Origin of the sequence: Methylobacterium sp. J-048 (genome assembly GCF_022829515.1) — a bacterium.
Taxonomy (GTDB): Bacteria; Pseudomonadota; Alphaproteobacteria; order Rhizobiales; family Beijerinckiaceae; genus Methylobacterium.
In genome coordinates, this window is record NZ_JAKSYL010000130.1 from 1 (window position 1) to 57,031 (window position 57,031).

49 protein-coding genes and 2 pseudogenes are annotated in these 57,031 nt (G+C 66.3%); 21 read left to right on the forward strand and 30 right to left on the reverse strand.

From position 1 onward, the window contains the following. The 3 genes from MKL09_RS11385 to MKL09_RS11395 all read left to right on the forward strand — a co-directional run. On the forward strand, nt 1–184 hold a 184-nt coding region (locus tag MKL09_RS11385; protein ID WP_244020229.1), incomplete at its 5' end, for a transposase. A 182-nt stretch (nt 185–366) separates the two neighbouring features. Next, nucleotides 367–1,137, forward strand: a complete 771-nt coding sequence (locus MKL09_RS11390) for an SDR family oxidoreductase (RefSeq protein WP_244020230.1) — start codon at nt 367–369, stop codon at nt 1,135–1,137. A gap of 429 nt (nt 1,138–1,566) precedes the next feature. Next, nucleotides 1,567–2,688: an FAD-dependent oxidoreductase gene (locus MKL09_RS11395; protein ID WP_244020232.1), complete on the forward strand. Its 1,122-nt coding sequence runs from the start codon at nt 1,567–1,569 to the stop codon at nt 2,686–2,688. Between the two features lie 284 nt (nt 2,689–2,972). Here MKL09_RS11395 and MKL09_RS11400 read toward each other — a convergent pair. The 3 genes and pseudogenes from MKL09_RS11400 to MKL09_RS11410 form a co-directional block, all read right to left on the reverse strand. Then, a pseudogene (locus tag MKL09_RS11400) lies at nt 2,973–3,668 on the reverse strand (NnrU family protein). Next, nucleotides 3,665–4,489: an alpha/beta fold hydrolase gene (locus MKL09_RS11405; RefSeq protein WP_244020286.1), complete on the reverse strand. Its 825-nt coding sequence runs from the start codon at nt 4,487–4,489 to the stop codon at nt 3,665–3,667. The pseudogene MKL09_RS11400 and the gene MKL09_RS11405 overlap by 4 nt, the downstream one beginning before the upstream one ends. Nucleotides 4,490–4,550: 61 nt before the next feature. Continuing rightward, a complete protein-coding gene (locus MKL09_RS11410) occupies nt 4,551–5,246 on the reverse strand; it encodes an MBL fold metallo-hydrolase (RefSeq protein WP_244020233.1) in 696 nt (231 codons plus the stop codon). Between the two features lie 285 nt (nt 5,247–5,531). Between MKL09_RS11410 and MKL09_RS11415 the strand changes: the two genes are divergently transcribed. Continuing rightward, nucleotides 5,532–6,281, forward strand: a complete 750-nt coding sequence (locus MKL09_RS11415) for a flavin reductase family protein (protein ID WP_244020234.1) — start codon at nt 5,532–5,534, stop codon at nt 6,279–6,281. A gap of 498 nt (nt 6,282–6,779) precedes the next feature. Here the strand turns inward: MKL09_RS11415 and MKL09_RS11420 are convergent, their stop codons facing one another. Further along, complete coding sequence (locus tag MKL09_RS11420) at nt 6,780–7,025, reverse strand: helix-turn-helix domain-containing protein (RefSeq protein WP_244020235.1); 246 nt, start codon at nt 7,023–7,025, stop codon at nt 6,780–6,782. Between the two features lie 163 nt (nt 7,026–7,188). Here MKL09_RS11420 and MKL09_RS11425 point away from each other — a divergent pair, with 163 nt between their 5' ends. Then, a complete protein-coding gene (locus MKL09_RS11425; protein WP_244020236.1) occupies nt 7,189–8,355 on the forward strand; it encodes a hypothetical protein in 1,167 nt (388 codons plus the stop codon). A 102-nt stretch (nt 8,356–8,457) separates the two neighbouring features. Here the strand turns inward: MKL09_RS11425 and terL (MKL09_RS11430) are convergent, their stop codons facing one another. From terL (MKL09_RS11430) to MKL09_RS11445, 4 genes are read right to left on the reverse strand one after another with little or no spacing between them, the layout of a single operon-like run. After that, nucleotides 8,458–9,255, reverse strand: a complete 798-nt coding sequence (gene terL / locus MKL09_RS11430) for a phage terminase large subunit (protein ID WP_244020237.1) — start codon at nt 9,253–9,255, stop codon at nt 8,458–8,460. Beyond that, complete coding sequence (locus MKL09_RS11435) at nt 9,252–9,911, reverse strand: hypothetical protein (RefSeq protein WP_244020238.1); 660 nt, start codon at nt 9,909–9,911, stop codon at nt 9,252–9,254. The genes terL (MKL09_RS11430) and MKL09_RS11435 overlap by 4 nt, the downstream gene beginning before the upstream one ends. Further along, nucleotides 9,908–10,264: a hypothetical protein gene (locus MKL09_RS11440; protein ID WP_244020239.1), complete on the reverse strand. Its 357-nt coding sequence runs from the start codon at nt 10,262–10,264 to the stop codon at nt 9,908–9,910. Before MKL09_RS11440 ends, MKL09_RS11435 begins: the two co-directional genes overlap by 4 nt. Further along, complete coding sequence (locus MKL09_RS11445) at nt 10,261–11,592, reverse strand: DNA modification methylase (RefSeq protein ID WP_244020240.1); 1,332 nt, start codon at nt 11,590–11,592, stop codon at nt 10,261–10,263. Before MKL09_RS11445 ends, MKL09_RS11440 begins: the two co-directional genes overlap by 4 nt. Nucleotides 11,593–12,983: 1,391 nt before the next feature. On the opposite strand from MKL09_RS11445, the gene MKL09_RS11450 reads away from it, so the two are divergent. Continuing rightward, nucleotides 12,984–13,223 (forward strand): hypothetical protein, encoded by a 240-nt coding sequence (locus MKL09_RS11450; protein ID WP_244020241.1) that lies wholly within the window; start codon nt 12,984–12,986, stop codon nt 13,221–13,223. Between the two features lie 17 nt (nt 13,224–13,240). After that, nucleotides 13,241–13,744: pseudogene (locus MKL09_RS11455) on the forward strand (MFS transporter); the annotation flags it as partial. 216 nt (nt 13,745–13,960) lie between these two features. Here the strand turns inward: MKL09_RS11455 and MKL09_RS32335 are convergent. Next, complete coding sequence (locus MKL09_RS32335; RefSeq protein ID WP_244020287.1) at nt 13,961–14,206, reverse strand: helix-turn-helix domain-containing protein; 246 nt, start codon at nt 14,204–14,206, stop codon at nt 13,961–13,963. A gap of 735 nt (nt 14,207–14,941) precedes the next feature. On the opposite strand from MKL09_RS32335, the gene MKL09_RS32340 reads away from it, so the two are divergent. From MKL09_RS32340 to MKL09_RS11485, 6 genes are all read left to right on the forward strand, one after another. Beyond that, nucleotides 14,942–15,331: a restriction endonuclease gene (locus MKL09_RS32340; RefSeq protein ID WP_409566923.1), complete on the forward strand. Its 390-nt coding sequence runs from the start codon at nt 14,942–14,944 to the stop codon at nt 15,329–15,331. Between the two features lie 73 nt (nt 15,332–15,404). Continuing rightward, on the forward strand, nt 15,405–16,094 hold the full coding sequence (locus MKL09_RS11465) for a hypothetical protein (RefSeq protein ID WP_244020243.1): 690 nt from the start codon (nt 15,405–15,407) through the stop codon (nt 16,092–16,094). A gap of 42 nt (nt 16,095–16,136) precedes the next feature. Continuing rightward, entirely contained in the window at nt 16,137–17,543 is a 1,407-nt protein-coding gene (locus MKL09_RS11470) for a site-specific DNA-methyltransferase (protein WP_244020245.1), read from the forward strand. Continuing rightward, complete coding sequence (locus MKL09_RS11475) at nt 17,533–18,030, forward strand: DUF5681 domain-containing protein (protein ID WP_244020247.1); 498 nt, start codon at nt 17,533–17,535, stop codon at nt 18,028–18,030. Before MKL09_RS11470 ends, MKL09_RS11475 begins: the two co-directional genes overlap by 11 nt. Further along, nucleotides 18,027–19,442, forward strand: coding sequence for a phage terminase large subunit (gene terL / locus MKL09_RS11480; RefSeq protein WP_244020248.1), 1,416 nt, complete (start codon nt 18,027–18,029; stop codon nt 19,440–19,442). The genes MKL09_RS11475 and terL (MKL09_RS11480) overlap by 4 nt, the downstream gene beginning before the upstream one ends. A 124-nt stretch (nt 19,443–19,566) precedes the next feature. Further along, entirely contained in the window at nt 19,567–20,727 is a 1,161-nt protein-coding gene (locus tag MKL09_RS11485; protein WP_244020249.1) for a serine hydrolase domain-containing protein, read from the forward strand. A 656-nt stretch (nt 20,728–21,383) separates the two neighbouring features. Here the strand turns inward: MKL09_RS11485 and bcsN are convergent. The 5 genes from bcsN to MKL09_RS11510 form a co-directional block, all read right to left on the reverse strand. Next, nucleotides 21,384–22,430 (reverse strand): cellulose biosynthesis protein BcsN, encoded by a 1,047-nt coding sequence (gene bcsN / locus MKL09_RS11490; protein WP_244020250.1) that lies wholly within the window; start codon nt 22,428–22,430, stop codon nt 21,384–21,386. Further along, the gene (locus MKL09_RS11495; protein WP_244020251.1) at nt 22,427–24,388 is read right to left on the reverse strand and encodes a hypothetical protein; all 1,962 of its coding nucleotides are present in this window, start codon (nt 24,386–24,388) and stop codon (nt 22,427–22,429) included. The genes bcsN and MKL09_RS11495 overlap by 4 nt, the downstream gene beginning before the upstream one ends. Next, nucleotides 24,373–24,912, reverse strand: coding sequence for a glycosyl hydrolase family 8 (locus MKL09_RS11500; RefSeq protein ID WP_244020252.1), 540 nt, complete (start codon nt 24,910–24,912; stop codon nt 24,373–24,375). Before MKL09_RS11500 ends, MKL09_RS11495 begins: the two co-directional genes overlap by 16 nt. A 455-nt stretch (nt 24,913–25,367) precedes the next feature. Beyond that, nucleotides 25,368–25,595, reverse strand: coding sequence for a DUF1127 domain-containing protein (locus MKL09_RS11505; RefSeq protein ID WP_313901182.1), 228 nt, complete (start codon nt 25,593–25,595; stop codon nt 25,368–25,370). 297 nt (nt 25,596–25,892) lie between these two features. Next, nucleotides 25,893–28,700 (reverse strand): hypothetical protein, encoded by a 2,808-nt coding sequence (locus tag MKL09_RS11510; RefSeq protein WP_244020253.1) that lies wholly within the window; start codon nt 28,698–28,700, stop codon nt 25,893–25,895. Between the two features lie 392 nt (nt 28,701–29,092). Here MKL09_RS11510 and MKL09_RS11515 point away from each other — a divergent pair, with 392 nt between their 5' ends. The 4 genes from MKL09_RS11515 (at nt 29,093) to MKL09_RS11530 (ending at nt 35,182) form a co-directional block, all read left to right on the forward strand. After that, on the forward strand, nt 29,093–30,889 hold the full coding sequence (locus MKL09_RS11515; RefSeq protein ID WP_244020254.1) for a di-heme-cytochrome C peroxidase: 1,797 nt from the start codon (nt 29,093–29,095) through the stop codon (nt 30,887–30,889). Between the two features lie 160 nt (nt 30,890–31,049). Next, on the forward strand, nt 31,050–32,189 hold the full coding sequence (locus tag MKL09_RS11520; protein ID WP_243962185.1) for a helix-turn-helix transcriptional regulator: 1,140 nt from the start codon (nt 31,050–31,052) through the stop codon (nt 32,187–32,189). A 60-nt stretch (nt 32,190–32,249) separates the two neighbouring features. Beyond that, nucleotides 32,250–33,530: a cytochrome P450 gene (locus MKL09_RS11525; RefSeq protein WP_244020255.1), complete on the forward strand. Its 1,281-nt coding sequence runs from the start codon at nt 32,250–32,252 to the stop codon at nt 33,528–33,530. Between the two features lie 296 nt (nt 33,531–33,826). After that, on the forward strand, nt 33,827–35,182 hold the full coding sequence (locus MKL09_RS11530; RefSeq protein WP_244020256.1) for a peptidoglycan-binding protein: 1,356 nt from the start codon (nt 33,827–33,829) through the stop codon (nt 35,180–35,182). Nucleotides 35,183–35,432: 250 nt separating this feature from the next. On the opposite strand, the gene MKL09_RS11535 is transcribed toward MKL09_RS11530, so the two are convergent. From MKL09_RS11535 to MKL09_RS11595, 13 genes are all read right to left on the reverse strand, one after another. Further along, the gene (locus MKL09_RS11535; RefSeq protein WP_244020258.1) at nt 35,433–36,650 is read right to left on the reverse strand and encodes an ABC transporter substrate-binding protein; all 1,218 of its coding nucleotides are present in this window, start codon (nt 36,648–36,650) and stop codon (nt 35,433–35,435) included. A 119-nt stretch (nt 36,651–36,769) separates the two neighbouring features. Then, nucleotides 36,770–37,057 (reverse strand): YciI family protein, encoded by a 288-nt coding sequence (locus tag MKL09_RS11540; RefSeq protein WP_244020260.1) that lies wholly within the window; start codon nt 37,055–37,057, stop codon nt 36,770–36,772. A 23-nt stretch (nt 37,058–37,080) separates the two neighbouring features. After that, complete coding sequence (catC, locus tag MKL09_RS11545) at nt 37,081–37,365, reverse strand: muconolactone Delta-isomerase (protein WP_244020262.1); 285 nt, start codon at nt 37,363–37,365, stop codon at nt 37,081–37,083. Between the two features lie 233 nt (nt 37,366–37,598). Next, nucleotides 37,599–39,221: a GMC family oxidoreductase gene (locus MKL09_RS11550; RefSeq protein ID WP_244020263.1), complete on the reverse strand. Its 1,623-nt coding sequence runs from the start codon at nt 39,219–39,221 to the stop codon at nt 37,599–37,601. A gap of 10 nt (nt 39,222–39,231) precedes the next feature. Next, the gene (locus MKL09_RS11555; protein WP_244020264.1) at nt 39,232–40,041 is read right to left on the reverse strand and encodes a shikimate dehydrogenase family protein; all 810 of its coding nucleotides are present in this window, start codon (nt 40,039–40,041) and stop codon (nt 39,232–39,234) included. 41 nt (nt 40,042–40,082) lie between these two features. Then, complete coding sequence (gene fabG, locus MKL09_RS11560) at nt 40,083–40,889, reverse strand: 3-oxoacyl-ACP reductase FabG (protein ID WP_244020265.1); 807 nt, start codon at nt 40,887–40,889, stop codon at nt 40,083–40,085. A 1-nt stretch (nt 40,890) separates the two neighbouring features. After that, nucleotides 40,891–41,595: an ABC transporter ATP-binding protein gene (locus tag MKL09_RS11565; RefSeq protein ID WP_244020266.1), complete on the reverse strand. Its 705-nt coding sequence runs from the start codon at nt 41,593–41,595 to the stop codon at nt 40,891–40,893. Then, nucleotides 41,582–43,387: an ABC transporter permease subunit gene (locus MKL09_RS11570; protein ID WP_244020267.1), complete on the reverse strand. Its 1,806-nt coding sequence runs from the start codon at nt 43,385–43,387 to the stop codon at nt 41,582–41,584. Before MKL09_RS11570 ends, MKL09_RS11565 begins: the two co-directional genes overlap by 14 nt. A 10-nt stretch (nt 43,388–43,397) precedes the next feature. Then, on the reverse strand, nt 43,398–44,285 hold the full coding sequence (locus MKL09_RS11575) for a branched-chain amino acid ABC transporter permease (protein ID WP_244020269.1): 888 nt from the start codon (nt 44,283–44,285) through the stop codon (nt 43,398–43,400). A 21-nt stretch (nt 44,286–44,306) separates the two neighbouring features. Next, on the reverse strand, nt 44,307–45,515 hold the full coding sequence (locus MKL09_RS11580) for an ABC transporter substrate-binding protein (RefSeq protein WP_244020270.1): 1,209 nt from the start codon (nt 45,513–45,515) through the stop codon (nt 44,307–44,309). Nucleotides 45,516–45,582: 67 nt separating this feature from the next. Beyond that, nucleotides 45,583–47,313 carry an acetolactate synthase catalytic subunit gene (locus tag MKL09_RS11585; RefSeq protein ID WP_244020271.1) on the reverse strand — a complete coding sequence of 577 codons (1,731 nt, stop codon included), beginning with the start codon at nt 47,311–47,313 and terminating at the stop codon, nt 45,583–45,585. Between the two features lie 11 nt (nt 47,314–47,324). Next, nucleotides 47,325–48,329 (reverse strand): NAD(P)H-quinone oxidoreductase, encoded by a 1,005-nt coding sequence (locus MKL09_RS11590; protein WP_244020272.1) that lies wholly within the window; start codon nt 48,327–48,329, stop codon nt 47,325–47,327. Continuing rightward, complete coding sequence (locus MKL09_RS11595) at nt 48,329–49,384, reverse strand: zinc-dependent alcohol dehydrogenase (RefSeq protein WP_244020273.1); 1,056 nt, start codon at nt 49,382–49,384, stop codon at nt 48,329–48,331. The genes MKL09_RS11590 and MKL09_RS11595 overlap by 1 nt, the downstream gene beginning before the upstream one ends. Nucleotides 49,385–49,496: 112 nt before the next feature. On the opposite strand from MKL09_RS11595, the gene MKL09_RS11600 reads away from it, so the two are divergent. Continuing rightward, entirely contained in the window at nt 49,497–50,207 is a 711-nt protein-coding gene (locus tag MKL09_RS11600; protein WP_244020274.1) for a GntR family transcriptional regulator, read from the forward strand. A 105-nt stretch (nt 50,208–50,312) separates the two neighbouring features. Here the strand turns inward: MKL09_RS11600 and MKL09_RS11605 are convergent, their stop codons facing one another. The 3 genes from MKL09_RS11605 to MKL09_RS11615 form a co-directional block, all read right to left on the reverse strand. Next, complete coding sequence (locus MKL09_RS11605; RefSeq protein ID WP_244020275.1) at nt 50,313–50,948, reverse strand: carboxymuconolactone decarboxylase family protein; 636 nt, start codon at nt 50,946–50,948, stop codon at nt 50,313–50,315. Nucleotides 50,949–51,329: 381 nt separating this feature from the next. Next, entirely contained in the window at nt 51,330–52,055 is a 726-nt protein-coding gene (locus MKL09_RS11610; RefSeq protein WP_244020276.1) for an SDR family NAD(P)-dependent oxidoreductase, read from the reverse strand. Continuing rightward, on the reverse strand, nt 52,055–52,690 hold the full coding sequence (locus MKL09_RS11615; protein WP_244020278.1) for a DUF938 domain-containing protein: 636 nt from the start codon (nt 52,688–52,690) through the stop codon (nt 52,055–52,057). Before MKL09_RS11615 ends, MKL09_RS11610 begins: the two co-directional genes overlap by 1 nt. Nucleotides 52,691–53,709: 1,019 nt before the next feature. Between MKL09_RS11615 and MKL09_RS11620 the strand changes: the two genes are divergently transcribed. The 3 genes from MKL09_RS11620 to MKL09_RS11630 all read left to right on the forward strand — a co-directional run bounded on the left by MKL09_RS11620 (nt 53,710) and on the right by MKL09_RS11630 (nt 56,933). After that, a complete protein-coding gene (locus MKL09_RS11620) occupies nt 53,710–54,828 on the forward strand; it encodes a M20/M25/M40 family metallo-hydrolase (RefSeq protein WP_244020280.1) in 1,119 nt (372 codons plus the stop codon). Between the two features lie 380 nt (nt 54,829–55,208). Next, nucleotides 55,209–56,180, forward strand: a complete 972-nt coding sequence (locus tag MKL09_RS11625) for an MBL fold metallo-hydrolase (RefSeq protein ID WP_244020282.1) — start codon at nt 55,209–55,211, stop codon at nt 56,178–56,180. A gap of 78 nt (nt 56,181–56,258) precedes the next feature. Beyond that, nucleotides 56,259–56,933 carry a metal ABC transporter permease gene (locus MKL09_RS11630; RefSeq protein WP_244020284.1) on the forward strand — a complete coding sequence of 225 codons (675 nt, stop codon included), beginning with the start codon at nt 56,259–56,261 and terminating at the stop codon, nt 56,931–56,933. Nucleotides 56,934–57,031 lie beyond the last annotated feature (98 nt).

Sequence of the window (57,031 nt, forward strand, 5' to 3'; positions counted from 1 at the left end):
GGAGCACATCGTAACCGAAACATGGATACGACACTACACCACCGTACGCCCGCACGCCTCACTGGGATACCGGCCGCCAGCACAAGAAGTGTTCATGCCAGCCTTCACCGGTTGGCCGGCTGCGCTCGCACGACCAGCTCCGCCGGCCAAGCTACCCGTGGAGGAGCGGCCTACCGCGCACTAACTTTAACCTTGGACCACCCTGTGGGGGCCAATCAGTCCGGCAGCGTACCAGCACTGAGCGGGTCCTCCGTCACGGCACACTCTCCTTTCGGTGGGTATAAATCTTTTTGGTGCTTTCTATCGTTCGGAGACTAATCGGGACACCTTGTGTGGACGACAGCGAACTCGAGCAAGGGCATTCCCGTGAAGGCGAACGGTAACACAATTCTCATCACCGGCGGCGCGTCGGGCATCGGTCGCGAACTGGCGGAGCGGTTCCAGGCCCAGGACAACACGGTGATCATCGCCGGTCGCCGTCGCGAGCGCCTCGACGAGGTCATCGCCGCGAACGAGGGCATGGTCAGCTACGTCCTCGACGTGGGGGACAAGGCGGACATCGAAGCCTTCGCGGCGACGGTGGTCGCCGAGCACCCGGGCCTGAACGTCCTCATCAACAATGCCGGTATCATGACCGCCGAGGATGTCACATGCTCGCGGGACATGTCGGACGCCGAAGCGACGGTGACGACCAACCTGCTCGGTCCGATCCGGCTCACCAACGCGCTCATCGATCATTTGATGACGAAGCCGGACGCGGCGGTGATCAACCTCTCGTCCGGCCTCGCGTTCGTGCCGCTGGTATCAACGCCCACATACTGCGCGACGAAGGCAGCAATCCACTCGTACACGGTCAGCCTTCGGGACGCTCTGAAGGGACGGGTCGAGGTCATCGAGCTTGTGCCGCCTGCCGTGCAGACGGAGCTCACCCCCGGCCAGTCGACACGTGCCGGCTACATGCCGCTGGACGCATTTATGGCCGAGGTGATGACGCTCTTCGCGCTGCAGCCGACGCCACCGGAAATCCTGGTGGAGCGCGTCGGCGTTCTGCGCTTCGCCGAAGCAGAGAAACGGTTTGATCAGACCCTGGCGAGCTTGAACGATGCCGCCCGAAAGGCGCACGCCCAACAGGGCTGAGGATCGTCGGCCCATCGACGCCCGCGCCAGCCACATTATGCGTCTGCTTCAGCGGCGAGGTTCGTTAAACCAGACTGACTGGAAACCACCCCAAGTGGTCATTCTGCACCTGACCCATGTCGGGCATGCGGAGAGGCGGTGAGGCTTCCTAAAAGCGGTCACGCGTCGGCTGCCGCAGAAAAGCGGTGCGAGATAGGATCCGACTGGTAGGTCTTTCCGTGGAGGTCGGGAGATTGCTCGACCACGTGGTTGGAGGTAACCTCGGCGGTGCCGCGAAAAACGACCGCCCGACTTCGGCTGTCGAATACACGTCACCCCCGCCCCTCGCGTGGGTCGGCTAGCGTCTCTGAAGCAAATGCCCGACGCACGGGCAGCCGCAGTGATCAGCACCGACGCGTGCTGCGCGCCTGCGGTCTCAGGAGCGCATCCATGCGACAGACGATCACGATCCTCGGCGCAGGTCCCGGCGGCCTTGCGCTGGCCCGCGTCCTCCACGTCCACGGGATCGCAGCAACGATCTACGAGGGCGAACCGTCAGCCGATGTGAGGACACAGGGCGGCCTACTCGACATCCATGAACACACCGGCCAGATCGCCCTAAGAGGCGCGGGCCTCTATGACGATTTCCTCCATCTCGTCCGCCCCGGCGAAGACGCAAAGCGCGTGGTCGATCGGAACGGCACTGTGCTGTTCGACCGCCCCGGCACGCCCGTGGGGCATCGACCCGAGGTCGATCGCGGCGACCTGCGACGGATGCTAATCGCTTCGCTTCCTCCAGGGACGATCCGATGGGACCACAAAGCAGTGGCGGTGGCTGCATGTGGAGATGGGCGGCACGCGGTCACCTTCACGAACGGCGGGACGGTTACGACTGATGTGCTTGTGGGCGCGGACGGGGCGTGGTCGAAGGTCCGCCCCCTACTCTCTGGGATAGCGCCCGCCTACACGGGCACCTCGTTCGTCGAGACGACCATTCACGAGGGTGACGCACGCCTCAAGGCCAGCGCGGACGCCATTGGCAGGGGCACGCTCATGGCCGTAGCGCCGGGTATGGGTATCCTCGCACACCGCTATGCGGGTGGGCGGCTCCACACGTACACGGCTCTGAATAGGCCGAAGCCTTGGTTTGACGCCATCGACTTCGGCGACATGCAGAGGGCACTGGCCCACATCGCGGCCGAGTTTGCAGGATGGGCACCACACCTGACGGCCCTCATAACGACCAGCGACATAGACCCAATCCTTCGTCCGATCTACGCGCTGCCCGTCGGCTACCGGTGGGACCGTATGCCCGGCCTGACCCTTCTTGGCGACGCGGCGCACCTGATGTCGCCGTTCGCGGGGGAGGGAGCGAACCTCGCTCTCTACGATGGTGCCGAACTCGCGCGAGCGATCATCGCCTTGCCTGATGACATGAACGCCGCGCTCACCGCATACGAGCGAACGCTGTTTCCCCGAAGCGCTGAAATCGCTGACGCCTCCGGGCGGAACCTTGCCCGGTTCTTTGGCGCGGAGGCGCCTCACAAAGTAACCGCTATGTTTGCATCCTAGCTATTATGAACGCGCGGTATCGCGGCTGAGGACGGAAACGGCGTCCGCTTCCCGAACTTCTCGCCCAGAAGCGGACTGGCGGAAATCCACCTATTGCAGCCGATCAAGCTAGTTCGGTTAGGGTGTACCCATAACGAACCAGCAGTGCTGGTTCCCGTCCGCATACCCAAATCGAACTGGCCTGATCGACTGCAGTGAGTGGAAAGTGGTCCGGCCGCTTTCGGCGAGATCGACCAGGAACTGGACGTTCGAAAGTTTTTGGTCAGAGCAGGTTGGCCCTTTCGTTACACTACCCAGCGCCAAACCCCCGCGGGCCATCCAACCAGCGGAATATGCGCCCACGTTGCTGCCAGCCAAACGACGAGTCCGCCGAGGATGGCGTGCGCCCCAAAGCCACCGAATGTCGTGCGACCGTGCGCAATGGCGGCGAATGGCAGGTAGCTGGTACGGCTCTGCCACGCGGTCCACCCCTGCGGGTCCAGGCGTGCTTTCTTCTGATCCTGGAAGACTGCACCCACGAGCGAGAGCACGATGATCGCGCCCAATAGGATGACGTTTTACGTGATCGGCAGGACGAGGATGTGGCTGCCACCCCAGATCGCGAAGGACCACATCATGGGGTGGCGGGTGATACCGTAGACGCCACGAGCCTGTGCCGTAGCCGCTTGCTTGGCAGCGCCGGGCAGCGCTGGGTTGCGGAACAACGAGCCCATGAGCAGGATCGAGGCGATCAGCATCAAGACCGTGGAAAGCGCCCATAGCCCATCGCCCACGGCCCATAACGGCTCGGTGATTGGCGCCACCCAGTAGGCCCAGGCCGTCGCGCCCAGGGTGATGGTGGCCACGAGCGAGTAGAGACCGCTGAAGCCGCCCTCGCCGAGCCTCGCGACCAGCGGACGCCGCAGAGGATGCGACAGGGCGAAGTGCGTGCCGACGAAGGAGCCGGCGGTCGCCAGCACTATCCCTGCCCCGTCCATCATCGGCACGTCTCCTGCCAGCGCTCCAGACTGTCGAGGATGAGCGAGTTGGCGGCCTCGGGTGCTTCGAGCGGGACCAGATGCGCCGCACCGGGAACCTCGACATGGCGAGCGTTCGGCAGCCTCGCCGCGATCGTCCGGCTGAGCCGGGTCGGTAGGATGGCGTCCTCCGCCCCGGACACAATCAGTGCGGGCGCTGTGATCCGCGGCAGGTCGTCGAGAACGCCGTCTCGCTCAAGCAGCACTGCGCGCACCGTGATGTTGGTGCGACGACGATCCCAGGTGCGCAGTCGCTTGAGCAGGTCTTCACCGATTTGCGGCTGAAGCTTTCTCGTCCTCGGGGACAGCAGGCTCGATAGGATGATGCCGTCCACAGTCCGGTCGAACGCACCGAACCGCATCAGGTTCGTCAGCAGCGTCGCCTTCGCCCACTGCATCGGCAGCGGTGGCTGCGCTGAGGTGTTGAACAGCGCCATGCCGCCCACACGACCCGCTGCACGCAGTGCGATCCGTGGGGCGACGAACCCACCCCATGACGTCCCGAGGATCACGGCTGGGGTGCGAACGCCCGACGCGTCGAGCACTTGAATTGCGGCCTCGGCACACTCATCCATCGTGAAGCTGCGGCCGGGACCAGCGCTCTGTCCATGACCGGGCGGATCGAATGCCAATGTCCGCCAGCCCACAGCACGGATCGCCGGAACCTGGTTCCGCCACATGGTGTGATCGGAGAAGAGGCTGGGCCAGAGGAGCGCAACCGGCTCGCCCGGGGAGCCCTGGTCATCGACGAAGATCGGGCCGAGGTTGGTGGGAATGGAGGCCATGCTCAAGCTTAGCCGATCCGGGCAGTTTTGTCGCTTGCGCCCGAAGGCGGAAGCACCGCAGTCACCGGCTGCCCCACGTCCTCCGCACCCGGTCCGATGCCCCCGAATGAATGAGGCTGCCGTGCCCGAAGGCCGCCGCTTCGAACTGCAATCCGCCGATCTTGCGCTGGCTGCGTCGTCCTTCGGCTTCGTCCTCGAAACCCACCGGATCGCCGATCCCGAGGATGTTAGTTCCCACGTCACCCGCGATCAGCAACTGCCGTCCTTTCCAGAGGAAGGCGACCTGGCCTGCGCAATGACCCGGCGTGCCGATGACGTTCAGGCCACCGGCAACGGGCAGCGTATCGCCATCGGCCATATGCCGATCGATCTTGAACGGCTCCATCATCTTGTTGGGTCGCCACACGAAGCGGTAGGCCAGTCCGAGTAGGAATTGAGGAGAGGGCGTCATGGGTCGGAACGGACCGCCGCTCTCCGCGAAAGGCGCGTCGAGGGCGTGCATGTAGGTGGTCGCATCCGTCTCGCGCAGGATCGCCGCAGCACTACCGATATGGTCGGGATGGCCGTGCGTGAAGACCAGATGGCGGATGTCCGTGCGCTTGCGGCCGAGTTCTTCCACTGCCTTCCAAACCACATCCGCCTTGTTGAGAAAGCCAGCATCGACCAGCGTTAGTTCGGTGCCGTCGTCCAGGAGGATGCAGTTCGCATTGCCAAGCGCCAGAAGGTAGGCGCCATCGATGATCCGCTTCAACGCCATGCTGCGTCCTCAAAATGACTGCTCGCGGGATGCTACACCGGGTGGTGGGACGGCTGGACTGGGTCGGAAGCGGCTGTTAGGCTGGTTCGTTTAAGGCGTGCCGCCGAGAACCAGCACCGCCGGTTCGCTATAGGTGCGCCTCTTTCAGACCGGCACTCGTGGCTGATTTTGAACGCCATGCGGATCAAAGCGGCGTGCAGAAGTTGGATTGCGGCGCAAGAAGCGGGAAGCGTGACAGACCGGGCGGTCACATACGTGGTTCGTTGCTAAGCTACGGAGCCTCTCGTGATCGATCCCCACGTCACAATCGAGCCGTCGATCCTCTACCTCGGAACCCCGGTCGTTCTCATCAGCACGCAGAACGAGGACGGCACCGCCAACCTCGCGCCGATGTCGTCCGCTTGGTGGCTGGGCTGGCGATGCATGCTCGGCCTCCAGACTGCATCGCAGACGCCGCAGAACATGATCCGCACGGGGCAGTGCGTCCTCAACCTACCGTCGCCGAAACAGGCTGAAGCGGTGAACAGGCTGGCGCGCCTGACGGGCACCGAGAAGCTACCCGAACTGAAGCAGCGGCTGGGCTACGCGTATGAGCCTTCCAAGTTCGAAGTGGCTGGCCTGACACCCATCGCATCGCAGACCGTCGCCGCACCGCGTGCGTTGGAGTGCCCCATCCAATTGGAAGCCGTCGTCGCCGCACAACACGGGATCATGGACGACGATCCCCAAGTCGCCGGCCTGCTCTCCGCGTTCGAAGTGCGCATCACCCGCGTCCACGTGCATCCGAGCTTGCTCATGGATGGGCACGAGAACCGCATCGATCCTGCCAAGTGGCAGCCGTTGATCATGAACTTCCAGAAGCTCTACGGGGTGTCCAGCATCGAGGTAGTCCCGTCGCGCCTCGCGGAGATCGAGGAGAAGGCCTACCGCATGCCCGACGTGGATCGAGCTCGCGACGTTGTGCTTGAACCAGCCAGATGGCGTAACACCTGCCGGGATGGGTACGACCCGAACAAAGATCTCAGGCTGGGTTAGCTTCGGTCCGCCTCCATTCGTTACCGCTCGGAAGCAGACCGGCCGGAAACCACCCGAAGCGGCCGATCCGCTTGGTTCGATTTGGATATATCCTTATCGAACCAGTTGGACGCTGCTCTGATAAGGGTCATCTATCGATCCAGATCGAACTCCCCCATTTCGAGCCGGCATAACGAACCGCGCGAGAACAACCTGTTGATGTGGTCGGCTGATGGCAGGAAAAGATGCCGCGCTCGCCATCCTGCCGTTCCGCAACGCGGCCCTTATGCGAATGGTCGACCGCCGCCATTAGCATCTGCTTACGGGACACAGTCGCAGACAGCTGAATGGCCGGGGGTGAGCGCAAAGCCGAACGTCAGCTTTCAGCCGTAGGATGCGGAATAAGCAACCCACGATTTTAGGCATCCGTAAGTCCACCTTCCGTATGTTCGCGAGCCTATCCTCAACACCTCATCTCACGATCACGGACGGGCCGCGAACTGGCAAAGACTCTGTGCTCTACCCCGGGGGGACGTGGGTGAGCTCCTCGATGACCTGATGCAGATCCAAGCCAATGATCGCGGCTAGATCGAGCAACTCGATCAGGTCGACTCGTCGCTCGCCGCTCTCGATGTTCGACACGAACGGCTGGTGTCGTCCGAGCCGGCCTGCCACTTCGGCCTGGGTCAGGCCTGCCGCCTCCCGCGCACGTACGACGAGCTCGATCAGACGCGCGTGCCGAGCTGAACCGAGGGTGCGCGCCATGCCGGGCCGTGCGGGTGAGAACCGCCAGCTCGACTAGAACCGATATTTGGATATCCAAAAGTCGGATATTTCGCTGGACTACCACCCCTCACCGGAGCCACACGACGCACCGGGGCGCACGCCGGTCAGGCGGCTCGCCCGAGCACGCGACGGAAGGGCAGCTATGAGGACGCGGCGCAAGCACACCAGCGTAAAGGTCGCGACAGCACTCACCCTGGCTTCGCTCGCCCCATCGGACGCCCGGGCAGGGCCAAGCTTCGTCCAGACCTACATCGACGCGCAGGGAGGCTGCGCCAGTGCGGCCGGCCCCCTGGCGTTCGTCCTGGCCGGGGGCGGCCTGCAGGCGCCGTTCGGCAAGCTCGCCGGCGAATGGACGGAGGCGGATCTCGCTGCCCTCCCCGCCATCTTGTCCGCGTGCGAGCGGACGGCGGCCCGGGTGAACCCATATCTCGCCGCCGAGGTCGTGGGCCAGGCACGGGAGCTCGAGACGCGCGTGCCGCAGATCGTGGCGGCCGCGCGCACCGAGCGGGTACGGCAGGTGGCTCAGCTCCAAGCCCGGCGGGATCTCGCGCAGGCGCGGATCGAGGCGGCACGCCGGCCGGCGGACGTGGCCGCCGCCAACCCCGAGGACGAGGTTCGACGCCTGGAGGCGGAGGCCGGACGTGCGGAAGCGCAGGCGCGGGCCGCGGCGGGGTACCGTGATCGTGCCTTGCGTGATGTGGCCGAACAACGATCGCAGGCCGCGACGCCTCGACCTGAGGGGATGCCAAACAAGCCCGCAGGTGACGGGAGCCAGCCGGCGGTCGGCCCAACGGCGACATTCGGCTTCGACGTGCCGAGCTTCCGTCGGATGTACGATACGCGCCTGCGCGGTGATGGCGACGGCGGTATCGAGGAATGCGCCGAGCAGAACATGAACTACGTCTGCCGGTTCGACGATGCCCCGTTCCGCAAGTCGGTCGAGGCGTTCCGCAAGCTCGACCTCGCGCGAGGTTCGTTCAGCTCGAAGCTCAGCCTGTCGGTGGTCAGCCGGGCCGGTAGAGCATCGCGCATCGTGCTCACCGGTGACCGTGCGGATCCGATGAATTTGTTCGGCTTCGTCGGCAAAGTTGCCAGCCTGATCAAGACGCTCGAGCCGGGGATCGCGGAGGCGGGGGTGCAGGATCTGCTGAGCGCGGGGCTGAGCCTGACGCGCGGCGACGACGATCCGACCATCGGCGCCGAGCGGAAAATCGTTCGGGGTGCGTACGTCGCCCGGTGCAGATCCGCCCCGTCGCACGAGAGCACGGCCATGACGTGCACGTTCGAGCCACGCGCATTGCAACTGTGACACGACCGTTCTCTTCTGATCCCAAGATCTCGACCAGTCTGAGCACGTACGGTGTCGTCTGCTCAACAGCTCGCGCGCCATTGACCGCGGCGAGTTTGCCCCTCAATCCCGCATCGCCTCCCGCCGCGTGATGTTACGACGTACGGTTTCGCGGCCGCGGGCGCTCCGCTGCGCGAGATAGTTCAACGCCTGCGAGGTCGCGTCGACCTGATCGTCATGCGCACCGTACGGGAATGCCAGCAGTTCCCTGCGGTAGCCCTCGAACCACTCGAAGCCCCGCGCCACGTGCACGCGGCCGGCCTCGAACGCCGGCGCGTGCGCCTCGAGCCGCGCGGTCTTCTCGCCCCGTGGCCGGAGCAGCCGCGGCCGCAAATCGGTGGTCCGCTGAATCTGCTGGACCAGGGTGCGGCCGAGCTCGGTGTCCTCCACCAGCGTCACGTGCGGATCCCAGGTCCTCGTGCATCGGAGCATCAGCCGCCGCAGCTCGGGCGCCTCCAGCCGAACCCGGACGAGGTCGAGCAGGTAAGCATGCGTGCCCACCGCCCCCCACAGCTGGCCTACCGACCAGCTGCTCGTCTCAGTGATGGTCGAGGCCAAGTCCCAGCTCGCCACCAGGTGCTCGAGGTCAGCGGGTTCCTCGTCGAAGGACCGCAGCCAATCGTCGTGGATGATGTTGCCGCCGGGCGGGATCGGATCCTGCCCGTACTGCGCGGCGAAGTTGCTCGAGCCGAGATCCGCTCGCAGTCGGTCCAGCACCGCGAGCGGCTCGCGATCGGGCAGGAGGACCTCCCCCGCCCGGCGGTGGTGCACGTTGTTCTCGCCCGGCCCAATCCGGTAGGCCGCGTCCTCCGGGGCGATCGCAGGGATCACCAGCATCGCCCAGCCGCGTCGGCGCATCATGCCGCGTTCTCGCGGGTGAGGTGACCGACGAGATCGTCCTCGTGCAGGCGCTGACCCACCACGACGATCGCCCCAGTGCGCTTGTCGTTCAGGCGGCTCGGGAACTTGGTGTCCCACAGGCCGAGTTCGCGTCGCCTGACCGTCTCTGACAGAGCCGCCTGCGGGCTCATGGCATCGTCGGCGATGATTAGGTCGGCGCCACGCCCGAACACGGACCCGCCGAGCGGAACGCCGAAGCGATAGCCTCCCGCGGTCGTGACCGTCTCGGTGGCGCGGTCGCCGCCGCGCGCGATTCGGAACGCGGGGAACGCGTCGCGATACCACTCGCTGGCCACCACCGCGCGGAAGGAGGCGGCGAGCGAACGCACGAGGCTGTCCTCGCTCGACACGCAGATGACGCGCCGCCGGGGATCGTGGCCGAGCCGCCAGGCGGCAAAGCCGATCGAGGTCATGATCGACTTGCCCGAGCGCGGCGGCACCGCGATCACCAGCCGCGTCTCCCGCCCATCGTGGACGCGGGCGAGAGCCTCGGCCATTGCGTCGAGGTGCCAGCTCGGAGCGAACGGGATGCCGGGGTTCAGCGTCAGGAACACCCGGTGGATGAACACCATGTAGTCGGTGCGCACGAGGTGATCGATCATCCGGGGGGTGATCATGGCTCACCCCCGCGCAGCTTGCGCGCCTGCTGTTGGACGAACGCCTCCAGCACCTCGCGCTCCTCGTGCGACAGGTCCGAGGCAGCCTGCTCGTCATCGGCCGGAGCCTCCGGGTGCAGCTTGTGCAGCAGACGGATCGCCGCGACCTGGCCCTGTGCGGAGTTGGCGAACAGGAAGTGGTCGAGGGCCTCGCGCCGGGTCACCGTGGCGGCGGTGCCGTTGAGCGAGAGCGTGACCTCCTCGTCGAGGAAGCCGACCGCGGGCTTGGGCCGACCGTTGCGGCCGTAGGGGTTGCGCACCTCCCCCGGCTTGATGCGGGTGTCCCGACCCGGGCGGCGGGGCGGGGCGCTCATCGCTCATCCTCCGTGCCCTCGCGCCGCGTATCGTCTTCGACGAACCCGGCCCGCTCGGTCGCCGTCTCGGCGAAGGTGCGTCCAGTCTCGGCGTGGCGCGCCGGCTCGCCGGTGAGCTTCTCCAGCCGGCGGACGCCGAGATCGACGTAGGCGGGATCGATCTCGATGCCGACCCCGACCCGCTTGACCTTGTGCGCGGCGACCAACGTCGTCGCCGAGCCGGCGCAGGGGTCGAGGACGATGTCACCGCGCAGGGTGACGTCGAGGATCGCGTCCTGGATCATCGCGACGCTCTTCGGCGTCGGGTGGTCGCCGTGGTCCTTGTCCCTCCCCCGCCCGAAAGCGTTCGCGCCAGCGTAGCCCCAGACGTTCGAGCGCCATCGCCCATTGGCGCCGAGCTGAACGTTGTTGATGTGCGGCGCAAGGCCGTTCTTCCAGGCGAAGATCAGCTCATGCTGCGAGCGCCACAGCGAACCCTGCCCGGCCTGATTCTTATGCCAGACGATGAGGTTTTTGAGCTCAGTGTAGACGCTGCGGCCGGCGCCCATGAGCTCTTCGATGTGGGCCCAGTCTATGAAGACGAGATGGATCGACCCGTCGAGGGAGAACGCCGCGAGATTCTCAAAGATCATCTTCAAGAACCGGGTGAACTCGGCCGGCGTCATCTCACCCGAGGCCATCGCGAACTCACGCAGGTCGCGCTTGGTCACGTGGCCGGCGATTTTGACGTTGTAAGGTACGTCGGCGACGATCATCCGGGCGTGGCGCGCGCCGAGCAGCCGGGCGTAGACCTCGCGCTCGCGTGCGTCCCCGCAGGCGAGCGCGTGTCCGTTCTTGAACAGCCAGATATCCCCTCGCACCGAGATCGTCGGCCCATTCCCATCCGAGGGTGGGAGGACATCGGCCTCGTCCGCCGCGTCATCTTTCACATCCGGGTGCAGGAGCACGTCGATCTCGACCGTAGGGATCGCCGTGTTCACTAGCAGATCGACATCGACTTCGGCGATGTAGGCGACTTCGTACCGGAGCGCGTCGGCGTTCCAGCTCGACATCTCCTGGATCTTGTTGAGGCTGATCCGGAGCGCGGCGACCTGCACGGGATCGAGGTCATCGACGACGGTGACCGGCACGCGCTCGAAGCCGAGCGCCTTCAGCGCGCGGTGGAGTGCATGGCCGCCGATGATCGTACCGTCGCCCGAGACGAGGATCGGGGCGACTGGGCCGTTGAAGGCGAGGATGTTGCGCTGGAGATGCTGCTGCTGGTCCTTATGGTAGGTCCGAAGCTCGCGCGCGTACGGCTTGATCTGGTCGATCGGCCAGTACTGCATCTGCAGCGTTCTGAACTGCGAGGGCGAACTCGCATTGGGGGCCGCACCGGCATGAGCGCCGGGCGGAGACGAGCGGGTGCGTTTCCTCGGGACGAGAGGGTTTGGGAGAGCCATGATGTTCCACGGGGGTTACCCCGGTGGAACTCGGCACACGCGCCGAGCAAGCGACGTTCATGTCCAAGCTCCTGCGGGGCTTGTTCGCGCACGGTGACCTCAGAGATCACGCGTAGGCCGTTTGCACCTGGCGGCTCGCGCCGTGGCTCAGGAAGCTCGGGCCATCCGGTCGCCGCATCGCGCAAGCCCGGAAGCACATCCACGTTTATCTATCGTCAGACTCAAGGTCAATAGTATCGGAACTCGACACGGCTGCGTAGCGGATCAGTTGTGAACTGACGATGGCGGACGGAACTTGCCTAGTCCGTCGACGGGAGCACACGCCTCCGGAAGAGCTTGCTCTGCCAACGCCCACGATTCCAATACCGAACATCGACGCGTCGAACCCCGTCGCCGCCAACCCGCGCATGCCCGCGCAGGACGGGTCGGCCACTAGCCTGGACTTCGATCCGAGGTCGATTGTTCGACCGTCCTCCCATCTCGACGTCAACGTCGGCGATCCGAAACCCGGTCCAGTGACCGGGTTCCCTGCTGGGCCGCGGCCTCCCCTCCCGTTGCGCCAGCTCGGTGATCCGGCGGGCGATAACCGGCGCAGCAGTGTCTCCGTCACCAGACAGGGCTGAGGTGACATCTGGTAGAGGTCGGCGCGTCACCGTATGGCCGAGATAGCTGCGGCCGGGGATGGTCGGACGTCGGGTCATCGCTGCGACCTCCTTTGAGCGTAGAAGCCACACCCTCGCCACGCGGATGTCAAGCGTCACCCGGTGCGTGCTCGTCGGCTCGGCGCCATCGTCGGTTTGCCATCCCAGTTAACCGAGGGCGTCTGGTCCGGGCGGCCCATTTCGCGGTGCGGCATGGGTCGTTTCGTGCCGCAGGATGGGCCTTCTCGAAGCCATTTCGCGCGGCAGCAAACCCAGTCGATTTGGAGACTGGTTCGAGCCTGACTGCGTGCACCACCAGGCCTTCCTGGTGAAAAGTCAGTCTTCTGCTCTCGGCGGCGATATCGCTGCTGGGACCAGGCTTTAGCGTCAGCCTACACGGTCTCCCGCAACCGTCGACACCGCTTCGCCGGCCAACTTCGGGCTTGAACACGCGCCCGTTCTCGCCGTGGGCAGTGCCGTTTTCCGGCTCGCCATGCTGACGTAGGCTCGGAGACCGTTTCGCACCCGGCGTGAGACGCGCGTTCGCGGGGAGATCGCGCTGTCGCGGATCCAGGCAGAGCGCAATGCGGATCGGGAATCGACGGGCAGCGAGGGGCGGCGCTTGGGAGCGGGTCTTTGATCAACGGTGGCAGCCTACGGTCCGGCGGGACGACCCCTCCGCCCCAGGGCGGCCCGGCCGCGCTGCTCTTCGCCATGATGTTCCCGCAAGCCACCTTGATCCTGCTCAGCCTCGCGCCGCCGATCATGGCGGGGGCGGTCACGCATAGCTACGGCCTGCCCGCCGAGATCACGGGGGCGTATTCCGGGCTGGTCTCGCCTTCGTCCTCCTGGGCAACCTGCTCGCGACGCCGCTGATCGAGCGCTTCGGACCGTTGCGGCTGAGCTTCGCCTGTGTGGCCGGGGGAGCTCTCGGCCTCGCGATCTTCGCCCAGGCCGGGATCGTCGGCCTGCTGTCGGGCGCCGTCCTGATCGGGCTGTGCTACGGACCCCTCACACCCGTCAGTTCTCAGGCGATCGCCCATCAAAGGGGATCGCCCGCGTTCGTGTTCATCGTCTCGGTTCGGCAGACGAGCGTGCCGCTCGGCGGCGTGCTGGCCGGACTCCTCGTGCCGCTCCTGCTGGCACGCTTCGACTGGAGCGGCACCTGCGTGATCCTAGCCGGCGGCAGTACCCTCGCTGCGCTCGCCTTTGCAGCCGCCTCCCCCCTGGTCAGGACGGAACGCGCCGCCGGTGCACCGAGCCGGAACCGGCGCCTGCTCGATCCACTGGACCTGATCTTCCGCAACCCGGCGCTGCTGAGGTTGGCCGCAGCCTCCGCGATCTTTGGAGCCATCCAGCTCGTCCTGAGTGCCTTCCTGGCAGTCTACCTGTTGAGCGTGGTCGGGCACGATCTGATCACCGCGGGTGCCCTCCTCTCGGCGAGCCAAGTGGCGGGCAGCCGGCCGCTGATCTCGCTGAGGCCGGCGGTGATGCTCAGTCCGGATGCGTTCATGGTTTGTCTCCGCCGGGCCGCCGGGCTGCGTCGCGCCCGCCTCGGTCGCCGGACGCACACACGCTCCGTCCGCGACGACAGTCCAGCGGAATCTGCCGGCTCACTCCCGCGGCGTGTCGTTCAATTCTTTCAGCAGCTCGTGCGGGTCGAAGCCGATCACCTCGGCGAGGTCGAGAAGCTCGACCAGGTCGACCCGCCGTTGGCCGCTCTCGATCCCGCTGACGAACGGCTGATGCCGGCCGAGCTGCTTGGCGACGTCGGATTGCTTCAGACCGGCCGCGTCGCGGTACCGGGCGATCAGCTCCGCCAGGCGCCGATGGCGACGGGAGCGCAGGGAGGGGGGCATGGCGGGCCGGGCAGACGGTGTCCGGCAGGCCCAGTATCGACGACATCGCCCGATCCAAAAATCAGATATCCAATAAACGGATATTTCGCTGGACTGTCCGCCCCGGCAGAGCGACGCCTGCACCCCGGAGGATCGGCCTCCGCATCGGGCGCTCGCACCATGACCCTGCACATTCCCGTCCCACCCGCCGCCATCCCCATGGCGCCGCTCGCCCCCAGCGCGGTGCGGTACATCAAGCTCGGGCCCGGCGGCGCCTGGGCGAAAGCCTGTCTGGCCGAGGGCGTGATCCGCTTCGGCAGCCCGGACGAACCGCACGCCGAATGCCTCGCCGGCGACTGGGATGGCGCCCGCGCCGCGCTCGCGCGCGACGGGCGCCACCCGCCGGGCGAGGTCAGCCAAGTGCTGCGCGAACTCCGGGACTTCCACACCCTGCCGGCCGATGCGCTCTGGATCACCTTCGCGCAGGGCAGGCTGTGGTGGGCGTTCGCCGAGCCGGAGGTCACGCGTGTACCGGTGGGCACTGAGGGCGTGGTCGAGCGCCGGACGCGGGCGGGATGGCGCGACTTCAACCTGCTCGGCGCGCCGCTGACGACCGCGAGCCTGAGCAGCCGCCTGACCCAACTCCAGGGGTACCAACGCACGATCTGCAAGGTCGCCGCGGAGGACTATCTCCTGCGGCGGATTAACGACATCGACGAGCCGGCCGTCGTCCGGGCGCGGGCGGTACGGGCGGAGATGATCCAGGCCGCCGAGGCGCTGATCGCCGGGCTGCACTGGGCGGACTTCGAGGTGCTGGCCGATCTGCTGATGGCGCGCTCGGGCTGGCAGCGGGTGTCCGCGCTCGGCGGAAGCCAAGCCGACGTCGACCTCGTCGTCGAGCAGCCGGCGACCGGCGAGCGCGGCTTCGTGCAGGTGAAGTCCCGGGCGACGCAGGCGGTGCTGGACGCCTCGATCGGCGCATACCGCGCAAGCGGCGCCTATCAGAGGATGTTCTTCGTCTGCCACTCGCCGGTCGGGCACCTGACAGCGGACGGGCTCGACGTGCATCTGCTCACCGGCGGCGAACTCGCCCGGCGCAGCGTCGAGGCCGGCCTGCTCGACTGGCTGATCGAGCGCAACGGCTGAGCCCAGCGGCTACCCTGCACTCCTAACAGAATACCTTGTTGACACTTCAATTTGGGCGGCGTAATTCGGGTTCATGTCGGACGCGAGCTACGCCACTTTCAAACGAGACCAGGTCGAGCAGGCGATCGCCATCGCCTCGCGCATCAACCCGCAGCACGAGCCGAAGCGCTTCGACGCTCTCAGGATCGAGTTGAAGCGTCTGCTCGACCGCGACCGTAGGCAGGAGCAGGAGACACCCCGCGGACGGCCTGTCCGTCGAGCCTTCCATGGCGAAGGGCCGCCCGGTCGCGGCATCGACGTCCTGTACAGCGGCTACGAAGCTTACGCGCTGCTGATGGCTCTGCGGTTGATGCGCGGAGGACTGACCCAGGCTCGTGCGGTTGACTTCCTGCGCGACCTGCGGGCGCCACTCGCCGGCTTCCACTACGAGACGCTGCGGCAGGATCCACACGACCTCCGTCCCGACGTGGACCCCGGAGATCTTGAGAACCTCATCCGGATTGGCGCGCTCATCCGTGAACCAGAAGATTTGGCTCATCTCACCGCCCTGGCAGGCGAGCATGCCGAGGCGTTCGATGTCTCCTCGCCCGAGAAGAAGCCGGTGTCAGGCAACATCTGTCGCTGCTTCGACGATCTTTGTCATCGCCTGCGCTGGGCGAGCCATGAGGGCCACGCTCTGATCGTGGTCGAGCTCGTCAATGCCGCCCATCAACTCGCCCACCACCTGAACCGGATTGAGCCGCGCCCGCGCGGCCGCCGGTAGGCGAAGCTTTCACCCCACTGCAACCTTCAAGAGGAGAACATCGTGTCACGATCAATTGGAACCCATAATGAGGTACCATATGAAACGGGTCGCCTCGTCCCAAAGCTCGTCGATCGCATCACGATCCGGCCGCTCGCCGAGTTGCGGCCGGATCCGCGCAACCCTCGCAACCACCCGCCGAAGCAGATCGCCAAGCTCGCCGAAGTAATCGGCACCTTCGGTTTCCTGGTACCGATCCAAGTCGATCCCACCGGACTGATCATCGTCGGGCACGAGTGGTTCCTGGCCGCCGGGCAGATCGGCCTCGCCGAAGTCCCGACCATCTGCCTGGACCATCTCAGCGTCGTCGAGGCTCGGATCTACCGCCTCGCCGTCACCAAGCAAGCCGAACTCGCGACCTGGGATCCCGACCGCCTACGCATCGAGTTCGAGAGCCTGCAGGATCTCGACATCAATCTTGAGATCACCGGCTTCGAGGTCCCGGAGATCGAGGCCATCCTGGATCCTGGCCAGAGCCTGGTCGATCCTGACGATGAGGGAGCGGACCCCGGGACCGGTCAGCCGATCAGTCGCCCCGGCGACCTCTGGATCTGCGGCGCCCATCGCCTGCTCTGCGGCTCGGCGCTGGAGGCCACGTCTTACACCACCCTGCTGGGTGAGGAGCGCGCCGCAGTCGTATTCGCGGACGCGCCGTATAACGTGAAGGTCGGCGGCCACGTCTCGGGGCTGGGCAAGGCTCGCCACGCCGAGTTCGCCATGGCTTCCGGCGAGATGACGACGTCGGCTTTCACCGAGTTCCTGCGCGCCACCTTCAAACATCTGGTCGCCCACAGCGCCGACGGGTCCGTGCATTTCCAATGCATGGACTGGCGGCACATGGGCGAGATGCTCGCGGCCGCCGACGAGCTCTACGAACTGAAGAACCTATGCGTCTGGAACAAGGACAACGGCGGCATGGGCTCGCTGTACCGTTCCAAGCACGAGCTGGTCTTCGTGTTCAAGGCAGGCCGGGCACCCCATCGCAACAACGTCGAGCTGGGCAAGCACGGGCGCAACCGTACCAACGTCTGGGACTATCCCGGCCAGAACACCTTTCACCGCGACCGCGCCGCCGATCTCGCCGCGCATCCTACCGTGAAGCCGGTGGCTTTGGTGGCCGACGCCCTGCGCGACGTCTCGGCCCGCGGCGAGGTCGTGCTCGACCCGTTCTGCGGCTCGGGCACGACGCTGCTCGCCGCCGAGCGCACCCGGCGCAAGGGCCGCGGCATCGAACTGGACCCCGTCTACGTCGACGTCGCGTTGCGCCGCCTGGAGCGGCTGACCGGCGAGCCCGCGCGTCTCGCCGCCACCGGCCAGACCCTCACCGAACTCGCAGCTCTCCGCGCGGCGAACGGGGCTGAGACCGCCACCCATGCCGACCATGACCAGGAGGACCGCGATGCCGCGTAAGACCAAGCCCACCGGCGACTACGAGGTCGGCTACGGCCGGCCGCCAGCCCACACCCGGTTCAAGCCCGGCCAGTCCGGCAACCCGCGCGGGCGGGCCAAGGGCGCCCGCGACGTCAAGACCGTGATCGAGGAGGCCATGAAGCGGGAGTTCTCGCAGACGGTCACCGTCGTCGAGGGCGGCAAGTCCCGCACCCTGACCAAGCTCGACCTGATCGTCATCACCAACGTCAACAAGGCCGCCAAGGGCGAAGCGCGCTCCCTGCGCGAACTCCTAGCGCTCGCCCATCGGCTCGGCCTGCTGGAGGGGCCGCCCCCGACCGCCGAGGCGCTCGAGGCGGCAACGCCCTTCTCGGCCGAGGACCAGGCGATCGTCGCGCGCTTCCTCGCCCGCGAGCGGGCCAGCGCGCCCGCCGTCAACGCCAATCCCGCTCCGGGTCTCGATCTCACCCCCCATTGCATCTCTGACCAAGAGGACCATGCAGCATGACACCGCCCACCCTGCTCGATCACCTCTTGCGCGAGGATCTCGGCTTCTTCCTCCAGAAGGCCTTCGGCACCGTGGTCCAGGGCGACACCTTCGCGTCGAACTGGCACCTCGACGCGATCACCCATCACCTCGAGGGGGTGATGGCCGGCCGTATCCGGCGGCTGATCATCAACGTGCCCCCGCGCAGCGCCAAGTCGCTGTGCGCCTCGGTGGCATTCCCGGCCTGGATGCTCGGCCGCGACCCGACCCGGCGCATCATCTGCGTCAGCTACGCCCAGGATTTGGCGGTCAAGCTCTCGAACCAGACCCGCATGTTGATGCGCGCGCCGTGGTACGAGCGCCTCTTCCCCGGCACCCGCCTGGGCGGCGCGAAGAACACCGAGAGCGAGTTCGAGACCACCCGCGGCGGCTCCCGGATGGCGACCTCGGTCGGCGGCGTGCTCACCGGCCGCGGCGGCCACATCATCATCCTCGACGATCCGATCAAGCCCACCGACGCGCTGTCCGAGGCGGTCCGCAGCGCCACGAACGACTGGTACGACCTGTCCCTGCTCTCGCGCCTCGACGACAAGACCACCGGCGCGATCATCCTGGTGATGCAGCGTCTTCACGTCGATGATCTGACCGGTCACCTGCTCGAGCAGGGCGGCTGGACGGTCCTCAACCTTCCGGCCATCGCCGAGGCCGATCAGTTCATCCCGATCGGTCAGGGGCGGGTCCATCACCGCCGGAGGGGCGAGGTGCTTCACCCCGAGCGCGAGCCGCAGGCCGTGCTCGAGGAGCAGCGGCGGACCATGGGAAGCTTCAACTTCGCGGCCCAGTATCAGCAGGAACCGGTGCCGCCCGGGGGCAACATGTTCGACCTGGCGTGGTTTCCGCGCTTCGGCGCGATGCCGGCGCCGGGCTCCTACGGCGACGATCAGGTTTTTCAATCTTGGGACACGGCTTCGAAGGCCGGCGAGCTGAACGATTACTCGGTATGTACGACGTGGCTGGTTCGCGGCGGCGCCTACTATCTTCTCGACGTGTTCCGGGATCGGTTGGGCTACCCCGACCTGCGCCGGAAGATCATCGAGATGAACGCGCGCTGGCGCCCGAACGGCGTGCTCATCGAGGACAAGGCGTCCGGGGAGCAGCTGGTTCAGGATCTGCGGTACTCGGGAGAGGTGTTCGCGATCGCGGTCCAGCCGCAGGGCGACAAGATCGTTCGGGCGTTCTCGCAGGCGGCGAGCATCGAGGGCGGGCGCGTGCTGCTGCCCGAGCACGCCGCCTGGCTCGGCGAGTTCGAGAAGGAGGTCCTCGCGTTTCCCCACGGCCGGCATGACGATCAGGTCGACAGCATGAGCCAGTTCCTGATCTGGGCTCGCGACGACCTCGACGCCGGCCCGCGCATCCGCTCTTTCGACGATTGAGACGCCGCACCGGGCCTCTTCTGAGAGCATCCAGGTCCGAGGCGGTGGGCGGGGGCGTCGGCGATGGTCGACGCTCCCGCCCCGTTCTGTTCGGCGCCGCCGCCGGGCGCCCTATACAGGCTCCATGCGCAGCTTTCCGACCTTCTCGCTCTCGCTTCTCGATCGCCTCGGTGACCGGCTGGAAGTTGACGTCGCGGCGGGCGCGATCGCCGGTGCCGACTTGCTGATCGGTAGTCACGACACCGACATTTGGCGGCGGACTGTGGGCTTTCGCGACCCCGTCGCGGGCGATCCCCTCCGGACCGACGCGATCTGGCGCATCTACTCCATGACCAAAGTCGTGGTCTCGGTGGCCGCCCTCGTGCTGGCCGAACGCGGCGAACTACGCCTCGACCAGCCGGTCGCGGACTTCATCCCCGCCTTCGACGAACTCTACCTGTCGGGCTCCGACGGTACGCGCGTCCCGGCGACGACCGTGCCGACCGTGCACGACCTCCTGCGCCACACCGCCGGGATCGCCTACGGCTATCTCGGCGACGGGCTGACGCGCCGGGCCTACGTGGCCGACGGCCTGCTCAGCCAGGATCTCGACAACGCCGCCTTCGCTGCGCGGATCGCACGCCTGCCGCTGGAGCACCAGCCCGGCACCGTCTGGCACTACTCGCATGCCACGGACGTCCTCGGCCGGGTGCTGGAGGTGGCCGGTGGCGCGGATCTTCAGGGCGTGCTCGACGAGACCATCCTCGGGCCGCTCGGCATGGCCGACACACGGTTTCGTATCCCTACGGCGGCGGCAGGACGCGTGGCGCAACCGCTGCCGCAGGCGCCGGGCCAACGGCCTGCGTTCCACGATCCGTGCCTGCCGCGGCATGGCCAGCGGGGCAACGGTGGCCTCGTCTCGACGGTGGCGGATTATGCCAGCTTCCTGCGCATGCTCCTCTCCGACGGCGGCCTCGGCGGCGTGCGCGTCCTCGCGCCGGCGAGCGTGCGGCTCATGACCGCCGACCATCTCGGGGCTGAGATCGCGAGAGGCGCCTACTACCCGCCGGGTCCGGGATACGGCTTCGGGCTCGGGGTCGCGGTCCGCCTCGCGGCGGGCGAAGCGCCGTTTCCGGGCAACGTCGGCGACTGGTTCTGGAGCGGGGTCGGCGGCACCTACTTCTGGGTCGATCCAGCGGCGGGCTTCTTCGCGCTCCTGATGATGCAGACCTCCTCGGCCGCGCAGCGCCAGCACTACCGCACGCTGACTCGCGCCATGGTCTACGCCGCGCTCGATGCCTTCTGAAGGCGAAGGGCGCCGTTACGGCATCTCCGCTTCCGTTGGCCTGCGTCATCCGCAACAGTCGACATTCGTCGCTCAGCTTTATCCCGCGGGCTCTGTCGAGTCTCGATCGCGTAGATCTCGGCGATGATACTTATATGAGAACCATCATGACAGATCACCTTGCAGGCCAAGGATGTACTCGGAGTCTGAGTCAGCCTCGGTCAGACTACTTACGTAGAGAGGGTCCTCAGAACTAACCCGCTCCCTCAGCGTTGCCCGCGATCTGGAGATCGCCAACATGATCATCGCGAAGCTCAGCAGGCTGCTCGTCGGTCTGGGTTTGACCCTCCCATTCAGCGCAATCGCGGATGCTGCCCCGCTGCAGGCTCGGTATGATGTCGAAAGGTCGCGACCGTCCAACATTTTGGTCGAGTCGCGCCTCACGGGTGCAACCTGTTCCACCTTGTGCCGTCCAGCCGTGCCGCCGTGTTTATCCGGCAGCCGGTGGTATGGCCCTTACGGATATATCTGCTACCATTATCGGCCAACAGCCGGTGGCCTCGGCTCGACTTACGGAGCGCGCTGAAAACCGGGGTCATCTCCCGAACAGATCGACAGCGTTGCTGGCGCGGATGGTCGAAGGAGGTGCGAGTCCCTGGCCGATGGGTGAAGCGGTCTTACCAGCCGAATGGCGGCGGAGTTGGCCCGCGGTAGGCCTGGGGCGGCAGGTCGGCTGAGAGGGGTTCCTGCCGGATCGGATCCACCGGCCTCGGGGCTTCGAGCGTCGTCGCCGAGCGGACTTGGCCCGGCTCCATCAGGTAGCGCGGCTGACTGAGCGAGGCGGTGTTGGCCGAACCCGGCCTTGGCACCGCAATATCCGGGCTCGTCGGACGCCCGGCCGCTCCACGTTGGGCCGCATTCGCGACCGGTGCCGCGGTCTCCGGTATGTCGACGAGCGTCCCGCTGGCATTGACCGTCACGAGCGGCCGGCCGGCAACCACCGGAGCGACCGCTGGCGCCGTAGCGGCCTCCGGATTCTGAAGGGCCTCCGCCGCCTTCGGAGCCGGACGTCGGCGCGGCTGGCGAGCAACCTGTTCCTGGGCGACCGAACCCAAACGCAGCCGTGCCAGATCCGCGATCAGGGTGTCCGCCGAGGTGGTGAGGCCCCGGCCGCAGAGGTGGACGCGCAGCGACGCCGAGACCCGCCCAGACACCGGTCGCGCCGCGTCGAGCTGGATGCCCTGGATGTCGTCGATCCATTGCCAAGCGTAGGCACAGCGGTCGCTGAGCGCGACGCCGACCGGCCCATAGGCATTGCGCGCCGGCTGGTTCAGGACGCGATAGGGCCTGCCCCCCAGGCTCGCGAGTTCGGCCGCGATGCCTGTCCGGGTGGGTTTCTCCAGTCTCGGAGCGGCATGGGCGTTTGCCGTGCCGATCGTCAGATCGGCCCGGTTCTCACCGCTGGTCCCGAATCGGACCTGTTGGCGCAGCCCTCCCGAGTAGCGCACCTCGTCGACGAGGACGGGGCGTCCGGCGTCGGGCAGCGACACGAGTGGCGCGCGGCGAGCCGAACCGTCCAAGGCGGTGAAGACCGCCCCCGGCGTCGAGATCTGGGCGGAGGGCGCCCGGGCGGTGTTGCAAGCAGTCAGCGATAGGCTCGCGAGCGCGGCCGCTCCGACTTGCAGGACGTGGGACCGGATCCGCGTCGCCGTCATCCGCTTCATCTTTCCTGTCCCTCGCCACGAGGATTGCTGCGGGATCCCGCGGCGGCCGAATCGAAGGGACCAAACCGGTCGCTGTCGCGCGTCAGCGGCGCACGGGGCGCGCCCGCGACTGCGATCCCGATGGCTTCACCCTGAGCCAGCGTACCGACCGGTGGGACTGCTTGCGCGGCTTGCGGCGTCGCCCGGTCGAGACCGTTCCATCCCGGGAGCAAGGTGAAGCCATAGCGCTCGTACGGCATGGCTCCGACACCCGGCACACGCCGAGCAACGAGCGGCTGGGCGTCCCGAGGCTCGCGCAGGAACTCGGCCTCGCGGCCTTTGTCGGTCAGCTCAGGAAACCGCAGGGGGTTCTCGGCAGCGACGGAGATCGGGAACTCGCCGCGCTTCACCGGAAGGGAGCGGAGGGTCGCGGATGCGGGCACCGGCTTCGGCACGCGGGCCTGCATGGCGGCCAACGGCTGCACCGAGGTCGAAGCGACCCGAACCGGATCGCAGGGGCCCGGCACCTGCGAGTCCGGGGCCGGCAGCGCGAGCTCGACCACCGTCGGGAACAGGCCATCGTACCGATTGATTACGTCAATGAACTCGCGGGTGCGCTTCAGCCGTCCGAGCGTCAGCGCATAGCCCAGCACCGCCGATTCCCGCGGCTTCCAGGCTGTGGCGCGCTGAAACCAATCAGCGGCGGCCTCGAACTGGCAGGCGTTGTAGGCGTACCAACCGAGCGCCTGAGCGCCGTCGCCGGATGCGGTGGCGAGGACGAGCTTGGCGAAGCGGTCGAGCCGCGGGGCATCGACCGGAGAGACGGGGCTCTGAGTCAGCCGCCGCGCCATCATGTCCATGTAGAGCGCGGTGTTGGTCACCGAAGGGCCGCGCCAGGCGAAGGCGATTTCCTCGGCTTCCCGATCTTGCCCGAGCTCGCGCAGCGACAAGGCGAGGCCGGTAGCGACCCGCGCATCGCCTCCGCGGGCTATGGCCATCTTGAACCAGTCCAAGGCCTCGCGGAACTGCCGGCGCCGATAGGCGTACCAGCCGAGAAGGCCGATCTGATCGGGCTTCCCCAACTTGCGCATGGACTCGCCGAGAGCGACGAGATCGGCCGGCTCGATCCGGCCGGCGGGTTCGTCATGCAGAACCGCCGCGATGCGCGCCCGCGTCACGTCGAGGCGTATGGCCTGGAACTCACTGGTCCCGTCGGCAACCGGGTGACTAAGGGCGAGCAGGGTCTCAACCTGCATCATCGGCAGGATGGCCATCGCCTTCTGAACGGTCGCAAGCCGAAGCGCGGATTCTGTCTGGCCAGCCAGGATGGTCCGGTAGGCCGCCGCCGCCTGTGCGGCCGCGCCGGTGCGGGCATAGGCCTCCGCCACCAGCCACGCGATGTCGATGTCGAGATCGCTGATCGCGTTGGGCGTGGCGTTGACCCGGGCCAGGATGCTGTCCCAATCGCCGTTCTGCTCGGCCGCCTTGACCTCGCCCCGCAGGGTCCCGCGGTTGAGCTTGCGCGCCAGGTCGTCGGAAGGACGCCAATCGGGCTCCACGGTTTGGCGCGCCGTGATGGCCGCGCGCAGCTCGGCGATCCGGCCCGCGGTGAACAGGTCCCACAGGGGGGCCTCCTCGGGCGGGCTCGGCTTCAGCGTGTCGAGGTCGGTTGGGACGGTCCAGTGCGGGTAGCGCTTCCGCAGGCGTGCGATCTCGGCCTGCACGCGCTCGGTCTGGCGCTGCGCCGCGTAGTAGCGCAGGCCGCTCTCGTCGACGATCTCGGGACCGGCGGACCGGCCCTCCTGGCCGCCCAGGATGACGGGCGCACGCCCCTCATCCTGCCGAACGATGGTCGCGACTGCCTGCGCGGGGCTTGCGGCCGGCTGCGCCCGCACCGCCCCCCCGCCGCCCGCCACGTCGAGGCCCAGCCCCGCCACGAGTGACAGCGCCGCACCGCGTCGCCTCAGCGCCCGAGACATGACCGGTACCTCGTGTTGGCAGCGACGAGCGCCAGGAGATGGAGCGTCGCGGGATAGTAGTTCTCGGTCGCTGCCGGCTCGGCAAAGCCCGCCGGCAGCGCCGTGCCCGACGCGGCACAGGCGACCAGGGCCGCCAGGGAAGCGTAGCCCGGCTCCTGCAGACGACCCGTCACCTGCCCGCTCGCCGTATCGACGATCGGGAGGCCCGCGGGATCGGGCTCCGCCCAGAGCTTGGCGAAGGGCTCGTAGGCGCGGCGGTCGGCGTGCCCGGCCATGGCGAGATAGAGGGGCACCCGAACGGCATTGTACGAGAACGTCGCCGGGAAGCCCTCGGCCGGCTTTGGCGTGCCCCCGCGCATGGCGATCCACTCGGTCGGCAGCTTCGCCTCGCCGAAGCGGGCGCGCAGGACGAGGTCGAGGCCGGCGGCGTTGAGGCGCGCCCAATCGAATTCCGGTGCGAGCGCCGCAAGCTTCGTGAAGGCCGGGAACACCCAGTAAGACAGGTTCACGACCGGACCATCCACGCGGTCCTCGGCCGAGAAGCCCGCCATACCGGGCAGGAGCAGCGGTCCGCCCTCCGCCTTGAACAGAACCGTACCCGGCGGCCCAGTTGAGGATGCGGTGGGCGTTGAAGAACCACCGCTCCTGCGCACGGCTCATCACCCGCAGGAGGCTGGCCATCGTACGACGAGCAGAGGTGAGGATCGCACCGATCGACGGCGCCTACGCATGGTGCCAGGAGTGATGGACGAATGGCGGCGCGAACGCCGGGATGATCGCGGCGGAGCGGGTGGGTGGAGGCGGCATGGCGGCGTCTCTTGGCAGAACCTCTTGGCAGGGACGCCACCAAAGTAGCCTCACGCATGCTCCGTAACGTCACCCGCTCAAGACTCTCCCAACGGCCAAAGTCGAGGTCGGTCGGGTGCTCCTACCGAGCGAAAAAGCTTCAGACACGCGATCGCGAGTCATGGCATATAGATCAGCCGAGCGCTGTCTTTAACGGTCGAGGTCTGAGGCCTGTCAGAGACGAGTCTGACCAACTCACCTGCGGAGCCTCATGCGAGCAGCCGTTCTCGCAGAACGTTTGCAGCGTACGTCGATCCAGGCCGACATCGCGCAGCATATCGTCATCCATGGCCGAAAGAATTCTATAGTTTCTCGCGGCTGCACGCTTTTTCTGAAAAGACCTTACGATCGAAAACATCATGGTCCGTCCTCCGCCAGCTCAAATACGAGCCTCCAGGCACATATCGGCGACAAGTATGATTGCTGTATCCTGATGTACGCGCATCGCTCATTTGAACGATATAGCGGTCCAGCTATGATCTGTTTTGGATTGGCTTGGGGTTTCGAACACCCATCGTAAGCGCCAACAGCAACTGTCAAACTGCGTTGACATCGAATTCGAGCGCGAATCGAGAACTATGCGCGTGGCACAGCATTGAGATCGCACGCGAAATTCCAGCTCGGATTCCAAATGCGCTTGTACGGGCCGTACCGCCTTCTATTCGGGGGGTCGGCGAGTAATTTCGTTGTCAAGATAAGTCGCCCACTCAGACAAATTCGTGAGCTGCGAGCCGAACATTTTACTGATCTGATGGAAGCCCAGAGCCCGGTAACTTTCGAACTGGCTTTCCGAAAACCACTGATTGGCCGTACTTTCATGCGGGAAAGCTGTGCTGGTGGTGCCATAGGCGCGGACCTCGGCGGGGATGTCCTCGAGAAAGCTTGGCTTGATGTATATTAGAGATGCCGCGTCACGGGCGCCTGGATAGGTGATCGTACCTCGCGCATAGCCCATGGCACCGGCACGTTTGCCCTCACGCTCGATCGTCGAGCGGGAACGAATCCGCATCTCGCCCATCTGGACTTTCGCCAATCCGTCGACCTCCGCTTTGCGGATTACATTGCCGAGATCGAAGAAAGTGCATTTCTCGTCCTGACCCGCATCGATCACCACGATCCGCGCACATCGCCGCCGCAGCATCTCGTAGACGCCGAGATTATCGAAATGGCCGCCATCTGACAGATAAATTGCCTGTCGCACATCGGTGCTGCGGCCGCCGAGTTCGCTCAGGAGCGCGAGCACGGAGTTGGCCGGCTTGGCGAGCTTCAGGTCATCCCGGCGTGCGACCGCGGGGTTGGGTAGCCAGGCCCCGAGCCGAACGTTGAAGAGCGTCATCAGGAAAGCGATCATGCGCGACGAATGATAGCCCCAGTTCGGGCTGACTGCCGCGCCGGAGATCGTCAGGAGCCCACCGAGCAGGGGCCCTTTGCCGGCGCTGACTCTGTCGCCCCGGGTCTCCATACCGGCATATTCCGATGTCCGGATATACGCCCCGCGCGGACCACCCGTACGAGGCATGTCGCGCGCCATGTCCGCGCGGTCTAGGATCGCTGAGCCGCAGGCGAAGGGTGTCGCGGTGAACGAGGCGGCTTTTCGCTCCGCCCACTCGGTGTGTAGGAGGTCCGTGAGATTGAGCGTCATATTGACGACGGGCAGCAGCCGCTTTTCCGTCCCGAGTTCGGCGATGCGCGGACTGTCTGCTTCGTCGAAATCGGTGAAGGGATCGGCGTCACGCCGTGTCCGCGCCGAGCCGAGAAAGCCCCGGGTCAAGCGGTTGCGGTAGACGCCGTGCATCGAGAAGCGGTTGACGTTGACGCGGCCGAACAGCCAGACGGCGCCAGCTAGGAGCGCGGCCACCACCAGATCCATTATCAGGATCATTCCGTAGGGATTGATGCCACAATCGACACCTGCGTTAACGCCAAGTTGCGTCCAGCGCGGCAGCAGGCAGTCGCCCCATCCATCGTGCACGTAGCCGAGAAAGCGGCCGAGGCACCATCCCATCAGCGCGAATAGGCTGATCCCGAAGACCGCCGCCATCCCGCTCAGGCCCATCATCAGGAGGTCGTCCATCCGCCCCTTGGCGGCCAGAGACTGCGCGCGGGCGAAGACCTGCTTGCCCAGGACGGCGGCGGCCGGGCCGGTAGCGAGGGCGCCCAACGCACTGAACAGACCAGGAAGTTGTGCGTCGTCGCGACCGAGGGCGACGGCAGATAAGATCAGGCAGCACAGGCACAGGCCCGCCCAACCCACCGCGGCCAGCAGGAGTTGCCCGTCGATCCGCGCGACCCATTCGCGGTCGAGGTCGGCGCATTCAGCGCTCTTCCGGAACCCGATGAAGATGACACTCTGGAGAAGGTGGATGACGATCAGCGCGGGTGGGGCCGCGACCGTCAAGATTTGTGAAACCTGAGCCCGCCCGGCATCGAAGCTGGCGGCGGCGTCGCCCACCAGCCAATCGATGCTCAAGCCGGCGCAGATACTGATCAGCGTGGCCGAGACAAGACTGCTGGCGAGCCAGGGGCCGACATTCCGCTCGTACAGCCAAAGGCCCGGATGGCCCTTCGACGTTTGCCATATCAAACCGCTGAGATAGGCTGCGACCTGCACGGTGAAATATCCGACGCCCAGCTGGCACAATGACAAGGGCGATACCGGCAGCGCTTGCTCGAACAGCGCGCGGAGCGTGAATGGCAGAGCAAGGGCCCAGAGGCAGGTCGGCGCGATGATGCCGGCCGCGATCAACGTCGGGGAGGCGTACGCCGTTAGCTCGCCCTTCCGCGGCCGATGACTCGGCAAAAGGGTGCAGGCGCTGAACGTCGCAACGAACAGCGCCGCGCTGCCGAGCACCAAGGGAAGCCACAGCGTGCTTCGGCTCGCAGCCTCGAGTGCCGTCCTGTAGGCAAGCAATCCGAGGGGAACGAACAACAATAGTGGGAAGATGAGAAGCCAATTGAGAATGGTGTTTCTTATGTAGAGAACGATGCCTGCCCAGGTGTCCCTCGACAGAATCCCGACTTCCGGGGTCAGGTAGTTCGTGTATCGCCGCAGCTTGGCGAAGATCTCGTTGCCCGAGTCGCCGAGTTGGCGTTCAGCCTCGGCTATGCCGCCGCACTGACGAATGAACGTCTGCAACCAGCCGCCCGCGAAGCCGCCCCCCGATACCGTCGATAGGTAGTGGAATTCGCCGAGCATCCGCCTGTTGGCCAAGGCCTGCAAGGCGCCGAGGCAGAAGGTGGCGCTGCGGATACCGCCGCCGGACAGACACAGGCCGGCGAGCCGGGCTTGGTCGGCCCGCGTCTGCCAGGGCGTTTGATCGCCGGGCTGCGGCGGCCCGCAGAAATGGTCCATTTCCTCTTGAAGCACCTGCTTCGTTTCCAGGTACCACGCGTCGCCGCCCGTCGTCACCGCGGGCAGATGATGTGGAGGGGCGTCCGCCTGACTTTCTGCGATACTTGTGCTCATCGCTCCTCCCACCGCCTGCGCGGTGCCCGACTTCGCAGTTCAGCCGACGCAGAACAAAGGTGTCCTCACTCCAGTCGACATAGTAAATAATCAAGTAAAATATTACTCTATTGAATTTCGAATATTACAAGATAAATTTTTATAAACACAGTATAGGTAAAATATATGAAACCGCTTAGCATATGCTTGAAGTGAGGCTGGTCGCGGTAGCCTTGCGTTTTCGACTGATTGCCACACCCGTGATGGCGAGCATTGCCGGTCCCCGGAATTTCACCGAAAATCTGTATTCGAACATCATCCATTTGAGGGACGCGCCTGCCTGGATCGGTGCTTATTAGATTTGGTGAGACGTTTCGCGAAGACAGGGTTCCCACCATGTCCCAGGTGAGATCGTGACCCGCTCCACGGCCGCACATGTGGTCGCGCTCACGGCGATGATCCTGGTCCCGACGCAGGCCGGGTTGCGGGCCGCGGCCCAAGAGCCGGAGGGGAGTCCGCGGTTTCTTCAGCAATCCTGGAATCCGCAGGAGCGAGCGTGGTTCTACGTTGCGAGCCAGGGTTCGCAGATCATGCCCTATGCATGGTTCATGTCGCTGGAGCGTCCGGACGGCGACAGGCTCTTCGTCGAGGATGGGCTCACCCGCTTCGGATACCTGCCGAACCCGTATAACGGGGAGCGCGGATCGATCCGCAGCGGGCTTCCCATCGGCTTCGTGAAGGATGTGGACGATCGCGGCGAATGGATCGGCATGACCTGCGCCGCCTGCCACGTGAACATGGTCGAATTGCGCGGGCAATCGATCTTGGTCGATGGCGGCCCAGCAAATGCAGACATGTTCGCATTCATTGAGGAACTCAGCCGAGCCGTCGCCCTGACAACCGACGATACGGCGCGTTTTGAACGCTTCGCCCGCCGCGTAATCCCACGGGAACTGTCGACGCCGGAAGCAGGTCCATCCGAGGCCGACAGTCGCCGACTACGTATGAGCCTGGCCCGGTTTGCCGAGGACTTCTCCCGTTACGTCGAGGCGAGCCGAACCACGGTGCCTTGGGGACCAGCACGCCTGGATGCCTTCGGGATGATCTTCAATCGGGCGACGGGCATCGATTTGCACGACCCGCACAACATCGCCCAACCCGATGCACCCGTCAGTTACCCCTTCCTGTGGGATACGTCTTGGCATGACCGGGTGCAGTGGAACGGCTCGGCCCCGAACGGGCTCGCCGTCGAGCGACTGGGCAGGAATGTCGGCGAGGTGCTGGGGGTGTTCGCACATGTCGACATCCGTGAGCCGACCCTGCCGCCGCTCTGGTTCGAGACCTCCGTGGACCGGGTCAACCTTCTGCGGATCGAGAACCAATTGGGCGCCCTCACAGCGCCGGCTTGGCCGGACCGGATCGCGCCGCGCACGGAGGGGCAGAACCAGGACGCTGCAGCAGGAAAGGTTCACTACGACAGGTATTGCGTGTCCTGCCACGCGATCGCCCCGACTGACGCGATCCGCAATCTGAAGGTGACCCTGACGCCGCTGGCGGAGATCGGGACTGACCCGAAGATGGCAACGAATGCTGTGTCCCGGCGCGCGCGAACCGGAATCCTAGAAGGTGTCCGAATGCCGTTTCTGGCAACGACCCCCCCGTTAGCCGCCGAGACGAGCAGCCTCGAACTCGTGGCCGCGATCGTCGCCGGCGCGATCCTGGCGCCGATTGACCGCGGACTGGACCTGTCGGGAATAGGCGCGGACCAGACCATTATCCTCGACCGGTTGCTCAAGCGAGGTGCCGCCGCGCTCGCGTCCCGCAACGAAATGCTCAACGATCTCTCGACGTCCGGCGGCAAGAGTCTCGCTGCCGAATACATCAGCGCGCGAAGAGACCGCGATCTTCTAGTCTATAAAGCACGTCCTCTCAATGGGATTTGGGCGACGGGTCCGTATTTGCATAATGGGTCAGTGCCGAATTTGCACGAACTTCTGCTTCCTTCAGCCCGGCGATCTAAGACGTTCCGTGTTGGCAGCCGCGAACTGGATGAGGCCCGCATCGGCTTCCGGTCCGACACTGGCCCATTCTTGTTCGACACCGCGCTGCCGGGCAATGCCAATACCGGCCACGAAGGGCCTGCTTACGGGACGGGGCAACTTGACGACGTGCAGCGCCGGCAGCTCCTGGAGTATTTGCGAACCCTCTGATTGCGCGCGTTATGCGGTGTAGATTTCTATCGTGGAAGTATCGAATTGTCGTCCGATTGCCTTCGCAATGGAATAAGTGGTTCCGGCGTTCATCGGATCCGACCGGAAGGTTGGAGATCTAACGACACTCAAAATTCCGCATTCACCGTGGAGCGTGGCCATGCAGGATCTCGAGGCGTATTCGCATCTAGTAGGGTCAATCTACGACCGTGTCGGCCAACCGGAAGAGTGGTCGGCTCTCCTAGAGGATCTGACGGGGTTCGTCGGCGGCCGTGTCGGTCAGCTTGCTGTGTTCAGCCTCGAGGGGAATCGCAAGCCGATGTGGGCGGTGTCCGGCTTCGAACGGTCGCGGTACCGCGAGTTCCTCTACCGGCATGCCACCGAGGATCCGCGCCTCCCCTACATCCTGTCGAACCAGGGCAAGGTCATCCGAGCCGAGGAAGGGATCGATGCCGCGCGGTTCCGGGAGACCGCCCTGTTCAAGGAAGTCGTGCAGCCCTTCGAGATCGAGCACAGCCTCGTCACCTACTTTGCCAAGGAAGCTGATGTCATGGCCACGCTCGCGGCCATGCGCGGCGAGGCGGCTGGACCCTTCCGGTCTGACGAGGCGCGGCGCCTTGCAATGCTTGTCCCGCATCTGCGCCGGGCCTTCGAGTTGTACGCGCTGATGCGGCAGGCGTCAGAGCGAACATCCGATCTCGCTTCCGCCCTGGATCTGCTGGATGCCGCTGTGATCCTCACAGACTCTCGCCTGCACGTGGCGCACGTCAACCGCGCCGCCGAAGCGCTTGCACAGTCTCGCACCGGCGTGTCCTTCGCTAAGGGCAGCCTCGTCTTCAAGGATAGCCAAACCGGACGGCGAATAGCGCGCGCCGCCAGCGAGGCGCTCTCGGCTGCAAGCGGTGACGTCGCAATCACACATGCAGACCACATCGCCGTGACCTGCGGTGAAAGTGGCGTTCTATATCGCGTGTCGTTGCACCCGCTGTCGAAGCGGCCGGCGAGTACCGGGTCAAGGGTGAAGGCTGAACTGGCGATCGTGATCCGGACCGGAACACAGAAGGTCCAGGAAAGTAACGCTGCACGGTTGCAGAAACTGTTCGGGCTGACTGTCGCCGAGTCGATTCTTGCCAACGCAGTGGCTTCGGGACGGTCCCTCAACGCACATGCCCAGGACCGTGGCATCGCGATCTCGACCGCCCGCACACAATTGCGCGCTCTGTTCGCCAAAACTGAAACGCATAGGCAGGGCGAACTCGTCGCGCTTCTGCGTGAGGGATTGGACGTCTCCCTCAACTGACGCACCGAGCATCAGGCCGGAACCTTCGAGTTTCACCGCGAAGTAAACTGGAGGGCGCGCATGCGCACCGTCGCTCCCAAGACACCCTGCCTCGAATTCTTAGAGGCCCTGCCGGTGTCGAAGCGCTGGCAGTTCGCCCGGGAATGGATCGCCTGCGCGCCGAAACCCTTCTTCGCGCAGTTGCGTGCGCGACGGACCGCCCTGGATTGCGGTGCGGTTGTCTTGGTCGCCGGCCGCGCCGAGGTCGAAGAAATCCTGTCCTTGCCGCAGGTCTTCTCCGTCGCACTCTACAAGCCCAAGATGGGCGAGTTCATGCTGGCGCTCGACGGCACGGAGGTGAATTACCGGGATAAGGCGGTCATGCGCGCCGTGCTGTCCTGGCGCGACCTCCCGGCTATCCGGGATTTGGCGGGCGACATCACCGACACAGCCCTTGAAGAAGGCGGTGGAACCATCGACGTTGTCGCGTCGATCTCACGTTTGGTGCCCTTGCGAATCGTACAGCGCTTTTTCGGGTTCGCAGCATCCGATGCCGACCTTCTGCGCTGGTCATACGCCAACCAGTTCGATCAGTTCAATAACCTGCCCTTCGACGAGCGAGCCGATGCAGACGCGATTCACGCAGCGGCGGATCTGGCACGTGGGGAAATGCGGGCTGCGTTCGCATCGATCATCCCGGCGCGCCTCGCGGCCATCGAATCCGGCACCGATCTGCCCGACGATGTTCTCACTCGGCTGCTCCGGCTGCATCTGCCGGTGGCAACCGGCTTCGGTATGGACCGCGTCGTCATCAATGTCGGTGGGTTGCTCATCGGGGCCATCGAGACGACCTCGGAGGCCGTGGTGAACACTCTCGCCGAACTCCTGAGCCGGCCGGCGATTCACGAGGCTGCGCGGACGGCCGCCCGGTCCGGTCCTGCCGCCTTCGACGGCTACGTATGGGAGGCGCTGCGCTTCGCGCCGATCGTCGCCTTCATGTTCCGCCAGGCAGAAACCGACCATGTGCTCGGTCGGGGCAGCGCTAACGAGACCGGTATCGCGAAGGGTAAGATCGTCTTGCCCCTCAGCCTATCGGCAATGTTCGACCCGAATGGAGTGCCCGAACCGGAACGCTTTGATCCCACACGCCCGGATCAAATCTACCTGCATTTCGGCAGAGGTCATCACGAATGCCTTGGCCGCTATGTAGCTGGCGCAATGATTCCTGAAATTGTTCGTCGCATCCTCCTTCGAGACGACGTGCGGGCCGACGGCGCCGTCGAGGACGAGGGGACGCCATTCCCGACCGCGTTCAGGATTTCCTATGATGGAAGGTCGATAGAAACCTCCAAGCTCGCTTAGCCGGTCGCACGAATAAAACCCCGCCTAGATCACGAGCACGACGACGGAACGAGGCGAGGCAGCCTTCGAACGGAGTTCCGACGGTCACGTTGCTTGGTTCACCTGGTCAAACCCTGGCTGAACATTCTTCTGCCTGGAACTCAACATGCATGTGAACTCTCACGTTTGCAGCCAAATTAGTAGATAAATACTATTATATCCCGCGATCTGCTGCATCCAAGTTTTGACTATTCCCCAAGGTGCCGAATTAATCACCTCTGTTAAAGCTTCGTCAACTCAAATCTCGGAGCATCAACATGCCATCCTTCAAGGATTTTCAGGACGATTACGAGCAAATTTGGGCGTCGCTTCAGATCCGGCCGGAGAAACTTGCATTAGTGCGCAAGCTGGCGCAGCAACTCGCCAGTGGCAAGTCACGGTACCAGGAAATCGAGTCGCGCACGGGCGTGCCCTGGTGGTTCATTGGGCTCTGCCACTATCGGGAATCGTCTTTTAACTTCGATACTTATCTCGGTAATGGACAGCCGCTTGAACGACGGACCACTATTGTCCCAAAGGGGCGCGGCCCCTTCACCGGACCACAGGCATTTGCTGAAGGGGCGATCGACGCGCTGCGTCTTGAGGGCTTGGTTGGGGTTAGCGACTGGAGCACTCCGCGAGCACTCTATCGGCTCGAAGGCTTCAACGGCTACGGCTACCACGGCAAGGAGGTAAATTCGCCTTATCTTTGGGGCGGATCGACAGCCTATGGGCCACCAAGCGCGCGCGGTGGAAAGTTTGTGCGTGACCACGTGTTCGACCCAAACGCGATCGACACACAAATCGGTACCGGCGTGATCTTGAAAAGCTTAATCGACATCGACGCATCTATTGAACTCATGGCGCCGCGATCCATAAAGGTCGATGTGTTACGTGAGCCCGACGACGAACTCGCTGACAGCACGCTATGGGTTCAGCAATCTCTCAATCGCCTCGGCGCGGTGCCGAGCCTCGTCGAGGACGGCCGGAACGGACCGCGGACCATGACAGCCGTTTCGAAATTTCAAGCGCGGCGCGGCTTGGACGATACTGGCCTCTCAGATGCGCACACGATAGCCGCTATCCAAGAAGCGCTGCATCCGGCGGGGCCGGGCAATGCAGTGCTGACACGTATCCATGACTTGGAGCGCCACGTTGCTATGAAAGCGGCTGCTACGACGCAACCCGTCTCGATGCATCCGATGGTGATCTCGTCAGCGAATGTCGCGCCCGCCATGCCGCCCATTGATGTCGCAGCACGGCTCGACGACCTCCTTCAAGCCTTGCGTCGGCAGATCGACGGGGCGCAATTTGCGACCGCGCGGGCCACCCCAGGCTTGGCTTCAGCGGGCCCTGACGGCGCGGCACTTGGACAGGTCAATGGCGCGCTCGGAGAGACGATCGGACAGCTACTATCTGGAAAGAAGTCGGCAATCGGCATCACAGGCGCTGTGGTGACGCAAATACTCTCACAGGTCCCACTTAGCACAGGTTTGGGTCAAGTTCTGGCACAGCTCACACCGGCTTTCGGACTCAGCCCTTACACAATGCCGATTTTTATAGGGCTTACAGCGTGGGGGGTGCTCGGAAAATTCGAGAAATGGGCTGCGGGGGCAATTAGGCCGACATCGTAGCACGCGGCGTATTTTCAGCTGGATCAACCGCGCCTCAGCTTGAGTGGCCGGCGATGTGCCGTAACTCAGACATTCCACCTGTTTGAAGCATCCGCCGCCAACTAATCCCTGGCGCCGTCGAGGCTAAAGAGCTTAGCGCGAAGCAGAGGACTGGGCTTGGCCGAAAGCAGACGGACGGCTTTGGGCGTTAGAGCCGAAGAAACCGACCATCCTTGTTGCAGTTCAGCTCATATCCGCACGAAGGTGCGTATCACTCCTTCACCAACTTGCACGTGCTTTCGGAGAGCGGCTGGAATGCCTGCTCGCCGGGAATGGTCTTCAGGATCTTGTAGAAATCCCAAGGCCCCGCCGATTCTGACGGTGCTTTCACTTGGGCGAGGTACATGTCGTGCACCATGCGTCCGTCCGGGCGCAGCTTGGCGTTCCGCGCGAAGAAGTCCTGGATCGGCAGTTCGCGCATCTTGGCCATGACTCGCAGGCCGTCGTCGGTTCCGGCTGCCTCGGCCGCCTTGAGGAAGTGGAGCACGGCCGAATAGTCTCCGGCTTGCACCATGGTCGGCATCCGGCCGCCCATTCGCTCGCCGAAGCGCCGGGCGAAGGCGCGCGTCTGCTCATCCATGTCCCAGTAGAAGCCCGTCGTCAGGATCATGCCTTGAGCGGCCGGCAGCCCGACGGAATAGATGTCGGTCAGGAAAATATTGAGACCGCCCAGCCTCTGTCCGCCCTGCAGGATCCCGAACTCGCTCGCCTGCTTGATCGTGTTGATCGTATCGACGCCGGCATTGGCCATGCCGATGAACTTCGCCCCCGAAGCCTGCGCCTGCAGCAGGTAGGACGAGAAGTCGGGGTTGGGGAACGGATGCTTGACCGATCCGAGCACCGTGCCGCCCTTGGCCTTGACGACACGGGTGACCTGCGCCTCCAGGTCGTGCCCGAAGGTGTAATCGGCCGTGATGAAGAACCACGTGTTCTTCGGATCGTCCGCCAGGGCCGAAGCCGTCCCGGCCGCGAGGGAGTACGTGTCCCAGGTCCAGTGGGCGCCCGTCGGCGAACAGGCGGCGTTGGTCAGTGCCATGGAGCCGGCACCGGAGTTGATGTCGATCTTCCCCTTGCTGCGCGCCACCTCGCGCACGGCCAGACCGGCAACGGAGGAATTCGTATCGAAGATCGCGTCGACACCCTCTGTATCGAACCAACGGCGCGCGATCGACGAGGCGATGTCCGCCTTGTTTTGATGGTCTGCGAAGATCAGCTCGACCTTTCGGCCATCGATCGGCCGGCCAAAATCCTCCACTGCGAGTTGCGCAGCTGTCACGGATCCCCGGCCGGCGAGATCCGAATAACCGCCGGACATGTCGGTCAGAATGCCGATCTTGATGCCGCCATCGGCATATTGGGCGGATGCCGGTACGACGGTGAGGGCGGCGGCGCCGAACGCAGCGGCCGCCGTCAAGGAACGACTGATCATTATATCCTCCCGTATTTTATTGCTCTCGATGCGACCTCCCGACTTTGAAGAGATCGGGCAGCGCAACCACGCGACGCTGGTCAGCGACCGCTTACGGCAGAAGACATTCGTTCTGCCGTTCAAAGATAGCTTCGGCCGTCGAGGTAGGCCTTGCGCCAGCGCTTGATCTCGACACGGTCGAACAGGCCCACCTTGTGGAACGGGTCCGCCTGGATGAGTGCCTCGGCTTCCGCGCGGGTGTCGACATCGACGACGTACAGGCCGCCGCCAGCATCGCTTCCGTCGTCGTTCAGCTTCGCGCCACAGGCCAGGAGCCTGTCCTTGATCCGGTCGAGGTAGACGAGATGCTCCGCACGATTGGCCTTGCGAAGGTCGAGGCTTCCGGCCTTGTCGAACGTTTCGATCATGTATGGCATGGACGTTAGACCCGTCAGTTGGCTGCGATGGCGGAAGGATGCTGCGCCAGTGGCGTGACGCTGATCGACATGTACGGATAGAGCGGCAGCGAACTCAGGATTTCGTGAAGCTCGTCGTTGCCGGCGGCGTCGAACACGCTGTAGTTCGCGTACTGCCCGGCGATGCGCCAAAGGTGCCGCCACGTGCCCTCATGCTGCAGCTTCTGAGCATAGGCCTTTTCCTGGGCCTTCAGGCGATCCGCCTCCGATTTGGGCAGAGTGTCCGGGATGTTGACCTGCATGTGGACCATGTAGAGCATGACACCGATCCTTTATCGTCGTGGCTTCCGAACGCTTCCGACCTGGGACGCATTGCGGTGGATGTTGCCGACTATAGACGAGATCAAACTTAAAATGCCGCGGTGCCGTCGAGGCCGACGCGGACCTTCGTGCCTCACACGGCAGATGCTGCGGGCTGCTTTGCGCCTGAGCAGGGCCGGTACGACCTGATCCGCGCCGCTGCTCCCGGAGCGTTACCGGTGAGCGGCATGCCTCAGGCATCGCCGCGGATCAGGTCGGACGCCTTCTCGGCGATCATGAACACCGCCGCCTGCGTATTCCCGGAGACGATGCGCGGCATAACCGAGGCGTCGGCCACGCGAAGCCCCGTCACCCCGCGTACGCGCAGCTGCGGATCCGTGACCGACTCGGGATCGCCGCCCATCCGGCAGGTGCCGCAGATGTGGTAGATCGTCTGGCCGTCACGGCGGGCGAAGTCGAGCCAGTCCGCATCCGTCCGGCAGTCCGGACCTGGGTTGAGCTCAGTGCCGCGGAACCGGTCCATCGGCGCCTGCGCGACGATGGACCGGGCGATCTTCATCCCATCGACCATCGCACGGCGGTCTTCCTCCGTGGCGAGGAAGTTCGGGCGGATCGCCGGCGGCGTCAGCGGGTCGGGCGAGGCGGCGTGGATCGTGCCGCGCGATTCCGGCCGCAGTTGCGTGACGCCGATCGTCATGCCGGGCAGGCGATCGAGCTTGCGCTCGGCGGCATTGGCGTAGCTCGCGTGCATGAAGAAGTACTGCACGTCGGGCCCGTCGAGCCCCGGTCGCGTGCGCACGAAGCCATGAGCGAGGCCGGTCCCGAGCGACAGGATCCCTTGCCGGGTGGCGAGGTAGCGCGCCGCCGCGAGGCCGAGGCGGAGGCCGCGGGTCTGCTCGTTCAGCGTCACCGGCAGGCGCACACGCCAGTTCATGCGCGTGCAGTAATGGTCCATGTAGTTGGCGCCAACGCCCGGGAGCGCGCGCCGCACCGCCACGCCGAGCCCGGCGAGGATCGCCGGATCACCGAGGCCGGACAGCTCCAGGATCTGCGGGGTCTGGGCCGCCCCGGCGGCGAGGATCACCTCCCCGCGGCAACGGAAGAGCCGCTCGCGCCCGCCGACCAGCGCGGCAATGCCGCTCGCCCGGTCCCGATCGAATTTCAGCCGCAGGACGTGCGCGTCCGTCACGACGGCGAGGTTCGCACGCGCCAGCGCAGGCCTCAGGTAGGCGTCAGCGGCGCTGACCCGCCGCCCGCGCCGCTGATTGACCTGATAATAGCCGAAGCCGTCCTGGCTCGCCGCGTTGTAGTCGGGATTGCGCGGATATCCGGCCGCCTGCGCGGCGGCGATGAGGGCTTCCGCGATCGCCGGCCGCTCGGCGACTTCGGTCAGCGGCAGCGGCCCGCCGCGGGCGCGCAGCGGATCGGGCGGCCCGTCGAAATCCTCGAGCCTGCGGAAATAGGGCAGCACGTCGGCGAAGCCCCAGCCGCGGCACCCGGCCTGCGCCCAGGCATCGTAATCCTGCGGCTGCCCGCGCACGTAGATCATGCCGTTGATCAGCGTCGAGCCGCCGAGGCCCCGGCCCCGCGGAACCGCGATCACCCGGCCCCCGGTCGCCTCCTCCGGCTCGGTTTGGAACCGCCAGTTGTAGGACGGGTGCTGGAGCATGCGGCTGAATCCGGCGGGGATCGAGACCCAGGGGCTGCGCGCGCGTCCCCCCGCCTCCAAGAGCAGCACCCGGTGCGTCCCGGATTCGCTCAGCCGGTTGGCCAGCACGCAGCCCGCCGTGCCGCCGCCCACGATCACGTAGTCGAAGTCACCCGCCGCAGCCGCGTCGATATCGATCCGTCCCAATGATCCAGCCTCACAATGCGCCCATGTGGCGGGCCATCAGGGCGATCTGGCGCTCCAGCATCGGCAGGCCTTTCTGGATGCGGCAGCCCGCAGCCTGCGCCGCGGCGAGCAGCGGGGTCGTCTCGGGCGCCATGATCGCCTCGGCGACGAACTGGCCGGCATGGAGGGCGGTCAGATCGAAGGGGGTGGCGTCCTGCGGACGCATCCCGAGCGATGTGCCGTTGACGAGGAGGTCGTGGTCCGCCTGGCTTCCCTCGGCCGCGATGGCGAGGGTGGGGTAGGCGGCGCGCAGGCGTTCCGCCAGCGCCTGCGCGCGGTCGGCGGTGCGGTTCTGGATCGTCAGGCGCGCGACGCCTGCCTCCGCGAGCGCGAAGGCGATGGCGCTCGCCGCGCCGCCGGCCCCTGCGAGCGCCGCGCTCCGGCCACAGGGCTCCACGCCCGAGGCACGCAGGGCCTCGACGAAGCCGATGCCGTCCAGCATCGTGCCGACCATGCGCCCGTCCGCCTCGCGACGGACGCAGTTCACCGCTCCGATCTGCTCTGCCTCGCGGGTGAGCGCGTCGCACAAGCCGGTCATCGCCGTCTTGTGCGGCACCGTGGCGATGAAGCCGCCGAAATTGCGCAGGTGCCGGAGCCCCTCCATCACGGCAGTTAAGCCGTCCGCGGTCACGTGCAGCGGGACGAGGATCCCGTCCACCCCTTGACGGGCGAAGAGCGCGCCCATCACCTCGGGCGCCTTCACGTGGTAGATCGGGTCCGCCACGATCCCATAGACCCGGGTCCGTCCGCTGATCCCGGCCGCGGTGATCGCCCCGTCCATGGCCGCTCTCCCTTGCATGCCCTGCCTCGACCTGTCTCGGCTCACGTCATGTACAGGCCGCCGGCCACGTCGACGGTCTGGCCGGTGACGAAGCTGGCTTCCGCGGAGGTCAGGTAGAGGGCGAGGTCCGCGACCTCCTCAGGGACGCCGAGGCGGCCCATCGGCGTCAGGCGGGCCTGTTCGTCGTTGACCGCGCGGCCCACCGCCCGGACCATCGGGGTCTCGATCCGGCCCGGCGCGATCGCGTTGACGCGGATACCGAACGGGCCGAGCTCGGCCGCGAGGTGCTTGGTAAGGCCGATCAGCCCCGCCTTCGAGGCCGCATAATGGCAGGCGACGATCGGCGAGTAGGTCTTGCCCGCCACCGAGGACAGGTTGACGATCCAGCCGCGCTCCGCCGCGCGCATCGCCGGAATCAGCGCCCGGACGGTGTTGAACGCCCCCGTCAGATTCACCGCGACGACGCGGTTCCACTCGGCCGGATCCATCTCCCAGACGCGGTGGGCCGCTCCGTCGTGCTTGGGCGAGATGCCGGCATTGTTGACCACCGTGTCGAACGCGCCGCCCAGCGCAACGGCGGCCTCGGACAGGGCCGCCTCGACCGCCGGATAATCGGCGACGTCGAGCTGCATCGCTAGAGCGCGCCCGCCCGCCATCTCGATGGCCGCGACCGTCGCGGCCACATCGTCCGGGTTCACGTCGGCGACGCCGACCCGAGCACCGCGCGCGCCGAAACCCTCCGCGATCGCCCGACCGATCCCGCGCCCGGCTCCCGTGACGAGGACGCGCCGGTCGGCATGGCTCGGTCGCCGCGCGATCGCCTCCGGGTTCGTCTCCCGCTCGGTCATTTCAGATCCCCAGATAGGCGCGACGCACGTGATCGTTGTCGAGCAGGACCGCGGACGCGTCGGCGAGCACGATCTCACCGTTCTCCAGCACGTAGCCCCGATCGGCGACCTGGAGCGTGTGGAACACGTTCTGTTCGACGATCAGCACGGTGGCGCCGGTCTTCACGATTCGGTCGACGACGGCGAAGACCTGCGCCACCACGATCGGTGCGAGGCCGAGGGACGGCTCGTCGAACATCAGGAGCTTGGGGCGCGCCATCATCCCGCGGGCGATGGCCACCATCTGCTGCTCGCCGCCCGACAGAGAGCCGGCATTCTGGTCGAGGCGCTCGCGCACCCGCGGGAACAGGTCGAGCACCTCCCCCAGCGTCTCCATCTGGCGCCCCCGCGCCGCGCGGCGGTAGGCGCCCATCAGCAGGTTCTCCCGCACCGTCATCTCGGGGAAGAGCTGGCGCCCCTCCGGGATCAGGGTGACGCCCCGCTCGACCATCTCGTGGCCCGAGAGCCGGGTGACGTCCTCGTCCTCGAACAGGATCCGTCCGCGGGTCGGCCTCACCAGGCCGGCGATGGTCCGCAGCGTCGTCGTCTTGCCGGCGCCGTTGGCGCCGACGAGGGTCACCACCTCGCCGGCGCGCACGTCCAGCGAGACGGCGTGCAGGATGCTGGTCGCGCCATAGCCGGCATCGACGCGTTCAAGCGTGAGCATGGACGAACTCCTTGCCGAGATACGCCTCGATCACGGCGGGATCGCGCACGACGTCCTGCGGGCTGCCCTGAGCGATGATCTGCCCGGAACTCAGGACGATCACCCGGTCGGACAGCGCCATCACCGCCTGCATGACGTGCTCGATGGCGATGATGCTGACGCCGGAATCGCGGATCGACAGCATCAGGTCGATGGCGCGGCGCACATCGGTCTGGTTGATGCCGGCCATCACCTCGTCGAGGAGCAGCACGCGCGGGCGCATCGCCATCACGCGGGCGACCTCGAGCCGCTTGAGGCCGCCGATGGTGAGGCCGCGGGCCTCACTTTGGAGCCAGGGCGCGAGCCCCATCCGCTCGGCGGTCTCGCGCGCGACCTCCCGCGCCTCGCGCACGTCGCGGTGGCGGTAGAAGGCGCCGACCATGATGTTCTCCTCGACCGTCATGGCCGCGAAGGGCTGCACGATCTGGAAGGTCCGGCCGACGCCGAGGGCGGCGAAATCCGCCGGTCGGCCTGGTCTGTGCCAGGTCCCGTCCGGCGCGCGGACGCTCACCGATCCGGCATCGGGCTTCAGGAAGCCGGAGATCATGTTGAAGACCGTGGTCTTGCCGGCCCCGTTCGGACCGATCAGGCCGAGGATTTCGCCCTCGCGGAGCGTGAAGCCGACATCGTTGGTTACGTGCAGGCCGCCGAAGCGCTTCTGCAGGCCTTCGACCCGGATGAGGGCATCGCCGCCCGGCCGCCGCTCCGCCACCCGCGGTGCAGCCGCGACCGCACCGGCTTGTACCCCGCGGACGCCTGTCTTCGTCCGTGTGAAGCGCGCGACGAGCCCCATCAGGCCGTTGGGCAGGAACAGGACGACGAGCACCAGCACGAGACCATAGACGAGCCCGTGGAGCCCGAGCGCCTTCGCGCCCAGCCAGCCTCGGGCGAACTCGGTGATCGGCACGAGGAGGAGCGCGCCGAGCAGCGGTCCGAACACCGTGCCCAGCCCGCCGATCAGAGCGAACATCGCGATCTGGATCGACAGGGTCAGCGAAAACACCGCCGCCGGCTCGATGAAGGTCAGATACATGGCGTGGAAGGTGCCGACCATCGCGGTCAGCGCCCCCGACACCGCCACGGCCACGAGCCGCATGCCCACCGTCGGCACGCCCGCGGCGCGGGCGGCCGATTCCCGCTCGCGGGTCGCGACGAGGTAGAATCCGATCCGGTGGGTCCGCATCCACCACGCGACCGCCAGCGTCAGCAGCAGCAACCCGAAGGCGATGGCCAGGGGCGGCCAGCGATCCCGGAACACCATCCAGGCCCAGCCGAACTTGAGCGGGATCATCAGCCCGGTGGCGCCCCCGGTCAGGTCCCGGAAGTGCAGAGCCAGCACGCGGAAGACTTCGAGGAAGGCGATCGTCGCCAGAGAGAAGAACGGCCCGTGCAGCCGGAAGCACGGATAGCTGATGGCGAGCGCCACCAGCATGGCGAGGGCGGCGCCCGCCACCATGCCGATCCACGGGCTGATCCCGGCGCCGACGAGCAGCATGCCGCAATAGGCGCCGAGCCCGTAGAAGATGCCGTGGCCGAGGGAGAGCTGGCCGGCGTAGCCGCCGACGATGTTCCAGGCGGTCGAGAGCGCCGCGAAGACGCAGATCGTGATGAAGACGTGGTAGACGAACGGATTGCCGATCGCCACCGGGACGGCCACGAGCGCCGCAAGAACGAGAGCCAGGGCCACGGCGCCCGGGCGCGGGAGCGCGGCGCGCACGGGGACCGGTGTCGCGGGGATCGGGATATCGGTCATCGCGGCCCCCTCACGGCGAGACGTGGGACAGCCGAAGCTGTCGCCCGAAGAGGCCCGAGGGCTTCAGGATCAGGATCGCCAGGAACACGCCGAAGACGGCGACCTCGCGCATGTCGGCGCCGACATAGAAGCCGGTGACGCTGTCGATCAGGCCGATCAGGATCGCCCCGACGAAAGCGCCGCGGATCGAGCCGAGGCCGCCGAGCACGACGATCACGAAGGCGATCAGCACGAAGTAGGTGCCACTGTTGGGCGAGGTCGGATAGAGCGGCGCGATCAGCACCGCGGCTACCCCGACGCAGGCCGCGCCGATGCCGAAGGTCAGGGCGTAGATCCGGTTCACGTCGATGCCCATCAGCTCGGCCGCGGCGCGGTTCTGGGCCACGGCCCGGATCGCCCGTCCCGTGCGCGTTCGCGCCAGGAACGTCTGCAGCCCCGCCACCAGCAGGATCGCCGTGCCGAGGATCACGACCTGCCCGAGCAGCACCCGCACCGGCCCGATCTGCAGCGGCTGGCGCAGGCCCGACGGCGGCGTGTTGGCGATGTCGGCCCCGAAGACGAGAAGGGCGAGATTGATCAGCACCGTCGACAGGCCGACCGTGGCGAAGATCTGGATGTGATGATCGCCCGCGGCGAGCAGCGGCTGGATCAGGAACCGCTGGGTCAGGGCGCCCAGAAGGAACAGAACGGGGACGACGAGGATCACTGCGGCGAAAGGGTGGAGGCCGAGCCCGGTCACGGCGAGGTAGGTCAGGTACATCCCGACCATCAGGAACTCGCCGTGGGCGAAGTTGACCACCTTCACGATGCCGAAGATCAGAGTCAGCCCGACGCTGACGATGGCGAATAGGCCGCCGAGCATCACGCCGTTCGCAAACACCTGGAGGAAGACGTCCATCCCCGATCTCCGTGACGGCGGTTATCGGCGCGTCTGCATCGGCGCGACGGCGGCGCTCTCGGGATAGACCGTGACGAGCCTGCCGCCCTGCCACTGCATGCCCATCATCGCGGCCCGCTCGTTCTGGTTGTTCTTGCCGAACTTGAACCCGTAGCCGACCGCGGTGACGCCGTCCTTCACGTCGATGCCCTGTGCCGCCTTGATGATGGTGTCGGGCTCGAAGCCCTTCGCCTTGTCGATGGCCTGGAGGATGAGCTTGGCGCCGACGTAGTTGTTGAGCGAGTGCCCGGAGCGCGGCGCGGCGCCGTATTTCTTCCGGTAGGCCGCCACGAAGGTTTCGAGGCCGGGCGTGTACTGCGTGTTGACGAGGTACTGAGTGAAGTCTGTGTCGAGGACGCCCTCGATGACTGTGTGCCCGACCGCGTCGGCGGTTGGCTGCATCGAGTATCCGCCGCCGCCGCCGATGATGGCGCCCGGCTTGAATCCCGCCTCGTTGGCCTGCTGGAGGAACAGAACGGAATCGTTCTGGTAGGAGGTCTGGAGCAGGACGTCGATGCCGCGTCCCTTCAAGTCGAGGACGAGGGAGGACATGTCGATCGTCGCGGCCGGATAGCCCTGTGCGGTCACGACGTTGAGCTTGGACTGGACGGCATACTTCTTCTGGAAGCCCGCCACCGAGGTGCCGTAGCTCGAATCCTCGTAGATGATGCCGATCTTCAGGTCCTCGGGCTTCTTGCCGAGCCCGGCCGCGACCTTGTTGACGATCATCTCAACCGCGAGCTTGGCCATGTCCTCGGCCGTCGGGTTGGTGCGGTAGAGATACTGTAGCCCGCGCCCGGTCACCTCCTCGGCCACCGCGCCGAGCTCGAAATACGGGATGCCCGACAGCTCGGCCACCTGGCTCGCGGCGATCGAGCGGGCCGACGAATAGGAACCGAAGATCGCCACCACCCGCTCCAGGGAGATGAGGCGGCGCGCCTCACCGATCGCCTGGTTGTTGTCGACCGCATCGCCCCGGGCGAGCACGACCTTCTGCCCCTGGACGCCGCCCGCGGCGTTGATCTCGTCGACGGCGATCTCGACGCCCCGTGCGCTCTCCTCGCCCAGGAGCGCGAGTTGCCCGCTGAACGGGAAGAGCGCGCCGAACGTCACGTCGGCGGCCCAGGCCGTCGCCTGGGCCGCGGCGCCCAGCGCTAGGGCGGCGGCGAGTGCACGCGCCAGAACTCTCATCGTTTCCTCCCGTGTCAGTCGTCGACCCGGCGCTTCGCGCGCCTTCTCGTCAGGTCGGTCGGCGGCCTCAGTAGGCGAGCGCGTCCTTGCCCTCGAAGCTGGTGATCGGCGGGTAGGCGCGCTGGTCGGTGATCACATCGATCACCGTCACGACGCCGCTCGCGAGCGCGGCGTGCAGCGCCGGCGCGAGATCTCCGGGGCTCTCCACGCGCGTTCCGGCGCAGCCGCAGGCCCGCGCGATCGCGGCGTGGTCCACCGCCTCGAAATCGCAGACGTCGGTGAAGTCGCCGAACAGGCTCAGCTCCGCGTGCTTCTGGTAGCCGAGGATCTGATTGTTCAAGACGACGACGATCACCGGAAGCCGCATGCGCCGCGCCGTCTCCAGCTCCGACCAGACATGGCCGAACCCGCCGTCACCGGTCACGCAGATCACGGGCGCCTCTGGGCGCGCCGCCTTGGCGCCGAGGGCGAAGGGCAGGCCCCAGCCGAGGCCCGCGATGCCGCGCGGTGTCAGGAAGCGCTGGCCGGCCTTCCGCGCCGTGAGGAAGTTGGCGATCCAGATCGAGGCGTAGCTCGCGTCGGCGACGACGATTGTCTCGGGCGTCGTCACCGCATCGATCTCGGCCATGATCCGCTCCGGCCGGATCGGCGTGGCCTCCAGGTCGACGAGGCGGGCCATGTCGTCGGCGTGAGCCTCGCGAGCACGGGCGATCGTGTCTTCGAGAGCTGCGCGGCGGCCCTCGAGCCCGGACAGATCGCGCTGCCGAAGGGCCTCGGCGAGAGCCGCCAGCGTCAGCTTGGCGTCGCCGACGAGGCGCAGGGACTCGTAGTTGCGGCCGACCTCGCTCCCGTCCACGTCGAGATGGATGAAACGGGCGCCTTCCGGGTAGAGCGACCAGCTGTCGGTGCCGTTCTGGTTGGTCCGGTTGCCGACAAGAAGGACGACATCGGCCTCCGTGACGAGCGCGCGCAGATGGGACGAGCGCCCCCGTGGCGCCATGAAGTAGCCGACCACGCCGATCGAGAGCGGGGCGGTCTCGGCGACGGCGCCCTTGCCCATCACCGTGGTGGCAACCGGCAGTCCGAGTGCCTGGAGCGCGATCAGCTCGGGGCCTGCACCCGAGGAATGAACGCCACCGCCCGCGATCACCAGCGGGCGCTGCGCCCCGGCGATCAGGTCGGCGGCCTGTGCGATCCGGGCCGGATCGGCGACCGTGCGGTCGAGAGGATAAGTGCCGAGGCTGGCCGAACGGCGGGGCGCGGCAGCGTCTAAATCGGGGCGCTCGTCGAGCAGGTCGAGGGGCACCAGCAGCACGGCCGGCCCCGGACGCCCGGAGGCCGCGGCGGCGAAGGCCATGTCGACGTAATCGTCGATGCGCTCGGCGACCGCGACCCGGCGCACCCATTTGGCGACGCCCGCGAACAGGGCGAGGTGATCGAGTTCCTGGAAGGCGTTCCTGTCGGTGAAGCGGCGGTGGACGTCCTGGACGATCGCCACGACCGGAATAGAGGCTTTCAGGGCTTCCGCGAGCCCCGGCACCAGCAGGGTGGCGGCGGGGCCGTTCTGAGCCGCGACCACCGCGACGCGGCCGGAGATCCGCGCGTAAGCATCGGCCATCGCGGCGCCCGCGTTCTCGGTGCGGTAGCCGATCTGGCGGATGCCGTGATGCGGCGCTGCCAGGAACAGGGCCGAGGGGATGCTCTGGCCGAACACGTCGCGGACCCCGTGCCGGTGGAGCGCGGCGGCGAGGGCGTGGGCGCCGGTCATGTTGGCGCGCGGCTCGGACATCTCGGACATCAGCGGCTCCCTCACGTGGTCTCGCCCATCGACAGGACGATCTTCCCGATATGCTGGCCTGCATCCATGCGGGCATGGGCCTCGGCGACCCGGTCGAACGGGAACACGGAGTCGATCGGCGGCCGCGCCCGACCCGCCGCGAGCAGCGGCAGGACGTGTTCGGCGAGGGCATCGGCGAGGCGCGCCTTCAGAGCCACCGGACGGGCCCGCAGCGTCGAGCCCGTCAGCGTCACCCGCTTCATCAGGAGCGGCTGGAAGTCGATCTCCGTCACGCGCGAGCCTTGCTGGAAGGCGATCTGCGCGATGCGCCCGTCGACCGCCACAGCTTCGAGATTGCGGGCGATGTACGGGCCGCCGACCATGTCGAGGATCACGTCGGGCCCGCTTCCGCCGGTGGCCTCCCTGGCTGCGGCGACGAAATCGTCCTGCCGATAATCGATCGCGGTATCCGCGCCGAGCCTCAGGCAGGCCGCGCACTTCTCCGGCGAGCCCGCGGTGACGAGGACCTTGGCGCCGCGCGCCTTCGCGAGCAGGATCGCGGTCGTGCCGATGCCCGAGGAACCGCCGTGGATCAGCAGGCACTCGCCCGCCTGCAGCCGGGCACGCTCGAACACGTTGCTCCACACGGTGAAGTAGGTCTCGGGGATTGCGCCCGCCTCGACCGCCGGGAGGCCTTCCGGCACGGGAAGCGCGACGGCCTCGTCGACGACGGCCCATTCGGCGTAGGCGCCGCTCTGCACCAGCGCCATCACCCGGTCTCCAGGCTGAAAGCGCCCGGCACCGGGCCCAAGGGCCTCGACGATGCCGGCGAGTTCGAGTCCGAGCACGTCGGAGGCGCCGGGCGGCGGTGGGTACCGGCCCTCGCGCTGCATCACGTCCGGCCGGTTGATGCCCGCGGCCTCGACGCGCACGAGCACCTGGCCCTGGCTCGGCTCCGGACGGGGTCGCTCGACGATCCGGAGGACTTCGGGGCCGCCCGGCCCCGCGGCGACGACCGCTCGCATACCGGTGTTCATCACCCCTCCTCCTGCGTTGCGACCGCTTCGGGAAGAAGCAGCACCTTCATGGCCTGCCGGCTGCGAGCCAGTTCGAAGGCCGCGCGGGCTTCGGCGAGGGGGCGGCGATGCGTGATCAGCGCTTCGAGCGTCCCGCCATGGGCGGCCAGAAGGCGGATCGCCTCGTCGAAGGCACGCGCCGTGGTGTCGTGGGCCGCACGAAGCTGCCTCTTGCTGCGGACGAAGGCGGTCAGGTCGAGGTCCAAGGATCCGGAATGGATTCCGGCCACCACCATCACGCCACCCGACCGCAGCACGGCCAACCCCTCGACCACCGACCGGGCTGATCCTGTCGCCTCGATCACCCGGTCGGCCTCCCCCCCAAAAGCATGCCGGACGGCGGCTTCCAGGCTGCCGCCGGCGAGATCGGCGGTCCCGCCGATGCCGATCCGGCGGGCGAGGTCGAGGCGGGCGGCGTCGTCGAGGCCGGCGAGCAACACGGCCGCGCCCCGGAGCTGCGCCACGAAGGCGATGCAGAGCCCGATCGGGCCCGGCCCAAGCACCACCACCCGGTCGCCGGGTCCCACCTCCGCCACGTCGACGGCGTTGACCGCCACCGCCAGGGGCTCGGCCAAGGCCGCGACGGTCAGAGGCACATCGTCAGGGAGACGGCGGCAATTCGCGGCCGGAACGACGACCTGCTGGGCGAAGGCCCCGTCGTCGTGCAGGCCGACGACTCGCCGGCTCTGGCAATCCTGCGGCCGGTCGGCTGAGCAGGCCGCGCAGTCACCGCACGGCACCGTCGGCCAGCAGGTGACCCGGTCGCCCACAACGAGCGCGGTTACGCCGTCGCCGACCGCCCGGACCGTACCGGCGAACTCGTGGCCGAGGGTGACCGGCATGAAGGCGGTCATGAAGCCGTAGCCCGCTGTCCACTCGAAGGCGTGGATGTCGCTGCCGCAGATGCCGGCAGCGGCAACCGCGATGGTCACACGGCCCGCGCCCGGGCTGGGCGGTGCATCAACGTGGACGAGGTCTGCCCCGAAGGCAGCCGTCGCCTTGCGCAACGCAAGCATTTCCGTCCCCTGTCTACCGCTAGGCGTGAAAGCCCCGCGGCCTGCATCGCGGTGGCGGCCAGCGACGCAGTGTGTAATTTGTTATAACAAATATCTGACCGCGGGGAGGAATATGTCAAGCGCTTCGGCGTCTGAACCGAAAACTGGCGAAATTTTGCCGGACTGGGTTCGTCCGATTGTCAAAGAGAGCCTGAGCGAGCGCGCCTATCGTGAATTGCGCGTGGCACTAATGCGCGGGCAACTGCGCCCGGACACGCGCCTGCGGCTCCGCCCGATGTCGGCTCGGTTCGGTATCAGCGCGACACCCATGCGCGAGGCCCTGCTCAGGCTCGTTTCCGAGAAGGCGTTGGCACTCGATGCGCGCGGCAGCGTCGTCGTACCCAGGCTGGCCCTGGATCAACTCCTGGAGATCCGGGCGATCCGCACAGACCTCGAGGGACGGGCGGCTGCCGCGGCTATCGCATCACCTGCCGCTGAAATCGATGCTCTCGAAGCGATCCACGCGCAGATCTCACAGTGCCATGCGAGCCGCGACTTCGCTCGCGCAGTGAACCTCAACACCGAGTTCCACTTGTCGCTGTGCAGGCTTGGTGGGATGCCGATCCTGTATGAGATCGTCGAATTACTATGGGTGCGATGCGGCCCGATCCTCTCGCACCTCTATGATGACGGGGTCCCGGACTGGGAACCCCATCCACATCGGCGCGTCATCGACGCCTTGCGCCACGGCGACTCGGACGCCGCGCGCGATGCAGTCCGAGAGGATATCGAGCGCGGCGGCAGCGGGCTGTTCGCCCATGTCCGCGCGTCCCCCGCGGGGTGATCCGGGGCGGGCGCCTGGAACCCGCCGAACAAATCTTTAGCTTGCCCCTCCAGCATCTGGCCGCAACCCCTGCGTTGCCCGCCGCGCAGCGTGGATCGGGCTCGATCAGTCAGCCGGAACGGGCGGCGATGGCAAGGTTTCCTTCGCGTCGGCGGGCGGTTCGACCTTGGCGACATTCAGGGTCATGCAGACGAGGTCGTAGTAGCCGTTGACTGCGATGAGATCCATCGCTCCCTGCTCTCCGAACCGGGCGACCACTGCCCTGTACAGGCCATCGGAGACTTGCCTGTCACGATGAAGCTGGGTCGAGAAGTCGTAGATCAGCGCCTCGTCGGTACTCATGCCGGTCGGTCGCCGACCGGCCTTCAAGTCCTCGGCGATCGAGGGGCGAAGGCCGGCCTTTAGGGCCAGCGGATGATGCGCGTACCATTCATAGCCAGAACTCCATACCCGGCCGGTGATCAGGATTGCGAACTCGTTGAGGTCACGAGGCAGGCTCGTATTGAACCGGAGATACGCGCCGACTTTTTGCAGACGATTGCTGAGTTCGGGTGAGCGCAGCCACGCATTGAACGGGCCATCAAGGGATTTTCGCGGTCCGGAGAGGATCGCGTCCGCGGCGCCCTTCTGGGCTGCCGTCATCTGATCTGGTTGCAGCGCCGGGAAACGCTCGACGGTCTGCGCAGAGGTGCCGTTCACAGCCAGCAGCAGGCTGACGGCGGCCAGAACCAGCACTTTCATCGGCGCTCCTCCCATTCCGGATTCTGCAACCGGATACGGTCATGTTGGCCAAACGAACCGTTTGTGTCCATCCGCCCGTCAATCTGCACAGTCTCCATGGCGGTGTTAAGCTCCGAGTACCGGCTCCCGGCCTGAAATGCCTGCCATGCAGATCGTCCGCGCTGCTCGTCCCGCCCGAAATTCAAGTTTTGTGATTGGTAGTGTCCAGATTCGAGATCTGCGAGGTCGCAGCGTTCGCTATCAAGATGCTGACAGCGTCGGCTGAAAGACCGGACTGGGCTCGTTTGAGCCGTCGAGGGCTATCGGCATCGACATAATGCAAGCTGCGTTTGCCGGCTCGGTCGTCGGGTAACACTGGGCGCGTCTCAGTCGGTTACGCGTTCAGGCCGGGATCCGCGTGCCATCCCAGGCGAAGACGCCGCCGGTGTCCTTCACGCCGAGGCTGTCGAGCACGCGTAGGAGACGGGACGCGCTCACCTCGGGCTGAACGACACCTTTGTCGGTCGGATCTGACCGGAAGGGCCGCGACAAGGCGGAAGCGACCGTGCCCGGATGCAAGCCGACGACGAGCGCCTCCGGTCGGGTGCGAGCCACTTCGATCGAGAGGGTCCGCAGGATCTGGTTCAACGCCGCTTTCGACGCGCGATAGGAGTACCAGCCGCCCAACCGGTTGTCGTCGATCGAGCCAACCCGCGCCGACAACGCCGCAAACACGCAGCGTCCCCGGCGCGCCAGCACCGGCACGAAATGCTTGGCGACGAGCGCCGGGCCAATCGTGTTGACCGAAAAGACAGCGGCCATAGCGGCTGGATCGAGGGCCTTGAACGTCTTCTCGGGCGAAACGCCGTCCCGATGAAGGATGCCGGTTGCGACGATGACCAAGCCGACAGGTCCGGCCGCACCGACGTTGGCCGCAGCCGCAGCAATCGTCGCCTCGTCGCCGAGGTCGATCGGAACGGTGCGAACGCCGTGCGGAACTGACGGCTCCGAACGGGAGAGCGCGAAGACCGGAGCGTAGGCTTCGCTCGCAGCGAGGGCCCACACCAAAGCCCGGCCTATCCCGCCGGAGGCGCCGATGACGACCGCGCTGGTCGAGGCAGGCGCCATCAACGCGAAGCCCCGCCGACGTTCGAAGAGAGTCGATCCAGCTTGCGAAAGATCAGGCTGAGGTTGTTGGCAGGCATCGCGACGCGCTGGGCGAGATGGAGCCCATGCGTGTCGGCGGCATCCGCGACGGCCTCGATGTCACGGACACCCCAGGACGCGTTCCTCGTGCGCAGGCCATCGTCGAACGCGGCGTTGCTCGGCGCGGTGTGGGCACCATCCTCCCGAAATGGGCCATAGAGATAGAGAATTCCCCCCACAGGAAGCGTCGCACCCGCGCCGGCCATCAGCCCGGTTGTCGCGTCCCAGGCCGCGATATGAATCATGTTGATCGCGACGATCGCGTCGACCTTCGCCACCGGCCAGGGCTGCCGGGTCGCGTCGATCGCCAGCGGGGCCCGGAGATTCGAGAGGCCAGAGGCACGCGTATGGGCGACGATGCTGCGGCGCGCCACCTCATCCGGATCGCTGGGCTGCCAGTCGAGGGCAGGCATCGCCCGGGCGAAGTGGACGGCGTGCTCGCCTGATCCGCTTGCGATCTCCAGAACGAGGCCTCTGGGCGGAACGACGCGCCCCAGGATTTCGACGATCGCCGCGGCGTTGCGCGCAACGGCCGGCGAGAACAAGGCATCCAACATGGGGGGCTTCAAGCGATGATCCCTTGGGGCCGGTTGGTCTTCCACCGCAGCATGTCTGTTTTTGGCGGTTCGCGCACGCTCCCCGAATGGCCAGCATGCGCGCGAAGCGACCGTTCTGCTTCCGGACAAGCGCCATTCCCAAACCGACGGAAGTCCAGGAAATCGTGCTTCCTGCTCGCCTCTTGCGCTTCCCTGCATCCGCCGTTTTGCTGCCCTGCTCGATCGGATAGGGAAATGCCGCCAAGCTACTGCACCTGCTGCAAAGATCTGAGCCCACGCACGTTCGAATCTCGATTTTCCGACGCGTTTCCCTGTAATTTCCGGGTCGACAGGGAAATTTCGTACGGAGACGGGTTCGCGTCCGACTGCCCGCTCCACCAGGCCTTCCTGGTGAAAAGTCAGTTTTCTGCTCTCGGCGGCGATATCGCTGCTGGGACCAGGCTTTAGCGGCAGCCTACACGGTCTCCCGCAACCGTCGACACCGCTCCGCCGCCCACCTTCGGGCTTGAACACGCGCCCGTTCTCGGCATGGGCAGTGCCGTTTTCCGGCTCGCCAAGCGGACGCAGGCTCGGAGACCGTTTCGCACCCCGGCGTGAGACGCGCGTTCGCGCGGAGATCGCGCTGTCGCGGATCCAGGCAGAGCGCAACGCGGATCGGGAATCGACGGGCAGCGAGGCGCGGCGCTTGGGAGCGAGGCTTTGATCAACGGTGGCAGCCTACGGTCCGACGTGACGGCCCCTCCGCCCCATAACAGCCCGGCCGCGCTGCTCTTCGCCACGATGTTCCCGCAAGCCGCCTTGTCCATGCTCAGTCTCGCGCCGCCGGTCATGGCGGGGGCGGTCACGCACAGCTACGGCCTTGCCCGCCGAGGTCACGGGGGCGTATTCGGGCCTGGTCTACGCCGCGCTCGATGCCTTCTGAAGGCGAAGGGCGCCGTTACGGCGTCTCCGCTTAGGTCTTCACGCCCGGGCTGCGTCGTGGTGGTGATCTCAGCGTCCCAGCCGTCTAAGATCGCACGATGTCGTCGCCGCTCCCAGAGATCATCGCCCTCGCCTCGCGGCTGATTGCCTTTGACACCCGCAGTAGCCGCAGCAATCGCGCGCTCGCCGATTTCGTCGTCAGCGAGCTGCCGGGGTTTGCGATCGAGCGGCTGGACTTCACGGACCCGGACGGCATCGAGAAAAGCGCGCTGGTCGCCCTGCGCGGCGAGGCCGGCGGCTGCCTGGCCTTCTCGGCGCACATGGACACGGTGCCTCCGGTCGGCTGGACGCGCGATCCGTTCCGACCCGCGGTCCAGGACGGGCGGCTCTACGGTCTGGGGAGCTGCGACATGAAGGGGCCGATGGCCGCGGTCATCGTCGCCGCACGCAGCCTGCCCGCCGACCGCGCCGCGATGCTGCTGCTGACCTGCGATGAGGAGACGACCAAGGCGGGCGCACGCCGCATCGTCTCCGAGAGCCAGATGCTCAAGGCGCACCCACCCGCCGGCATACTCGTCGTCGAGCCGACGGATCTACGGCCGCTGCGCGGGCACCGCTCCGACGTCCAGTTCACCGCCACCGCACGCGGTGTCCAGGCCCATTCCTCGACCGCGGATGGACTGAATGCCAACATCGCCCTAATCCCGTTCTTGTCCGAGATGCGCGACCTCTACCTCACCCTGCGCGCCGAACCCCAGCTCCAGGATCCGAGTTACGCGCCGCCCTGGTGCGATCTCAACATCATCGTCGACAACCACGGCACGGCGACCAACATCACGCCGCCGCTGGCGACCTGCCGGATGAAGTTCCGGTACTCGAAGGCGATCGATCCGGTGTGGGTCATCGAGCGTGTCGAGGCGGCCGCACTTCGTAACGGCCTGGAACTCGTCGTTCGTCAGGAGGGCACGCCACCCGAGCTGCCCGTCGATCATCCCTTCGTGCAGTTGGCCACGGCCGCCACCGCAGCTTCGCCCAAGGTCGGAGCGTTCGGTAGCGACGCCTCGCAATTTGCCACGGTTGCGCCGACGCTGATCCTCGGTCCAGGCTCGATGGAGCAGGCGCATAAGCCCGAAGAGTTCACCGATCTGGAGCAGCTCGAACGATCGATCCCAATCTTCCAACACCTAGCCGTCGAGCTACCTCTGGTCGAGGGATGATCGCCACCCTTGGCGGCGTGTTGGGAAGCTGATCGGTCCAGCCTCGCGTACAAGTTAAGCGTTTTGTACCACTACCGACCAGCCGATTCTGGCCGAAAGCAGCATATCCGCATCCGAGCAGATGGAACTGCGAAACGGACATTCGGCTTTCGTATTAAGCTAGTCAGTGCGGACATTGCAGGCGCCGCACCACCGTCATAACAAACCGAGGCATCCAGCCCGAGAACAGATGGGTTAGTTCGTCGCGCAGCGAGCACGTTCTCCCTGCGAGACGGCACGTTCGGGCGCTAGTTCAACGCTGTACCCTGTCGCGACGCTATGGGATGTCGCTTGGACATCCGTGAGCCGCAGAGGGCCGCTGAACCGATCGAGGATCTGCGATGGTGACGAGACGAACCGTGCTGGCTGGAGTTGCACAGCCTGCCGCTCTCGCTGCGATGCCGCTTGCGGTGTGCGGCCCTGCCTCGGCTCAAGCTCCGGCCGCGAGGCAGGCACCGGGCTTCTACCGCTACAAAGTCGGTGCCATCGAGGTGACGGCGATCAACGATGGGTTCGCACTGCGGCCGCTCGACGGTTTCATTCCCAACGCACCGCCGGCTGCGCTGAAGCAGGCGATGGCGGACGCGTTCCTTCCCTCCGACGCCCTGCCCTTAACCTTCACCTCGGTCGTCCTGCGGATCGGGGGGCGCACGGTCTTGGTCGATACCGGCTTCGCCGATAACGGGCCGCCGACGACGGGCTACTGGATGGCCAATTTCCGCGCGGCCGGCTTCGATCCGACGGCCGTCGACGACATCGTGATCAGCCACTTCCATCCGGACCACATCGGCGGCATCCGTCGCAAGGACGGGTCTGCGGTCTTCCCGAAGGCGCGGGTCCACGTCCCGGAGGCGGAATGGGCGTTCTGGACCGACGAAGCCCGGATGGCGGGGGCGCCGGACGGGTGGAAGCCGACGTTCGCGGCGACGAAGCGGGTATTCGGGCCCATGATGGCCGATGTGACGCGCTTCGCCGCGGGCGAGGAAGTGGTGCCTTCGTTGATCGCCGTGGCCGCGTACGGCCACACCCCCGGCCACACGGCATTCATGCTGAGATCCGACTCGGCCAAGCAGATGCTCATGGGGGACACGGCCAACCATCCGGCTCTCTTCGTCCGCAATCCGGACTGGGCGGCCGTGTTCGACATGGATGCCGGTCAGGCGCGTGACACGCGGAAGGCGATGCTGGACATGGCCTCGGCAGAGGGGCTGCAAGTGTCGTTCTACCACGCACCATTCCCGGCTGTGGGCCATATCCTCAAGGAGGCTGACGCCTTCAGGTTCGTTCCGCTTCAGTGGAGCCCGAACGCTTAGGGCCATGACGCCACTGGGCGCGGGTTCGGGCCGGAATGCGGCAATCCCTCGTTTCCGCCTCGCTGAGTAGGAGCTTCCATGAAACGTCTCGCCACCGTGACCCTCGCCGGCCTGATGGCGCTCGCGCACGGCCCCTGTGGCGCCGCGCAGGTCGAGCGTCTGAGGGGAACGATCGAGGCGGTCGACGGCGAAACAGTCAGGATCCGGACGGTCGACGGCGAGGGAGAGGCGGTCTTGTTAACCCCTCAGACGCGTTTCGCACTCCTCGCCAGGTCCAGCCTCAGCGCTATCCGGGACGGCGTTTTCATCGGCACGGCCACAAAGGGTGACGATCCGCCGACGGCCCTGGAAATCCACATCTTTCCAGAATCGATGCGCGGCACCGGCGAGGGGCATCGCGACTGGGATACGATTTCCGACACCCTGGCGGGCGGCAAACGCGTGAAGAGCGCGATGACGAACGGCACCGTGAGAACCGGAGGCGGCCCCAGGGTAAAGAGCGCGATGACCAATGGTACGGTCGCAAGCAGTGGGCGGGCCGGCGATGCGACAACGCTCGTCGTCACCTACGACAAGGACCGGTCCCTGACGATTCTCGTGCCGCCACAGGCCCCGATCGTGGCCTATGAGCCGGCCGACCGCTCGATCGTCCAGGCGGGCGGCAAGGTCTTTATCACGGCGGAGCGCGACGGCATCAGACTGACGGCTGTCCGGATCTCAGTCGGCAAGGATGGGCTCACACCGCCACAGTGAAGCCTAGCCGGGTGGCGAAATTGGAATTCGACCATCAATGCGGCCCGCTCGACCTCGGACCAGCATAGAATCGGGAGTGACCCATGGACCTCGACCGA

Excerpts from the sequence above, each read along its gene's own strand:
- MKL09_RS11590 (WP_244020272.1), bottom strand. The coding sequence starts at position 48,329 with ATGAACACCGGTATGCGAGCGGTCGTCGCCGCGGGGCCGGGCGGCCCC.
- MKL09_RS11540 (WP_244020260.1), bottom strand. The coding sequence starts at position 37,057 with ATGATCGAAACGTTCGACAAGGCCGGAAGCCTCGACCTTCGCAAGGCC.
- MKL09_RS11475 (WP_244020247.1), top strand. The coding sequence starts at position 17,533 with ATGCCGCGTAAGACCAAGCCCACCGGCGACTACGAGGTCGGCTACGGC.
- MKL09_RS11445 (WP_244020240.1), bottom strand. The coding sequence starts at position 11,592 with ATGCAGTACTGGCCGATCGACCAGATCAAGCCGTACGCGCGCGAGCTT.
- MKL09_RS11425 (WP_244020236.1), top strand. The coding sequence starts at position 7,189 with ATGAGGACGCGGCGCAAGCACACCAGCGTAAAGGTCGCGACAGCACTC.
- MKL09_RS11555 (WP_244020264.1), bottom strand. The coding sequence starts at position 40,041 with ATGGACGGGGCGATCACCGCGGCCGGGATCAGCGGACGGACCCGGGTC.
- MKL09_RS11395 (WP_244020232.1), top strand. The coding sequence starts at position 1,567 with ATGCGACAGACGATCACGATCCTCGGCGCAGGTCCCGGCGGCCTTGCG.
- MKL09_RS11605 (WP_244020275.1), bottom strand. The coding sequence starts at position 50,948 with ATGAAAGTGCTGGTTCTGGCCGCCGTCAGCCTGCTGCTGGCTGTGAAC.
- MKL09_RS11595 (WP_244020273.1), bottom strand. The coding sequence starts at position 49,384 with ATGCTTGCGTTGCGCAAGGCGACGGCTGCCTTCGGGGCAGACCTCGTC.
- bcsN (WP_244020250.1), bottom strand. The coding sequence starts at position 22,430 with ATGAAGCGGATGACGGCGACGCGGATCCGGTCCCACGTCCTGCAAGTC.
- terL (WP_244020237.1), bottom strand. The coding sequence starts at position 9,255 with ATGATGCGCCGACGCGGCTGGGCGATGCTGGTGATCCCTGCGATCGCC.
- MKL09_RS11580 (WP_244020270.1), bottom strand. The coding sequence starts at position 45,515 with ATGAGAGTTCTGGCGCGTGCACTCGCCGCCGCCCTAGCGCTGGGCGCC.
- MKL09_RS11420 (WP_244020235.1), bottom strand. The coding sequence starts at position 7,025 with ATGGCGCGCACCCTCGGTTCAGCTCGGCACGCGCGTCTGATCGAGCTC.
- MKL09_RS11600 (WP_244020274.1), top strand. The coding sequence starts at position 49,497 with ATGTCAAGCGCTTCGGCGTCTGAACCGAAAACTGGCGAAATTTTGCCG.
- MKL09_RS11465 (WP_244020243.1), top strand. The coding sequence starts at position 15,405 with ATGTCGGACGCGAGCTACGCCACTTTCAAACGAGACCAGGTCGAGCAG.
- MKL09_RS11520 (WP_243962185.1), top strand. The coding sequence starts at position 31,050 with ATGCAGGATCTCGAGGCGTATTCGCATCTAGTAGGGTCAATCTACGAC.
- MKL09_RS11620 (WP_244020280.1), top strand. The coding sequence starts at position 53,710 with ATGTCGTCGCCGCTCCCAGAGATCATCGCCCTCGCCTCGCGGCTGATT.
- MKL09_RS11440 (WP_244020239.1), bottom strand. The coding sequence starts at position 10,264 with ATGAGCGCCCCGCCCCGCCGCCCGGGTCGGGACACCCGCATCAAGCCG.
- MKL09_RS11625 (WP_244020282.1), top strand. The coding sequence starts at position 55,209 with ATGGTGACGAGACGAACCGTGCTGGCTGGAGTTGCACAGCCTGCCGCT.
- MKL09_RS11565 (WP_244020266.1), bottom strand. The coding sequence starts at position 41,595 with ATGCTCACGCTTGAACGCGTCGATGCCGGCTATGGCGCGACCAGCATC.
- fabG (WP_244020265.1), bottom strand. The coding sequence starts at position 40,889 with ATGACCGAGCGGGAGACGAACCCGGAGGCGATCGCGCGGCGACCGAGC.
- MKL09_RS11585 (WP_244020271.1), bottom strand. The coding sequence starts at position 47,313 with ATGTCCGAGATGTCCGAGCCGCGCGCCAACATGACCGGCGCCCACGCC.
- MKL09_RS32340 (WP_409566923.1), top strand. The coding sequence starts at position 14,942 with ATGATCCAGGCCGCCGAGGCGCTGATCGCCGGGCTGCACTGGGCGGAC.
- catC (WP_244020262.1), bottom strand. The coding sequence starts at position 37,365 with ATGCTCTACATGGTCCACATGCAGGTCAACATCCCGGACACTCTGCCC.
- MKL09_RS11535 (WP_244020258.1), bottom strand. The coding sequence starts at position 36,650 with ATGATCAGTCGTTCCTTGACGGCGGCCGCTGCGTTCGGCGCCGCCGCC.
- MKL09_RS11435 (WP_244020238.1), bottom strand. The coding sequence starts at position 9,911 with ATGATCACCCCCCGGATGATCGATCACCTCGTGCGCACCGACTACATG.
- MKL09_RS11405 (WP_244020286.1), bottom strand. The coding sequence starts at position 4,489 with ATGGCCTCCATTCCCACCAACCTCGGCCCGATCTTCGTCGATGACCAG.
- MKL09_RS11495 (WP_244020251.1), bottom strand. The coding sequence starts at position 24,388 with ATGTCTCGGGCGCTGAGGCGACGCGGTGCGGCGCTGTCACTCGTGGCG.
- MKL09_RS11510 (WP_244020253.1), bottom strand. The coding sequence starts at position 28,700 with ATGAGCACAAGTATCGCAGAAAGTCAGGCGGACGCCCCTCCACATCAT.
- MKL09_RS11575 (WP_244020269.1), bottom strand. The coding sequence starts at position 44,285 with ATGGACGTCTTCCTCCAGGTGTTTGCGAACGGCGTGATGCTCGGCGGC.
- MKL09_RS11570 (WP_244020267.1), bottom strand. The coding sequence starts at position 43,387 with ATGACCGATATCCCGATCCCCGCGACACCGGTCCCCGTGCGCGCCGCG.
- MKL09_RS11410 (WP_244020233.1), bottom strand. The coding sequence starts at position 5,246 with ATGGCGTTGAAGCGGATCATCGATGGCGCCTACCTTCTGGCGCTTGGC.
- MKL09_RS11505 (WP_313901182.1), bottom strand. The coding sequence starts at position 25,595 with ATGATGTTTTCGATCGTAAGGTCTTTTCAGAAAAAGCGTGCAGCCGCG.
- MKL09_RS11615 (WP_244020278.1), bottom strand. The coding sequence starts at position 52,690 with ATGTTGGATGCCTTGTTCTCGCCGGCCGTTGCGCGCAACGCCGCGGCG.
- MKL09_RS11525 (WP_244020255.1), top strand. The coding sequence starts at position 32,250 with ATGCGCACCGTCGCTCCCAAGACACCCTGCCTCGAATTCTTAGAGGCC.
- MKL09_RS11485 (WP_244020249.1), top strand. The coding sequence starts at position 19,567 with ATGCGCAGCTTTCCGACCTTCTCGCTCTCGCTTCTCGATCGCCTCGGT.
- MKL09_RS32335 (WP_244020287.1), bottom strand. The coding sequence starts at position 14,206 with ATGCCCCCCTCCCTGCGCTCCCGTCGCCATCGGCGCCTGGCGGAGCTG.
- MKL09_RS11530 (WP_244020256.1), top strand. The coding sequence starts at position 33,827 with ATGCCATCCTTCAAGGATTTTCAGGACGATTACGAGCAAATTTGGGCG.
- MKL09_RS11630 (WP_244020284.1), top strand. The coding sequence starts at position 56,259 with ATGAAACGTCTCGCCACCGTGACCCTCGCCGGCCTGATGGCGCTCGCG.
- MKL09_RS11610 (WP_244020276.1), bottom strand. The coding sequence starts at position 52,055 with ATGGCGCCTGCCTCGACCAGCGCGGTCGTCATCGGCGCCTCCGGCGGG.
- terL (WP_244020248.1), top strand. The coding sequence starts at position 18,027 with ATGACACCGCCCACCCTGCTCGATCACCTCTTGCGCGAGGATCTCGGC.